This is a genomic window from Novosphingobium piscinae (assembly GCF_014230355.1).
GTDB classification, from domain to species: Bacteria; Pseudomonadota; Alphaproteobacteria; order Sphingomonadales; family Sphingomonadaceae; genus Novosphingobium; species Novosphingobium piscinae.
Window position 1 is genome coordinate 57,672 of record NZ_JACLAX010000009.1, and the last position, 57,671, is coordinate 115,342.

General features: G+C 68.2%; 49 protein-coding genes (2 of these 49 cut by a window edge). 35 read left to right on the forward strand and 14 right to left on the reverse strand.

All coding sequences use genetic code 11. From position 1 onward, the window contains the following. Positions 1–177 carry the 3' portion of an acetoacetate decarboxylase family protein gene (locus H7F53_RS10465; protein WP_185679431.1) on the forward strand. The gene continues 630 nt to the left of window position 1, outside the view, so the window shows 177 of its 807 coding nt (coding positions 631–807); the start codon falls outside the window, past its left edge; its stop codon occupies positions 175–177. A gap of 36 nt (positions 178–213) precedes the next feature. On the opposite strand, the gene H7F53_RS10470 is transcribed toward H7F53_RS10465, so the two are convergent. The 3 genes from H7F53_RS10470 to H7F53_RS10480 form a co-directional block, all read right to left on the reverse strand. Continuing rightward, positions 214–1,914 (reverse strand): amidohydrolase, encoded by a 1,701-nt coding sequence (locus H7F53_RS10470; RefSeq protein WP_185679432.1) that lies wholly within the window; start codon positions 1,912–1,914, stop codon positions 214–216. Between the two features lie 286 nt (positions 1,915–2,200). Then, entirely contained in the window at positions 2,201–4,414 is a 2,214-nt protein-coding gene (katG, locus tag H7F53_RS10475; RefSeq protein WP_185679433.1) for a catalase/peroxidase HPI, read from the reverse strand. 161 nt (positions 4,415–4,575) lie between these two features. Then, entirely contained in the window at positions 4,576–5,040 is a 465-nt protein-coding gene (locus tag H7F53_RS10480) for a MarR family winged helix-turn-helix transcriptional regulator (protein ID WP_185679434.1), read from the reverse strand. 91 nt (positions 5,041–5,131) lie between these two features. Between H7F53_RS10480 and H7F53_RS10485 the strand changes: the two genes are divergently transcribed. From H7F53_RS10485 to H7F53_RS10505, 5 genes are read left to right on the forward strand one after another with little or no spacing between them, the layout of a single operon-like run. Continuing rightward, the gene (locus H7F53_RS10485; RefSeq protein WP_185679435.1) at positions 5,132–5,971 is read left to right on the forward strand and encodes a p-hydroxycinnamoyl CoA hydratase/lyase; all 840 of its coding nucleotides are present in this window, start codon (positions 5,132–5,134) and stop codon (positions 5,969–5,971) included. A 22-nt stretch (positions 5,972–5,993) separates the two neighbouring features. Beyond that, positions 5,994–8,111 carry an acetate--CoA ligase family protein gene (locus tag H7F53_RS10490; protein ID WP_185679436.1) on the forward strand — a complete coding sequence of 706 codons (2,118 nt, stop codon included), beginning with the start codon at positions 5,994–5,996 and terminating at the stop codon, positions 8,109–8,111. A 55-nt stretch (positions 8,112–8,166) separates the two neighbouring features. After that, entirely contained in the window at positions 8,167–9,504 is a 1,338-nt protein-coding gene (locus H7F53_RS10495; protein ID WP_246438817.1) for an MFS transporter, read from the forward strand. 52 nt (positions 9,505–9,556) lie between these two features. Continuing rightward, positions 9,557–10,954 (forward strand): aldehyde dehydrogenase, encoded by a 1,398-nt coding sequence (locus H7F53_RS10500; RefSeq protein ID WP_185679437.1) that lies wholly within the window; start codon positions 9,557–9,559, stop codon positions 10,952–10,954. A 14-nt stretch (positions 10,955–10,968) separates the two neighbouring features. Then, entirely contained in the window at positions 10,969–11,499 is a 531-nt protein-coding gene (locus tag H7F53_RS10505) for a DUF3237 domain-containing protein (protein WP_246438818.1), read from the forward strand. A gap of 131 nt (positions 11,500–11,630) precedes the next feature. On the opposite strand, the gene H7F53_RS10510 is transcribed toward H7F53_RS10505, so the two are convergent. Beyond that, entirely contained in the window at positions 11,631–12,455 is an 825-nt protein-coding gene (locus H7F53_RS10510; protein ID WP_185679522.1) for a flagellin N-terminal helical domain-containing protein, read from the reverse strand. Positions 12,456–12,649: 194 nt separating this feature from the next. Next, complete coding sequence (locus tag H7F53_RS10515) at positions 12,650–13,525, reverse strand: alpha/beta fold hydrolase (RefSeq protein ID WP_185679438.1); 876 nt, start codon at positions 13,523–13,525, stop codon at positions 12,650–12,652. Between the two features lie 136 nt (positions 13,526–13,661). Between H7F53_RS10515 and trxB the strand changes: the two genes are divergently transcribed. Beyond that, positions 13,662–14,636 (forward strand): thioredoxin-disulfide reductase, encoded by a 975-nt coding sequence (gene trxB / locus H7F53_RS10520; RefSeq protein WP_185679439.1) that lies wholly within the window; start codon positions 13,662–13,664, stop codon positions 14,634–14,636. A gap of 21 nt (positions 14,637–14,657) precedes the next feature. Here trxB and H7F53_RS10525 read toward each other — a convergent pair whose 3' ends face one another. The 4 genes from H7F53_RS10525 to H7F53_RS10540 are packed head-to-tail and all read right to left on the reverse strand — an operon-like array spanning position 14,658 to position 17,440. Then, entirely contained in the window at positions 14,658–15,440 is a 783-nt protein-coding gene (locus H7F53_RS10525; RefSeq protein ID WP_185679440.1) for a hydrolase 1, exosortase A system-associated, read from the reverse strand. Then, positions 15,437–16,114 carry an alpha/beta hydrolase family protein gene (locus H7F53_RS10530; protein ID WP_185679441.1) on the reverse strand — a complete coding sequence of 226 codons (678 nt, stop codon included), beginning with the start codon at positions 16,112–16,114 and terminating at the stop codon, positions 15,437–15,439. The genes H7F53_RS10525 and H7F53_RS10530 overlap by 4 nt, the downstream gene beginning before the upstream one ends. Before the next feature lie 8 nt (positions 16,115–16,122). Further along, positions 16,123–16,386 carry an acyl carrier protein gene (locus H7F53_RS10535; RefSeq protein ID WP_185679442.1) on the reverse strand — a complete coding sequence of 88 codons (264 nt, stop codon included), beginning with the start codon at positions 16,384–16,386 and terminating at the stop codon, positions 16,123–16,125. Between the two features lie 31 nt (positions 16,387–16,417). Beyond that, positions 16,418–17,440 (reverse strand): GNAT family N-acetyltransferase, encoded by a 1,023-nt coding sequence (locus H7F53_RS10540; RefSeq protein ID WP_185679443.1) that lies wholly within the window; start codon positions 17,438–17,440, stop codon positions 16,418–16,420. Positions 17,441–17,487: 47 nt separating this feature from the next. Between H7F53_RS10540 and H7F53_RS10545 the strand changes: the two genes are divergently transcribed. The 13 genes from H7F53_RS10545 to H7F53_RS17675 all read left to right on the forward strand — a co-directional run bounded on the left by H7F53_RS10545 (position 17,488) and on the right by H7F53_RS17675 (position 35,706). After that, entirely contained in the window at positions 17,488–18,996 is a 1,509-nt protein-coding gene (locus tag H7F53_RS10545; RefSeq protein WP_185679444.1) for an acyl-CoA ligase (AMP-forming), exosortase A system-associated, read from the forward strand. Further along, positions 18,993–20,219: a pyridoxal-dependent decarboxylase, exosortase A system-associated gene (locus H7F53_RS10550; protein WP_185679445.1), complete on the forward strand. Its 1,227-nt coding sequence runs from the start codon at positions 18,993–18,995 to the stop codon at positions 20,217–20,219. Before H7F53_RS10545 ends, H7F53_RS10550 begins: the two co-directional genes overlap by 4 nt. A 252-nt stretch (positions 20,220–20,471) precedes the next feature. Further along, positions 20,472–21,116, forward strand: a complete 645-nt coding sequence (locus tag H7F53_RS10555) for an XrtA/PEP-CTERM system exopolysaccharide export protein (protein ID WP_185679446.1) — start codon at positions 20,472–20,474, stop codon at positions 21,114–21,116. Positions 21,117–21,132: 16 nt separating this feature from the next. After that, complete coding sequence (locus tag H7F53_RS10560; protein WP_185679447.1) at positions 21,133–22,650, forward strand: XrtA system polysaccharide chain length determinant; 1,518 nt, start codon at positions 21,133–21,135, stop codon at positions 22,648–22,650. A gap of 9 nt (positions 22,651–22,659) precedes the next feature. Next, positions 22,660–23,715, forward strand: a complete 1,056-nt coding sequence (locus H7F53_RS10565) for a P-loop NTPase family protein (protein ID WP_185679448.1) — start codon at positions 22,660–22,662, stop codon at positions 23,713–23,715. 4 nt (positions 23,716–23,719) lie between these two features. Further along, positions 23,720–25,456, forward strand: coding sequence for a preprotein translocase subunit YajC (locus H7F53_RS10570; RefSeq protein ID WP_246438819.1), 1,737 nt, complete (start codon positions 23,720–23,722; stop codon positions 25,454–25,456). 40 nt (positions 25,457–25,496) lie between these two features. After that, on the forward strand, positions 25,497–26,669 hold the full coding sequence (locus H7F53_RS10575; protein ID WP_185679449.1) for an XrtA/PEP-CTERM system-associated ATPase: 1,173 nt from the start codon (positions 25,497–25,499) through the stop codon (positions 26,667–26,669). 26 nt (positions 26,670–26,695) lie between these two features. Next, positions 26,696–27,571 (forward strand): XrtA system polysaccharide deacetylase, encoded by an 876-nt coding sequence (locus H7F53_RS10580; RefSeq protein ID WP_343062020.1) that lies wholly within the window; start codon positions 26,696–26,698, stop codon positions 27,569–27,571. Continuing rightward, positions 27,568–28,635 (forward strand): FemAB family XrtA/PEP-CTERM system-associated protein, encoded by a 1,068-nt coding sequence (locus H7F53_RS10585; RefSeq protein WP_185679450.1) that lies wholly within the window; start codon positions 27,568–27,570, stop codon positions 28,633–28,635. Before H7F53_RS10580 ends, H7F53_RS10585 begins: the two co-directional genes overlap by 4 nt. 4 nt (positions 28,636–28,639) lie before the next feature. Continuing rightward, the gene (locus H7F53_RS10590) at positions 28,640–29,872 is read left to right on the forward strand and encodes a TIGR03087 family PEP-CTERM/XrtA system glycosyltransferase (protein ID WP_185679451.1); all 1,233 of its coding nucleotides are present in this window, start codon (positions 28,640–28,642) and stop codon (positions 29,870–29,872) included. Continuing rightward, positions 29,862–31,424, forward strand: coding sequence for an exosortase A (xrtA, locus tag H7F53_RS10595; protein WP_185679452.1), 1,563 nt, complete (start codon positions 29,862–29,864; stop codon positions 31,422–31,424). Before H7F53_RS10590 ends, xrtA begins: the two co-directional genes overlap by 11 nt. Positions 31,425–31,434: 10 nt before the next feature. Then, a complete protein-coding gene (locus H7F53_RS10600) occupies positions 31,435–33,330 on the forward strand; it encodes an XrtA/PEP-CTERM system amidotransferase (protein WP_185679453.1) in 1,896 nt (631 codons plus the stop codon). 123 nt (positions 33,331–33,453) lie between these two features. Next, the gene (locus H7F53_RS17675; RefSeq protein WP_246438820.1) at positions 33,454–35,706 is read left to right on the forward strand and encodes an EAL domain-containing protein; all 2,253 of its coding nucleotides are present in this window, start codon (positions 33,454–33,456) and stop codon (positions 35,704–35,706) included. A 384-nt stretch (positions 35,707–36,090) separates the two neighbouring features. Here H7F53_RS17675 and zapE read toward each other — a convergent pair whose 3' ends face one another. The 3 genes from zapE to H7F53_RS10620 are packed head-to-tail and all read right to left on the reverse strand — an operon-like array spanning position 36,091 to position 38,472. Next, on the reverse strand, positions 36,091–37,227 hold the full coding sequence (gene zapE / locus H7F53_RS10610; RefSeq protein ID WP_185679454.1) for a cell division protein ZapE: 1,137 nt from the start codon (positions 37,225–37,227) through the stop codon (positions 36,091–36,093). Continuing rightward, positions 37,224–37,688 (reverse strand): hotdog domain-containing protein, encoded by a 465-nt coding sequence (locus H7F53_RS10615; RefSeq protein ID WP_185679455.1) that lies wholly within the window; start codon positions 37,686–37,688, stop codon positions 37,224–37,226. Before H7F53_RS10615 ends, zapE begins: the two co-directional genes overlap by 4 nt. Position 37,689: 1 nt before the next feature. Next, positions 37,690–38,472, reverse strand: coding sequence for a succinate dehydrogenase iron-sulfur subunit (locus H7F53_RS10620; protein ID WP_185679456.1), 783 nt, complete (start codon positions 38,470–38,472; stop codon positions 37,690–37,692). Positions 38,473–38,805: 333 nt separating this feature from the next. On the opposite strand from H7F53_RS10620, the gene H7F53_RS10625 reads away from it, so the two are divergent. Continuing rightward, complete coding sequence (locus H7F53_RS10625) at positions 38,806–39,543, forward strand: SDR family NAD(P)-dependent oxidoreductase (protein ID WP_185679457.1); 738 nt, start codon at positions 38,806–38,808, stop codon at positions 39,541–39,543. A 572-nt stretch (positions 39,544–40,115) separates the two neighbouring features. Here the strand turns inward: H7F53_RS10625 and H7F53_RS10630 are convergent. Next, entirely contained in the window at positions 40,116–42,902 is a 2,787-nt protein-coding gene (locus H7F53_RS10630; protein WP_185679458.1) for an Rne/Rng family ribonuclease, read from the reverse strand. A gap of 506 nt (positions 42,903–43,408) precedes the next feature. On the opposite strand from H7F53_RS10630, the gene H7F53_RS10635 reads away from it, so the two are divergent. The 7 genes from H7F53_RS10635 (at position 43,409) to H7F53_RS10665 (ending at position 51,871) form a co-directional block, all read left to right on the forward strand. Further along, on the forward strand, positions 43,409–44,344 hold the full coding sequence (locus H7F53_RS10635; RefSeq protein ID WP_246438821.1) for an N-acetylmuramoyl-L-alanine amidase family protein: 936 nt from the start codon (positions 43,409–43,411) through the stop codon (positions 44,342–44,344). A 48-nt stretch (positions 44,345–44,392) separates the two neighbouring features. After that, a complete protein-coding gene (locus H7F53_RS10640; protein ID WP_185679460.1) occupies positions 44,393–46,945 on the forward strand; it encodes a penicillin-binding protein 1A in 2,553 nt (850 codons plus the stop codon). Positions 46,946–47,058: 113 nt separating this feature from the next. Further along, entirely contained in the window at positions 47,059–47,598 is a 540-nt protein-coding gene (locus H7F53_RS10645; RefSeq protein WP_185679461.1) for a peroxiredoxin, read from the forward strand. A 90-nt stretch (positions 47,599–47,688) separates the two neighbouring features. Next, entirely contained in the window at positions 47,689–48,816 is a 1,128-nt protein-coding gene (gene prfB / locus H7F53_RS10650) for a peptide chain release factor 2 (protein WP_185679462.1), read from the forward strand. Between the two features lie 20 nt (positions 48,817–48,836). Further along, the gene (locus H7F53_RS10655) at positions 48,837–49,571 is read left to right on the forward strand and encodes a class I SAM-dependent methyltransferase (protein ID WP_185679463.1); all 735 of its coding nucleotides are present in this window, start codon (positions 48,837–48,839) and stop codon (positions 49,569–49,571) included. Positions 49,572–49,605: 34 nt separating this feature from the next. Further along, entirely contained in the window at positions 49,606–51,012 is a 1,407-nt protein-coding gene (locus tag H7F53_RS10660; protein WP_185679464.1) for an NAD(P)H-dependent flavin oxidoreductase, read from the forward strand. 412 nt (positions 51,013–51,424) lie between these two features. Continuing rightward, positions 51,425–51,871 carry a winged helix DNA-binding protein gene (locus H7F53_RS10665; protein WP_185679465.1) on the forward strand — a complete coding sequence of 149 codons (447 nt, stop codon included), beginning with the start codon at positions 51,425–51,427 and terminating at the stop codon, positions 51,869–51,871. Between the two features lie 90 nt (positions 51,872–51,961). Here the strand turns inward: H7F53_RS10665 and H7F53_RS10670 are convergent, their stop codons facing one another. Continuing rightward, the gene (locus H7F53_RS10670; protein ID WP_185679466.1) at positions 51,962–53,269 is read right to left on the reverse strand and encodes an ammonium transporter; all 1,308 of its coding nucleotides are present in this window, start codon (positions 53,267–53,269) and stop codon (positions 51,962–51,964) included. A 170-nt stretch (positions 53,270–53,439) separates the two neighbouring features. Between H7F53_RS10670 and H7F53_RS10675 the strand changes: the two genes are divergently transcribed. The 7 genes from H7F53_RS10675 to H7F53_RS10705 form a co-directional block, all read left to right on the forward strand. Next, positions 53,440–53,946, forward strand: a complete 507-nt coding sequence (locus H7F53_RS10675) for an SH3 domain-containing protein (protein WP_185679467.1) — start codon at positions 53,440–53,442, stop codon at positions 53,944–53,946. A 200-nt stretch (positions 53,947–54,146) separates the two neighbouring features. Next, positions 54,147–54,521, forward strand: a complete 375-nt coding sequence (locus H7F53_RS10680; RefSeq protein ID WP_185679468.1) for an NADH-quinone oxidoreductase subunit A — start codon at positions 54,147–54,149, stop codon at positions 54,519–54,521. A gap of 4 nt (positions 54,522–54,525) precedes the next feature. Then, positions 54,526–55,074, forward strand: coding sequence for a NuoB/complex I 20 kDa subunit family protein (locus H7F53_RS10685; protein WP_185679469.1), 549 nt, complete (start codon positions 54,526–54,528; stop codon positions 55,072–55,074). A gap of 124 nt (positions 55,075–55,198) precedes the next feature. Beyond that, positions 55,199–56,062 carry an NADH-quinone oxidoreductase subunit C gene (locus H7F53_RS10690; protein WP_185679470.1) on the forward strand — a complete coding sequence of 288 codons (864 nt, stop codon included), beginning with the start codon at positions 55,199–55,201 and terminating at the stop codon, positions 56,060–56,062. 2 nt (positions 56,063–56,064) lie between these two features. After that, positions 56,065–57,276, forward strand: a complete 1,212-nt coding sequence (locus H7F53_RS10695; RefSeq protein WP_185679471.1) for an NADH-quinone oxidoreductase subunit D — start codon at positions 56,065–56,067, stop codon at positions 57,274–57,276. Further along, complete coding sequence (locus tag H7F53_RS10700) at positions 57,273–57,623, forward strand: nuclear transport factor 2 family protein (protein ID WP_185679472.1); 351 nt, start codon at positions 57,273–57,275, stop codon at positions 57,621–57,623. The genes H7F53_RS10695 and H7F53_RS10700 overlap by 4 nt, the downstream gene beginning before the upstream one ends. Beyond that, positions 57,620–57,671, forward strand: partial view of a hypothetical protein gene (locus H7F53_RS10705; protein WP_185679473.1) — the start only. The gene runs 146 nt beyond the window's last position; only the first 52 of its 198 coding nucleotides appear in the window; the start codon lies at positions 57,620–57,622; its stop codon lies off the right edge, out of view. The genes H7F53_RS10700 and H7F53_RS10705 overlap by 4 nt, the downstream gene beginning before the upstream one ends.

A 57,671-nucleotide genomic window follows, 5' to 3' on the forward strand; every position in this document is an offset into this window, starting at 1 on the left:
TATGACGTTGATTTTGGGCGTTGCTTCAAGGGGGACTTTGACCTGTCCTACTTCGACAGCCCGGTCGAAGAACTGCTCGACATTGCGCCGCGCGAGCGGATCGCCGGGTACTGGCACGAAGTCGGGGTGTCTTGGCGGGCCGGCCGGACCTTGTCGCGCAACAACCTGGTTGACTGAACCGGGGAAGGGCGGGCTCCGGCCCGCCCGGCCCTGTCATTCGCGGCGGTAGACGCGCTCACCGCCGATATAGGTTTCCAGCACCTGACTGTCGTGGATCCGGCCCACCGGCACGGTCAGAGGGTCGCGGTCGAGCACGATCAGGTCCGCTTCCTTGCCCACCTCGATCGTTCCGCCCCGGTCCAGCCGGCCGAGCAGCGCCGCAGCGTTCCGGGTGAAGATGGTCAGGGCTTCGCGCCGGGTGATGCGTTCGGCCTCGCCCTGGACCGCACCCTCGCCCCCGGGGGCCTGCCGGGTGACCATGGTCTCGATCGCCAGCCATGGGTTGACCGAAGGAACCACCGGCCAGTCCGAGCCGGCGACCACCAGGGCCCGGCTGTCCAACCCTTCGCGGATCGGCCAAAGCCGTTTCATCCGTTCCGCCCCGACAGCACGGGCGATGTCCACGGCCGTGATCGGGGTGGGCCACCAGATGTATGGTGAAAACTCCCAGGCGAATCCGAGCGTGGCAGCACGCGGCAGGTCGGCCTCGGCGATAAAGGTGTTGTGCGCGATCTCATGGCGTGGGCCGCTGAAGCCGTTCGCGGTGCGGGCAGAGGCGATGGCATCCACCGCGGCCCGGGTGGCGGCATCGCCCGCGGCGTGGAACTTCACCTCGAGCCCCTGTTGGTCGAACCGGGTGACGAGAGCGTTGAGATCGGTCTGCGGGATCAACAGCATGCCGCGTTCGTCGCCGTGGACCTCGCGGCCCGGCAGGGCGGCATAGGGGGCAAGCATCGCACCGGTCCGGCTTTCGGTTGGTACCCCGTCGAGGAACAGCTTCACGCAATCCAGCCGGAAGGTTCCGCCCGACAGGGCCTGCCGCTGTGCCAGCAGGGCCTCGCCGCCGTCCGACGTCGGGCCCCAGACGATGCAGCCGCGCGCATGCTGCTTGAGCTGCCCGGATTTGGCATACTGGGACAGGCCCATGACATTCGCCTGGCGGACCGCGGCATCGGTAAAGCCCACGATTCCGTAGGAGAGCATCTCGTCACTGGCCGCTTTCACCGCGGCGATCTGGGCCGCCAGGCTGGGCGGAGGCACCCGGTCCTCGACCAGCCGGGTCGCCAGTTCGCGCAGCACGCCGGTGGGCTCGCCCCGTGCGTCCCGCTCGATGCGGCCGCCCTGCGGATCCGGGGTCTGGCGGTTCACCCCGGCGAGCGCGAGCGCGCGCGAATTGACCCACACGCTGTGCAGCGCCTCGTCGTTCAGCAGAACCGGGTTGTTCGGGGCGGCAGCGTCGAGCACCGCCCGGGTCTGTTCACCGGTCCGGAACGCGGCGCCTACCCAGCTTCCTCCGGTGATCCATGCACCGGGTGCGGCGTGCTGCGCGCAGGCGCGCACGGCTGCCGCAATACGCGCTGCGCCAGCGCCTTGAGGCAACTTGCACGCCAGCTTGTCCTGACCGGCTGCGAAGACGTGGACGTGCATGTCATAAAGGCCGGGCATCAGCGTGCGGCCGGCAAGGTCGACGATCTCGGCGCCTTCGTGGCGCAGGGCCAGCACCTCGGTATCGCTGCCGACCGCCACGATCGACCGCCCCTGGACGGCCACGGCCTGGGCCGTGCCGTGGGGTGTCAGGACATTGCCATGGATGAACAGGCGGTCGGGCTTTGGTGGCTCCTGCCCCTGGGCGCTGCCGGCGAGCAAGAGCGTGGCAGCGCAGCGGACCAAGCGGTGGCGAGTCGAGCGGGACATGCGGTTTTCTCCCATCGGACCGGGATGTCCGGCCTTGCCGTGAGCCGAGTCAATCGCGATGGGCCGGTGGGTGGCAAGGGCGCGGAACTTGGCCGGATATGACAAGCCGCCGCGCGCCGGCAGTCCGTGGCGGGCAGGCGGGGCGGCACCTGGCACAGCCTCACCCTCGCCCGAGGTCTCGGTTCCAGCCATGCCGCGGTTTTCCCGTCACGCATGTCCGCGTTGGGCCAACGACAACGGCGGCCGGGCTTTCGCCCGGCCGCCGCCAGTCACCATCCGGTCCGGATCAGAACCGGTCGGCGTTCATCACCTTGGTCCAGGCCTTGACGAAATCGCCCACGAACTTCGCCTTGGCGTCATCCGAGGCATAGACCTCAGCCACGGCACGCAGCTCGCTGTTCGAGCCGAAGACCAGGTCGACCGGAGTCGCGGTCCACTTGGCGGCGCCCGTGGTGCGGTCCTTGCCCTCGTAGAGCGCGGGATTGCTGGCCGACTTGCTCCACACCGTGTCCATCGCCAGCAGGTTGACGAACACATCGTTGCTCAGCGTGCCCGGCCGGCTGGTCAGGACCCCGGCGGTCGACCCGCCGGCATTGGCGCCCAGCGCGCGCATCCCGCCGACCAGCACGGTCATCTCCGGCACGGTCAGGTCGAGGCTGTCGGCCTTGTCGACCAAGGCCTCGATCGGGCCATAGTGGGCCTCCGCGCTGTAGTAGTTGCGGAAACCGTCCGCCTTGGGCTCGAGCACCGCGAAGTTGGCCACGTCGGTCTGCGCCTGGGTGGCATCGACCCGGCCCGGCGTGAAGGGCACGGCCACGTCCTGCCCGGCGGCCTTGGCCGCCCGCTCGATCGCCACGGTCCCGCCCAGGACGATCAGGTCGGCCAAGCTGACCTGCTTGCCCCCGCTCGCCGCCTTGTTGAACTGGGTGCGGATCGCGTCGAGCGCGGTGACCACCTTGGTCAGCTCCTGCGGATCGTTGACCGCCCAGCCGCGCTGCGGATCAAGCCGCAGCCGCCCGCCGTTGGCGCCGCCGCGCATGTCGGTCGAGCGGAAGGTCGAGGCGGCCGCCCAGGCGGTGCGCACCAGCTCGGGCGTGCTCAACCCGGAGGCGGCGATCGCGCCCTTGAGCTGCGCGACGTCACCGGCGTCGATCATCGCGTAGTCCGCCTTGGGCAGCGGGTCCTGCCAGGCGAAGCTGACCTTCGGCGCGTCCTTGCCGAGGTAGCGGGCCTGCGGGCCCATGTCGCGGTGGGTCAGCTTGAACCAGGCGCGGGCGAAGGCATCGGCGAAGGCCTGCGGGTTCTTCTTCCACGCCATGGTGATCTTGCGGAACCCCGGGTCCTCGCGCAGCGCGATGTCGGTGGTGAACATGATCGGGGCGTGGCGCACGTCGGGGCGGTGCGCGTCGGGCACCAGGTTCGCCGCCTTCGGATCCTTGGGGATCCACTGGGTGGCGCCCGCCGGGCTCTTGGTCTTGACCCATTCGAAGCCGTAGAGGTTGTCGAGGTACTGGGTGGTGAAGGCGATCGGATTGGCCGACCAGGCACCCTCGAGCCCGCTGGTCACGGCATCCTCGGCCTTGCCCTTGCCACAGCTGTTGGCCCAGCCGAGGCCCTGCTGCTCGATCTTGCCCTGGCCCGGATCGGCCCCGACGCAGCCCTCCGGCTTGTGCGCGCCATGCGCCTTGCCGAAGGTGTGCCCGCCGGCGATCAGCGCGGCGGTTTCCTCGTCGGTCATGTTCATCGCGCCAAATGCGCGGCGGATGTCGGCGGCGGCGAGCAGCGGATCGGGATTGCCGTTCGGGCCTTCGGGGTTGACGTAGATCAGCCCCATCTGGGTCGCGGCAAGCGGGCCCTTGAGATTGCCCTTGGCATCGCGGCGCTCATCGGCGAGCAGCTTGGCCTCGGGGCCCCAGAACACCAGGTCGGGCTGCCACGCGTCGATCCGGCCGCCGGCGAAGCCCAGCGTCTTGAAGCCCATGTCTTCCATGGCGACGTTGCCGGCGAGGATCATCAGATCGCCCCACGACAGCTTGCGGCCGTACTTCTGCTTGATCGGCCAGACGAGGCGCCGCGCCTTGTCGAGGTTGACGTTGTCGGGCCAGGAGTTGAGCGGCTCGAAGCGCAGCTCGCCGCCATCGGAGCCGCCGCGACCATCGCCCGAGCGGTAGGTGCCGGCGCTGTGCCAGGCCATGCGGATGAAGAACGGACCGTAGTGCCCGTAGTCCGCCGGCCACCATGACTGCGAGGTGGTCAGCACCTTGCGCAGATCGGCCTTGACCGCGTCGAGATCGAGCGTGGCGAACTCCCGCGCGTAGTTGAAATCGGCGCCATAGGGATTGGCCTGCGCCTCATGCTGGCGCAGGGCCGAGAGATCGAGTTGCTTGGGCCACCACTCCTTCGCGGCGGGGGCCGCCGTGTCCGCCCGGGCCGGGGCGGCGAGGGCAAGGGCCGAAGACGCCATCGCCGCGGCGATGAGCGCAAGCCTGGTGCTGGTCATGGTTGGTCAATCCTCCTGTCGGGGCCCAATCGTTGCCGGGCCGGACCAGGTGGCTACCGCGTGAGGGCCAGGGTTCCCAATTGGAAGCTCGCGTGACTGTAATCGGCAACATCAATGAGCCGGGGCGAAGGCGCTGCCGCTCCCGCTCCCGGGCGCGCCGATCAGCCGAGCAGCGCCTGCAGAGCCGGGACCAGATGCGGCCGATGTTGGGCCGGGATCCGTTCGAGCAGGTCGGCCTCAAACTTCTGGGTCACGGCGCGCACCTCGTCCAGCCGCGTGCGGCCGTGCGGTGTCAGCACGATCGCCTGTGACTTGCGGTTGATCGGTACACGGTGAATCAGACCCGCCGTCTCAAGGCGCGCCAACAGCGGCACCATGTTGGCGCGCTGGATCTCCAGCAGTTTTCCGATTTCGGCCGAGGTGAGATCGGTCCGATCGTTGATGAGCAGAAGCACGGTTGCCTCCGAGATGCGCAGTTCATGGGCATTGAGCCGGGTCCCCAGCTCGGCCATCATGGAGTTGGCAGCGCGCCTCAGGAGGTAGCCTGGAAGGTCGGCCAGCGGATCGACCGCGGACACGGGCAACGCGTCCGCGGAGTGGGTGGAACCTGTCACAAAGTCCGTCATGCTCGCCGTCCTACAGGCTCAGACCGCTATTGACTATAGCAGAGAGAAAGCTATCCATCATAGCAATTGGATTCGTTTCGTGGGGAGTGCCATGTCTGAGCGTGCCGAACAGGATACCGTTGCCGTCAAGGTCGAGAACCGCATCGCCTGGGTGTCCTATAACCGACCGGAAAAGCGCAACTGCATGAGCCCCAAGCTCAATCGCCAGATGCTGCGCGTGCTCGAGGAGCTCGAGTTCCGCGAGGATGTTGGCGTGCTGGTGCTGACCGGCGAGGGCGATGCCTTTTCGGCGGGCATGGACCTGAAGGAATACTTCCGCGAGAACGAGGCGCTGGGGATCGGTGCTATCCGCAAGAGCCAGCGGGAAGCCTACAGCTGGTGGGACCGCTTGCGCTGGTATGAGAAGCCGACAATCGGCATGATCAACGGCTGGGCCTTCGGTGGCGCCTACGGTCCGCTGCATGCACTCGACATCGTGGTCGCCTCGGATGACGCCACCTTCGGTCTCTCGGAGATCAACTGGGGCATCCTGCCGGGCGGCGGCGCGAGCAAGGTGGCGCAGGAGCTTATGCCGTTCCGCAAGGCGATCTACCATGCCATGATGGGCGAGAACCTGACCGGCAAGCAGGCCGCCGAGCAGGGGCTGGTGACCGAGAGCGTGCCGCACGACCAGCTGCGGGATCGCGTCTTGGAGATCGCCGAGGTCCTGCTCAAGAAGGATCCGAATGCCCTGCGCGCCACCAAGTGGGCCATGCGCCGGATGAGCGAGATGACCTTCGACAATGCGATGGACTACCTGATCCGCGCTCAGGAAGCGCTCAATGGCATGGGCGGCATGGCGGCGCGCAAGGAGGCGACCAAGCAGTTCCTCGACGACAAGACCTTCAAGCCCGGGCTTGGCGCGTTCGACGCCACCAAGGTGGCTCGCTAGGTCGGCGCGGGGAGAGGGCAACATGGCGGGCAAGCTTGCAGCGGAACAGATCGCACGGCTGCTGCGACCGGGCTCGGTCGCAGTGGTCGGGGCGAGCGACAAGCCCGGAGCGCTGGGTGCTTCGGTGATCGGGAACCTCGATCGCAACGGCTTTGCCGGGACGGTCTATCCGATCAACCCCAACCGGGAGGCGATCGGTGAGCGCCCTTGTCTGCCTTCGGTCGAGGCCTTGCCCGAGGGGGTCGACGTGGCTGTGCTGGCGATCCCGCAACCAGCCGTGCTTGATGCCGTGCGCGGACTGGCAGCGCGGGGCTGCGGTGCGGCGATCGTGTTTTCCGCTGGGTTCGCCGAGGGGGGCGAGGAGGGCCTGGCGCAACAGGCCGAGATCGCCCGGATCGCCGCGGCGGCAGGGATGGTGATCGAAGGTCCCAATTGTCTCGGCATGGTCAACCATGTCGACGGCATCCCCCTGACCTTCGTCGAGACGCAGTGTGTTGCGCCCGCCGGGCGGCGGGCTGTCGGGATCGTCTCGCAATCAGGCGCCATGGCGGCCGTCCTGGCGACCACGCTGCAGGCGCGCGAGGTTGCCGTCAGCTACTCGATCTCGACCGGGAATGAGGCTGGCTCCTCGGTCGAGGACTATGTGGATTGGCTGGTCGACGAGCCGAACACGGCTGTCGTCGCGATGATCGTCGAGCAGTTCCGCCACCCGCGGCGCTTCCTTGCGGCGGCGGCGCGGGCTCTCGCGGCGGGCAAGCCGATCGTGCTGTTGCACCCCGGCAAGTCGAGCGCCGCTCGGGAGAGCGCTGCCACCCATACCGGGGCGATGGCTGGCGATTACCAGTTGATGCGAGCCAAGGTGGAGCGCGCTGGCGTTGTCTTCGCCGAGACGCTGGAGGAGCTGGGCGACATCGCCGAGATCCTCGTGCGCTGCGCGCCACTGACCCGGCCCGAAGTGGCGGTGCTGGGCGAATCCGGGGCGTTCAAGGCCCTGACGCTGGATCTGGCTGAGGAGCTGGCCCTGCCGCTGGCTGCGCTGGCCGATGCCGACAGTCCGGCGCTGCGCGAGGCGCTGCCGCCGTTCGTGCCGGTCAGCAATCCGCTCGACATCACCGCCCAGGGCCTGAGCCAGCCGGCGATCTATACCCGGTCGCTGATCGCGCTGCGCGACGATGCGCGGGTTGGCGGAATCGTCTGCGGGATCATCCAGGGCGATCCGGTGACCAGCGCGATCAAGGTGCCCGCCATTCTTGCAGCACTTGACGAGCGGCCGATGGGCAAGCCGATGATTTTCGCCGGTCTTGATGAGGGCGCCGACATACCCGCGCGGTTCATCTCCGAGTTGCGGGCGCGCGACGTGCCGTGGTTTCCGACCACGGAACGCGCCTTCCGTGCACTCGCGCGGCTCGGTACGCGGTTTGGGCGCGATCTGGCCGATCACCGTCCGGTCCCGACCGCGCTGCCGGGGCTGGGGGATCATCTTGGGGTCATTCCCGAGTACCGCGCCAAGGCACTGCTCGGTCCGCAGGGTGTTCCATTCCCGGCCGGACGGTTTGCCGCTTCGGCGGACGAGGCCGCCGCGGCAGCCGAGGCGCTTGGCTTCCCGGTGGCGATGAAGGCCCAGGCGGCCGCCCTCAGCCACAAGAGCGACGCCGGCGGGGTGATCCTGAACCTGACCGACGCCGCAGCCGTGCGTGCCGCCTGGACCAAGATGCACGCCAGCGTGGCGGCCTACGACGCCACGATCAGGCTCGACGGCGTGCTGATCGAGGCGATGGGTGCTCGCGGGGTCGAGATGATCGTCGGCGCGCGCAACGATCCCGAATGGGGACCCGTCGTGCTGGCCGGCTTCGGCGGTGTGACCGCCGAAATCCTGCACGATGTAAGGCTGATCACTCCTGACCTCGACGAGGCGCAGATCATCGCCGAACTGGGCAAGCTGAAAAGCGCACCGCTCTTGCATGGCTACCGTGGTGCTCCGGCCCTCGATGTGCCAGCTCTGGCCCGGCTGATCCGCACGGTCAGCGCGGTCCTGCTGGCCGAGCCCGGTCTGCGCGAGCTCGATCTCAACCCGGTCATCCTTCATCCGGCGGGACAGGGCGTGGTCGCGCTCGATGCCTTGATCCTGGCTGGCGGATAGGTCGAAAAGACACGAATCACGGCACAAGCCGGGTTCAACACGGCGGGAGAGTGGAATGGTCGAAGCAAGGGACGGGGCAGGGGCGGTCGCTGGTGATCCGCGGCGGCGGCTCGCCCAGGCGCCGATGACCTGGCAGCAGATCGTCGCGATCGCGATGTGCGTGCTGCTCAATGCGCTCGACGGGTTCGACGTCCTGTCGATCAGCTTCGCATCGCCGGGCATTTCGAAGGAATGGGGGATCGATCGCGCTGCGCTGGGCGTGGTCCTGTCGATGGAGCTGATCGGCATGATGGTGGGCTCGGTTCTGCTGGGCCAGCTGGCCGACCGCGTGGGGCGCCGACCGACGGTGCTCGCCTGTCTCGTGATCATGGCTTCGGGGATGGTGGCGACCACCCAGGTCGGCTCGATCGAGGCCCTCGCGGCGACCCGCCTGTTCACCGGCCTCGGGATCGGCGGCATGCTGGCCGTCATCAATGCCCTGGCCGCGGAATTCGCCAGCGATCGGGCGCGCGGTGCGGCTGTCGCGATCATGGCAGCGGGCTATCCCGTGGGGGGCATTGCCGGTGGTGCGATCGCCAGTGGCCTGCTCGCCCAGGGGGACTGGCGCGACGTCTTCTGGCTCGGTGCGGGGCTTACTGCCCTGTTCCTGCCGCTCGTGCCGCTGTTCGTGCCGGAACCCGTCAGTTCCCTGCTGCAGCGCAGGGGCCCCGAGACTCTGCAGAAGGTCAACCGCAGCCTGGTCGCGCTGGGTCACTCCCCGACCGACCAGCTCCCGCCGGTCGATCCCATTGTGCGCTCGAGTTCGATCTTCGAGCTCTTCCGCGGCGGCATGGCCCTGACCACGGTACTGCTGACCGTGATCTACTTCAGCCAGTTGCTGACCTTCTACTTCGTGCTCAAATGGTCCCCCAAGATCGTGTCGGACATGGGCTTTGCCCCCTCGTCGGCCGGCAGCGTGCTGGTCTGGGGCAATGTCGGCGGGCTCGTCGGCAGCTTGCTCTACAGCGCCCTGTCTGTTCGCATGCCGATCCGCAGCCTGATTGCCGGCTTCATGCTGGCGTCTTGCGCCGCGGTTGCCCTGTTCGGGCACAGCCCGGCCAATCTCGGCATGCTGGCCCTTGCCGCGGCGACTGCCCAGTTCTGCGCCAACGGCGTGATCGTCGGGCTCTATGGTCTGGTCGCAAGCAGCTTCCCGACCGCGAACCGGGCGGGTGGAACCGGCTTCGTCATCGGGCTTGGCCGCGGTGGTGCGGCGCTCAGCCCGATGGTTGGCGGCTATCTGTTCAAGGCGGGCTATTCGCTTCCCATGGTCTCGGCGATCATGGCCGGCGGCTCGCTCGTCGCACTCGCCGCACTGTTGATCCTACCCCGAAGAACGGCTGAAAGCTGCTGATTTCTTTTGATTGTTTTGCCTTTTTTGACCCCTGCCGAGCATGGAGAGAGCCATGGAATTCACCCGCATCAATCCGATCACTGGCGAGCCTGCATCCTCTGCCCCCGCGCTGAAGAGCGCCGACATTCCTGCGATTGCCGCGCGGGCCGGAGCAGCGCAGCCGGCCTGGGCGGCGCAGGGCCCGAATGCCCGGCGCGCGGTGCTGATGAAGGCGGCTGACGCGCTGATGGCACGCAAGGATGCGTTCGTTGCAGCCATGATGGCCGAGACCGGCTCGACCGCGGGCTGGGCCATGTTCAACCTCGGGCTCGCTGCGGGGATGGTGCGCGAGGCAGCGGCAATCACGACGCAGATCGCCGGCGAGGTGATCCCTTCGGACAAGCCCGGTTGCCTGTCGATGGCGCTGAAGGAGCCGGTTGGCGTGATCCTCGGCATTGCTCCGTGGAATGCTCCGATCATCCTCGGGGTGCGGGCGATCGCGGTGCCGCTCGCCTGCGGTAACAGCGTGATCCTCAAGGCGAGCGAGACCTGCCCGCGGACCCACGCCCTGATCATCGAGGCTTTCGCCGAGGCGGGCTTCCCCGAAGGCGTGGTCAACGTGGTGACCAATGCGCCCGAGGACGCCGGCGAGGTGGTCGGTGCGCTGATCGATGCGCCCGAGGTGAAGCGGATCAACTTCACCGGTTCGACCGCGGTCGGGCGGATCATCGCCAAGCGCGCGGCCGAGCATCTCAAGCCCTGCCTGCTCGAGCTGGGCGGCAAGGCGCCTTTGCTTGTGCTCGAGGACGCGGACCTGGACGAGGCGGTCAAGGCGGCGGCCTTCGGGGCCTTCATGAACCAGGGCCAGATCTGCATGAGCACCGAGCGGATCATCGTGGTCGAGGCCGTGGCCGACGCCTTTATCGAGAAGTTCGCCGCCAAGGCCCGGGCCCTGCCGGCAGGTGACCCGCGCGAGGGGACGACCCCGCTGGGCGCGGTGATCGATCAGAAGACCGTCACTCACGTCAACGCGCTGATCGATGATGCCGTGGCGAAGGGCGCGCAGATCGTCGCCGGGGCCAAGGGCGAAAGCGTGATCATGGGGGCGACCGTGGTGGCGGGCGTGACTGCCGAGATGAACCTCTACCGCGACGAGAGCTTCGGTCCGGTGGTCGGGGTGATCCGCGCCCGCGACACCGAGCATGCGATCGAACTGGCCAATGACAGCGAATACGGCCTGTCCGCCGCGGTCTTCACGCGTGACACGGCCAGGGGCTTGGCCGTGGCGCGGCGGATCAAGTCGGGCATCTGCCACGTCAACGGGCCGACCGTGCACGATGAGGCGCAGATGCCCTTCGGCGGGGTCGGCTCCTCGGGCTACGGTCGCTTCGGCGGACGTCAGGGCATCGACAGCTTCACCGAGACGCGCTGGATAACCATCGAGACCCAGCCCGGCCACTTCCCGATCTGATGGGAGACGACACCATGACCATGCGCACCGCCTTGGCCACCGCTGCCGCCTCCGTCCTGGCCGGGCCGGCCGGGGCTGGACCGGCGGCACCGGCGCCGACGCTCGAGTATGCCTTCACGGTGACGGCGGAAGTGGCTCCCGCGATCGAGCAAGGGACAGTCGATGGCGGGCGCAAGCGTTTCATCGCGATCACCGGCGGCAAGGTCGAAGGGCCGATGATGAGCGGCTCCGTCCTTCCTGGCGGAGGGGATTGGCAGGTGATCGAGGCCAATGGGGTGACCCGGGTCGAAGCGCGGTACTTTCTGCGCACGGTCAATGGCACGGTTGTCGAGGTGACCAACCCCGGTGTGCGGGTGGCCAGTCCCGAGGTGATCGAGCGCTTGTCCCGGGGCGAGGTGGTTGATCCCTCGCTCTACTATTTTCGCACGACGCCGAACTTCAAGGTCGCCGATGGACCTTACGACTGGCTGCGCCGGCATGCCTTCGTCGCGCGGGGGGTGCGCCAGCCCGACAAGGTGCTGATCGACTTTTACGTGGTGAAATAGGGCGATCGCGTCCCGAGCACGCCAAACGCCCCGCCGCCGGGCGAGGGGGTTGCGCGTGCCGGACGCCGGCCGCGTGGTCGCTCCCGAAGGGCGGCCCCCTTGCGGGAGCCGCCCCCACCGGGGAGGGTGACTTACTTCAGCAGCGAGAGGACGTTCTGCTGGGCCTGGTTCGCCTGGGCAATCATCGCGGTCGATGCCTGCGACAGGATCTGGGCCTTGGCCAGCTTGGTCGTCTCCACCGAATAATCGGTATCTTCGATCCGCGACTTCGCGTCCGACAGGTTCGCGATGTTGCTGGTGAGGTTGTTCACTGCGGATTCGAGTCGGTTCTGCCCGCCACCGAGCGAGGCGCGGGCCGCGTTCACATCCGACAGGGCGAGATCGACGTTGCCCATGGTAGTCGAGGCCGCCGTCGCGCTGGTGACATCCAGCGCTGTTGCGCTGATGTTGGTGCCATCGATCGCGGTTGAGGTGAGGGTGACCACCTGGGCGGCATCGGCACCGGTCTGGATGTCAATGCTGACATCGGTGCCGACCGTGGTGCTGAACAGCGTGATCCCGTTGAACTTGGTGTTGGTCAGCACGTCGGCGACCTGCTGGGTGAGGTTCGAGACTTCCGACTGCATCGCCGCGCGATCCGAGTTCTGGAAGGTTCCCGAGGCGCCCTGGACCGCGAGTTCGCGGATGCGCTGCAGCATGTTCGCCACTTCGGCCAGCGCGCCTTCAGCCGTCTGCGCCAGCGAGATGCCGTCGTTCGCGTTGCGGATACCCTGGGCCATGCCGCGGGTCTGTGCCGTCATGCTCGTCGCGATGGCCAGGCCAGCCGCGTCGTCCTTGGCACTGTTGATGCGCTTGCCCGTCGACAGGCGTTCCATCGCCGATCCGAGCATCTTGTCAGCCGCAATGGACGCGTTCGAGGCGCGCAGCGCACTGATGTTCGTGTTAATAACCGCCATAGGTTGCTCCCGGTGTTGATCAGGGCCATGACGACCCGCCAATGATCACAATCCAAGAGCGGCACCGGTCCCAGAAATTTAAGGGGTCTGGTTACCGGCTAAGCAAGAAATTTTCTAAATATCTGAAATTAAATGATAATGACTAGCTGGCTGGCGGGCCTTCGCAGTGTCTGGAGGCGTCGCAGGCTCGGGCGTCACGCAGCCAGAAAGGCGGTCACATCGGCAATGAAGCTGTCGAGCCGATCGTGATGGAGCCAGTGCCCGGCCTGTTCGTAAGTGATCAGGCGCGCATTGGCGAAATGGGCCATGCGCCCGTCCTCGGCCGGGCTGCTTGCCCAGGAATCGGCGCCCCAGAGCAGGAGAACCGGACAGGTGATCGCCTGCCACAGACGAAAGATCTCCTCGCCGCCAAGCTCGTCCGGCGGGGCGGTGAACAGGTAGTTGTCATATTTCCAACTCCAGCTGCCGTCCTCGTTGCGGCTGGCGCCGTGCACGGTGAGGTGGCGGGCCTGCTCGTCCGACAGGTAGGAATTGGCTTCCTTCATCCGCTGGTATGCCTCCTCCAGCGTCGCATAGCGGCGCGGCTGGCGACCGGCCGCCCCGCGGCGCTCGGTGATCCATTTGCGCATCCGGTCGGCATGGCTCGTCTCGGCCTGCCGCGCGAGGTCCTCGGCAGTGTAGCCCAGCCCCTCGATGTTGACGTAGCGGGCCACCCTCTCGGGATAGAGCCCAACGTAGCGGCTGGTGATATGGCCGCCCAGCGAATGGGCGATGATCGTGACTTGGTCGTAGCCAAGCGTCTGGACCAGCTGGGCAAAATCGTAGACGCAGCTGATCAGCCGGTAGTCCCCATCGGGCGACCACGCGCTGTCGCCATGGCCGCGCAGGTCGGGGGCGATGACATGCCAGTCATGGCGCAGCCGCTGTGCCACCCAGTCCCAGCTGCGGCAGTGATCGCGCCCGCCATGCTGGAGGATCAGCGGCGGGGCCTCGGGATTGCCCCAATCGACGTAGTGCAGTCGCAGGCGCTGGGAGATGAAGCTGTGCGAGGTCGGCCCGAGATCGTTCATGCCCCCGAGCCTGTTCGCCCACCATGGCTCTGTCAACCCGGCGGCAGTCTCTTCCGGTCGGGCAAAACGCCCGGCGGGGACTCGTCATTCCGGCCGCCGCCACCTATCTCCGCAGCGACAGGAGGAACGACGATCCATGGCCACGCACACCACCCGCATGCTCATCATCGGCTCCGGCCCGGCCGGACTGACCGCGGCGATCTATGGCGCCCGCGCGGGGATGCAGCCGATCGTCGTCCAGGGCCTCCAGCCCGGCGGCCAGCTGACCATCACCACCGATGTCGAGAACTATCCCGGCTTCCGCGACGTGGTGCAGGGGCCCTGGCTGATGCAGGAGATGCAGGCTCAGGCCGAACACGTCGGCACCCGCATGCTGTGGGACACGATCGTCGACATCGACCTGTCCGGCCCGCCTTTCCGCGCGATCGGCGATTCGGGTGACGTGTACGAGGGCGAGACCCTGGTGATCGCCACCGGCGCGCAGGCCCGCTGGCTGGGCGCGCCCGGTGAGCAGGAGCTCGGCGGCAAGGGCGTTTCGGCCTGTGCCACCTGCGACGGCTTCTTCTATCGCGGCAAGAAGGTGGTGGTGATCGGCGGCGGCAATACCGCGGTCGAGGAGGCGCTCTACCTGACCAACCATTCGCCTGAGGTGACGATCATCCACCGCCGCGATTCCTTCCGCGCCGAGAAGATCCTGCAGGACCGGCTGTTCGCTCATCCCGCGGTCAAGGTGGTGTGGAACAAGACCGTCGCCCGCTTTGTCGGCGATCCCGCCCAGGGCGGACTCAAGGCGGTCGAGGTGGTCGACACCAAGACCGGCGAGACCTCGCTGATCGAGACCGACGGCGCCTTCGTGGCGATCGGTCATGCTCCGGCGACCGAGTTGTTCCGGGGCAAGCTTGAGCTCGACGACAGTGGCTACATCGTGGTGACGCCGGGCACGCCGAAAACCTCGATCCCGGGTGTCTTCGCCTGCGGTGACGTGATGGACCACACCTACCGTCAGGCGGTCACCGCAGCCGGGACCGGCTGCATGGCCGCGCTCGATGCCGAGCGGTTCGTCGCCGAGCGCGAGTTTGCGCGGGGGCAGGAGGCAGCGGTTCCAGCCTGATCCGGCGCTGCCGCGGCGAGATCAGTCGTGGCACTCGGTCAGCACGGCCAGCACCTGCGTCAGCAGCCAGTCCCGCGCGGCGGGTTCGACAAAGCTGTGCGACGCCTCCGGGCAGACATGCAGGCGGGGATCGGTCTGGTCCCATCCCGCCATGAACACCTGCGCGGTGCGATCGCGGCCTGCCAACAGGATGCGGACCGGGCCGGCGAACCCAGCCAGCCCCGCAGCCATGCGCGCGGCCAGCGACGAGGGCGGCTGGGGTCTGAGCATATCGCGCAGTGATATCAGCAGCTGCCGCGGCGCGATCCGGCCCTTGAGCAGGCGCAGTACGGCTGCCGGATCACGCAGCCGGCGGGCATAGTGGGCACGCAGCGCGGCTGGCTGCGCGGCCGCCTCGGCACCCGGCTCGATCGTCCACGGATTGCTCAGCACCAACGCGTCGCAGCCGGCCCCGGCGCACAGCATCAGGGCTGCCGCGGCGTCGCAGTTGCCCAGCGCGACGATCCGCCGCACTCCGGGCGCCGCGGCCCGGAAGGCCACCGCGGCTGCGCGCAGGTCGGGCTCGCTGCCAAGGAAACCGGTGTTGCGGCCTTCGCTGTCACCCACGCCGCGGCGGTCGAAGCGGAACACCGGAAAGCCCTGCGCGGCGATGACGGCAGCGAGCGCGGCTTGGCCATTCCACGCCCCTGCGCGCAGCTCGTTGCCGCCCGACACGATCAGCAGCCCGGTGGCGCCGGGCGCGAGGTCGAGTGTTCCGAGGCAGGTGCTGCCGGCGCAGGGGAAGGCCAGATGGAGCCGGGTCATGCGGCGAGGCCCGCGGCAATCCGCGCGGCCAGTGCCGCGCTCTGCGCCGCGTTCTCGTCGGGCTCGGCGCGTAGCCACAGACCGGCGCCGCCGATATCGGCCTGGGATATCACGGCGAGCCCGTCAGCCGGGATGGCCTCGCCCAGTTCGACGACCAGGGCCGGGCCGAGCCGGTAGCCGGCCAGTTCCAGTCCGCTGGCGCGGCCCTGCTCGAGCAGGGTCTCGGCCTGTTCGGTGCGGCCAGCCTCACGCGCGGCCAGGAGGCGCGCACGCACCATCTGGCGCAGCAGCGCCGCGCCGCCGAGCGGGGCATAGGCCCAGCCGGGCAGGGCCGGCGCCACCAGCGCGGCGCCGCGGATCGCCAGCACGTGGGTGACGGCAAAGTGGTGCGCGGCGCGTTCGGCTGCTGTGCGCCAGCCGGTGAGCGACTGCCGGTCGAGCGGAGCGAGGCTCTCGTTGGTGCCGGGCAGGTCGGGCAGGACGCTGTCGATCCCGGCCGCATCGAGCGCGCGCATCGCCTCGACGGTAAACCGGCGCAGGCGGTTGCCCTCGTCGAACAGGGCGGGGAGCACCAGCACCCGCGCCGCGCGGCCGCGATCGAAGGTCAGCGCGAGTTCGTGCCCGTCGTCGTGCCCCTGCGTCGAGGCGTCGCGCGCGGGCCAGCGGGCGATCATTCCGTGGGTCAGGCGCTCGCCAGCTTGGCTTCGGTGAAGGCGAGCAGCGAGCCGTAGGTCTCGAGCAGTTCGCCGTCCACGTCCTCATCGTCAATGATGAAGCCGAGCCGGTCCTCCATTTCGGTGAGCAGTCCAGCAACCGACATCGAATCGAGTTCGGGCAGGTGGCCGAACAGGCCGGTGCTGCGGTCGAACCCCGCGACCCGGGCAGGGTCGAGACCCAGCACGTCGGCAAGGATCTGGCGCAGGGTCTGGTCGGCGGATGGCGTCATGACGGGTCCGGTCGTTGTCCTGGTGGGGCCTCTAGCGGGCAGCGGGCTGGCGGGCAAGGCGCCCGCCGATCTGGCCGGTCAGCCGGCGCGAGAGGTGCAGCCACGTGTTGGGCGAGGACAGGCGCAGCGCCTCGAGATGATATCGCGGTCTGACATCTTCCATCCAGTCCTGCTTGTAGGAATCGTTGCCGGTACCGAAATCGATCAGCTCGACCTGGTCGACATCGATGACATGGGCGAACAGCGCGGCGCTGAGCACGGTTCCCGGCGAGGCGCCGCGGGCGCTCTCGCGATGGGCCAGCTTGTGGATGTAGGCGGTGCCCGCCTCGACCGTCCAGAGCTGGGCGGCAACGGCGGTGCCGTCGACGCTTGCCACGCCCAGCCTGAGCCGGCCCGCCGCGCTTTCCGCCTCGGCAAAGGCGCGCAGGAATGCGGGCGAGCCTTCCTCCGGTTTCCAGCTGTCGGCATAGATCGCCTCGTAGTCCGCCCAGACCGCCTCGGCAAAGGCCGTGTGGATGGTGCAGGCCACCCGTCCGGACTTGCGCTTGAGCGAGGTTCGCAGCGCCCCGGGCAGGGTGGCGTGATAGTCGGCATAGCTGCGCCCGTCGACGCGCAGGATATGGTTGCTATCGTGCGACACGCAGCGGGTCATCCAGCCAGCCTTGCGGAAGGCCCGGGTCAGCGCGCTGCCGGTGCCGTCCTCCTCGGGCAAACCGGTCAGCGAGACGCGCCAGCTGTGTTCGGACAGATCGCGGGCGATCGCCTCGAACATCGGCACCGGATTGATCCCCGGGGTCACCAGCGGACGCCAGCGGAAGGTGTACCAGTTGGCGAGGGGAGCCAGCACCCCTTCCTCGCGTTCGACCAGCGGCAATAGGGCAACCCCCTCGCGCGACTGTCCAAGCACGTAGAGCGGCTTGAACCCGCAGTGCCGGCACAACCGCTCCCACCACTCGGTGCGGTCGAACGGCGCAGCCGCGCTGGCCAGCAGGTCCGCCACCGCGGTGTCGGCGGAGGCTTTACGCAGGTCGCTGAGATACTCTACTGCGAACACTCTGGTCCTTCTGGAGCTTGACGGGCACCTTGTCGCGCGAAACCCGAATGGCGGTTCGACCGCTCGATCATCTGGTCCTGACCGGAGCGGACGACAGCCCAGCCCTGTTGCTTCGCGACCGGGTGTTTACGTTCCAAGACTTAAGGAGCCGTATCGCCGCGCTAGGGGGCTGGCTGGCCGACCAGGCGGGCGGACCCGGCGCGCGGGTGGCGAGCTGGGCGGCCAAGGGCGAGCTGACCTGCCTGCTGCCCCTGGCCGCTGCGCGCGCCGGGCTGATCCACGTGCCGATCAACCCGCTGCTTAAACGCGCGCAGGTTGCGCATATCCTGTCGGACAGCGGAGCCCGGCTGCTGATCGGCTCGGCCGCGCGGCTGGCCACGCTCGAGCCCGATGATATCGCGGGCCTATATCGCTGCATCGAGGAGGGGGCCGCGCTGGCCGAGGCCGCGGCGCTGGAGCGGGCTTTGCCTCCGTCCGCAGCCGATCCGGACGATCTTGCCGCGATCCTCTATACCAGCGGATCGACCGGGCGGCCCAAGGGGGTGATGCTCAGCCATGCAAACCTGTGGCTGGGGGCCGAAAGCGTGGCGACCTATTTGGACCTGCGCAGCGATGACAGGACCCTGGCGGTGCTGCCGCTGTCGTTCGACTATGGTCAGAACCAGCTGCTCTCCACCTGGTACGCAGGGGGCGCGGTGGCTCCGCTAGACTATCTCACCCCGCGTGACGTGATCAAGGCGGTGGCGCGCCATGCCATCACTACGCTGGCAGCCGTCCCGCCGCTGTGGGTCCAGCTGGCCGAGCTGGACTGGCCGGGCGAGGTCGCAGGCCACCTGCGTCGGCTGACCAACAGTGGCGGTGCGCTGACCGTACCGCTGGTTCGCCAGCTGCGCGGCCTGTTCCCGCAGGCGCGGCTTTTCGCCATGTACGGCCTGACCGAAGCCTTCCGCTCGACCTACCTCGATCCGGCGCTGATCGACAGCCATCCGACCTCGATGGGCAAGGCGATACCACATGCTGATATCATCGTCGTCAACGACGCCGGCGCCGTGGCAGCCGATGGCGAGGAGGGCGAACTGGTCCATTGTGGCCCGCTGGTCGCACAGGGGTACTGGCACGACCCCGAACGGACCGCCGAGCGGTTCCGTCCTGCCCCGGCTGCGTCGCGCTATGGCGGCCTGGCGGTGTGGTCGGGCGACCGGGTGCGCCGCGAGGCCGACGGCCTGCTCTACTTTGTCGGGCGGCGCGACGCGATGATCAAGTCGGCCGGCAACCGGATCAGCCCGCAGGAGATCGAGGACGCCGCGCTTGCCACGGGCCTGGTCGCCGAGGCGGTCGCCCTGGGGGTGCCCGATCCGCGCCTCGGGCAGGCGGTGCACCTGGTCGCGCGGGCGTTGGGCGATCCCGCCGCCGCTGCCGCCGAGCTGCCGCGGCGGCTGGCTCAGGACCTGCCCAATTTCATGCACCCCCGGGCGATCCACTGGCGCGAGGCCATGCCGGTCGGCCCCAATGGCAAGCTCGATCGGACCGGGCTGCTCGAGGAGCTTATCGGATGAAGCCGCTTGGTCCTGTTCCCAATACTTTCAGTGACAAGAATGGCATTCTTGCCATTGATGACGAGGATGCTGAAGCACTGGTGGCCCGCGCCGGGCGCACTCCCCTGTTCGTCTATTCGCGCGCCTTGATCCGCACCCGGGTGGCCCGTCTGCGCGCCGCCTTGCCGGCAGAGATTGCGCTTCATTATGCCGTTAAAGCAAACCCATATAAGCCTGTTCTTGAGACATTACTGGAAGATGTCGACGGGTTTGATATTGCCTCTGGGGGCGAGCTTGATCTGGTTGTGGCGGCCGGGATCGATCCGCGTCAGGTCAGTTTTGCAGGTCCGGGCAAGCGCGATGACGAACTTTTCAAAGCCATTGGTTTGGGCGTCACTCTTAATGTGGAATCTGAAAATGAGGCGCGGCGGGCGCTGCGCCTGGCGGAGGCCGCCGGCCGGCCGCCACGGATCGCGATCCGGGTCAACCCGGAGTTCGATCTGAAGGGCTCCGGGATGAAAATGGGCGGCGGGGCCAAGCCGTTCGGGCTCGATGCCGAGCGGGTTCCGGCGCTGGTCCGTGAGGTCGTCGCGGGCGGCGCGGAATGGCGCGGGTTCCACATCTTCGCCGGGAGCCAGGCGCTGTCGGCCGAACACATCATTGAGACCCAGGCGCAGACGCTGCAACTCGCGGCGCGGCTGGCCGAGCAGGGCGGGGCGGGCTGTCCGCACCTCAACCTCGGTGGGGGCTTCGGCATTCCCTATTTTCCGGGCGACGAACCACTCGATCTGGAACGCGTCGGCGCGGCCCTGGCCGAGCGGCTGGCGGTGCGTCCGGCGGTTCTGGCGGAAACGCGCATGTGTCTGGAACTGGGGCGTTATCTGGTGGGCGAGGCGGGCGTCTACCTGACCCGGATCGTTGACCGCAAGGTCAGCCATGGCGAGGTGTTCCTGATCACCGACGGCGGCATGCACCACCAACTCGCCGCTTCGGGCAACTTCGGCACGGTCGTGCGTCGCAACTACCCCGTGGCGATCGCCAGCCGGTTCGGCGCCCCGGTCGAGGAGGAGGCCTCGGTGGTGGGTTGCCTGTGCACCCCACTTGACCGGCTGGCCGACAAGGCCGGGTTGCCGCGCGCCGAGGTGGGCGATCTGGTCGCCGTGTTCTGCGCCGGCGCCTATGGCGCAACCGCCAGTCCGATGCAGTTCCTCGGCCAGGGCCCCGCCGCCGAGCTAATGGTCTAGCAGCCTTCCGCCATGGTCCGGCAGCGCCCGGTTCGGGGCTACAGCCGGGTTCGGACATCACCGCCCGACTGGGTTTACCCAAGCCGCGCGGCCTGTGCCGTATCGGGACCGGGCCACGCAAATCCGGCCTTCGCGGGGCATCACTAACCGGTTGTTCACCCTTTTCGCCGATAGCGGGCGCAATGGGCTCAGGCCCGGACCGCGTCGGGACGCCCGGCGCTGCCCGGTCCAGCCGCTTGCGAGGACCTGTCGATGCCGTTCACCCGCGTGTTTTCCCTGCTGGCGCTGTGCGCGCTGGCGACACTGTCGGTGGCCGGATGTGCTGGCGGTGGGGGCCGGACGGAACTGCCGCCGGCTTCGTTCGTGGCGATGCAGGAGGGCCCAGGTGAAGACTACGTCATCGGGCCGCTCGATGAACTGACCATCTTCGTCTGGCGCAACCCCGAGCTTGGCGCGAGCGTCCAGGTCCGTCCTGACGGACGCATCACGACCCCGCTGATCACCGACATGCCGGCCGTGGGCAAGACCCCCTCGATGCTGGCCGAGGACATCAAGCTGCAGCTCTCGCAATACATCCAGGAACCGCTGGTGTCGGTGATCGTCAACAAGTTTGCCGGCACTTTCAGCCAGCAGGTGCGGATCGTCGGCGCCACCGGCAAGCCGGCCTCGATCCCCTATCGTGCCAACATGACGGTGCTCGACGCGATGATCGCAGTCGGCGGCCTGTCCGAGTTCGCGGCGGGCAACCGCTCGAAGCTGATCCGCTTCGACAAGGAAACCGGCAAGCAGCGCGAATATGCGCTGAAGCTGGGGGATCTGCTCAAGAAGGGCGACAGCCGCGCCAACGTGATGCTGATGCCGGGGGACGTGATCATCATCCCCGAGAGCACGTTCTGAGGCGCGGGGGCAGGGCATGAACGGCCTCTTCGACGAAGCGCGCGCCGCGCTGTTCAGCGTCTGGCACCGCAAGTGGATCGCCCTTGGCATCGCCTGGGGCGTCTGCCTGCTGGGCTGGCTCGCCGTGGCGGCAGTGCCCAACAGCTATCAGTCGAAGGCGCGGATCTTCGTACAGCTCGACGATCCACTGGCCGAGCAGATCGGCATCGGCGCGGGCGACCGCCGCCGCGACATCGAACGCGTGCGCCAGACCCTGACCAGTGCGATCAACCTCGAAAAGGTGGTGCGCTCGACCCGTCTCGGCGATGGCATCGCCACGCCCAAGCAGATGGAAGCCATGGTGCTCGACCTGGGCAAGGCGGTGAAGGTCTCGAGCGAGCAGGACAACCTGTTCGAGATCACCGCCACCTCGACCGACCGGCACCTGTCCGATGCGGAAAGCGCCAAGCTGGCGCAGGACATCGCCCAGAAGATGATCGACATCTTCCGCGAGGAGAACCTGGCGGGCGGGCGCGGCGAGATGGCCGAGACGCTCGAATTCATGAACCAGCAGCTCGCCGACCGGCAGAAGCAGCTGGAAACTGCCGAACAACGCCGCCTGCAGTTCGAGGCACAGCACCCCGAACTGTCCCAGGGCGGTGCCTCGCTGCTGCAGCGAATGGAAGCCTCGCGCATGGAGCTGCGCGGGCTCGACGCCGACATCGCCGCGGCGCAGAGCGCGCTGGCCGCGATCAATGGTCAGCTCGCGGGGACCCCGCAGTCGCTGATCGGCCCGGGCAGCGGCGGCGCCAAAAGCGCGCTGAGCGAAGCGCTCGGCCAGCTTGCCGCGCTCAAGGCGCGCGGCCTGACTGACAGCCACCCCGACGTGATCGCGGCGCGCAACCAGGTGGCGCAGCTGCGCACCCTGGCCGGGGCCGAGGGTCCGGGCGGCGGCGTGCCCAATCCGGCCTACAGCTCGCTGCAGTCGATCCGTGCGGAAAAGGCGGCGGCGTTGCAGGGGCTGCTGACCCGCCGCGCCGCGGCCCAGGCCGACCTCGCCCGGACCAGCGGGCAGCAGGTCGCCAATCCCGAGGCTGCGGCCGAGGCGCAGCGCATCAGCCGTGACTACGACGTGCTCAAGCAGCAATACGACAAGCTGCTGCTGGACCGCGAGCAGCTGCGGCTCCGCGGCCAGGTCGAGACCGAGCGCAGCGCGGTCAAGTTCCAGGTGATCGATCCCCCGACCACGCCCCGCAAGCCGGTCGCCCCCAACCGTCCGCTGCTCCTGCTGGCAGTGCTGGTGGTGGGCATCGGCGCGGGCATCGCCGGGGCCTTCGCGGTAGGACAGCTCCGTTCGGGCTTCCACACCACCGGGCGTCTCGAGAAGGCGCTCGGGCTGCCGGTACTCGGCGCGATCTCGCACACGATGACCGATGCCGGCCGGGCGCTCGCCCAGCGGCGGCTCAAGTATTTCATGGCCGGCAGCGCGGCACTCGGCGTGGTCTTCGTGCTGCTGCTGACTTCGGAATTCATCCAGCGTGGCATGGTGGCCTGAGGACTGACGATGACGGAACAGCGCAAGATCATCGTCCCCGAAGACGGCACGGCACCGCCGGACGCGGAACCGGCGGCGCGCCGGGTGGTGCGTTCGTCGGTCGAACGCGCGGTCGAAGGCTTCGACCTGGCGCGGCTGGGCGGCATCGTCCTGCCGGCCGAGGGCCGCCAGCGGGTGGTCATGCGCGAGCTGTCGATCGAGACCCTCCCCGACCTGGCCGAGCCGGTGCCGGCAACCGCCGCAGCCGAGCCCCAGACGCCTGCCGCCGCGGCGGTGCCGGCCGCAACCCCGGTTCCGCCGCAGCTGCCCGAAGTGCCGGTGCAGTTCCCTGCGGTGCATCATCCGATTGAGCGCAAACGCCTGCGCGAGCAGGGCCTGATCGTGCCGGAAGGCACGGTGAGCGGGCTGATGGAGGAGTTCCGCATCATCAAGCGCCAGCTATTGCTCGGCGCGATGGACCTGCGGCGGGCCGGCGCCGGCGGCGCGGCCCAGCGCGTGCTGATCTGCTCGCCATTGCCAGGCGAGGGCAAGACCTATTGCGCCACCAACCTCGCACTGGCGATCGCCGCCGAGAAGGAGAGCGAGGTCGTGCTGGTCGATGCCGATTTCGCCAAGCCCTCGATCCTTTCGACGCTGGGTCTGCCCGGCGGTCCGGGGCTGATGGACGCGCTGACCGATCCCGCGATCGACGTCGCCGACTGCGTGATCGGCACGGACGTGCCCGGCCTGTGGGTGCTGCCCGCCGGCAATGCCACCAACTCGGACAGCGAATACCTCGCCTCGTCGCGCACCCACGCGGTGCTCGATCGGCTGACCCAGGGCGCGCCGCAGCGCATCGTGATCTTCGACAGTCCGCCGGCCCTGGCCGCTTCGCCCGCGGCTGAGCTGGCGCAGTATGTCGGGCAGGCCGTGGTGGTCGCACGGGCCGACCGGACCGGACAGAGCGCGCTGGAGGATGCCATTGCCCTGCTCTCAGGCTGTCCCAACATTCAACTGCTGCTCAATGCCGCGCGGTTTTCGCCCAGCGGGCGGCGTTTCGGGTCCTACTACGGATACAGGGGGTAGGCAGATGGACCGGTTCCCAATCGCACGGCGCCTGGGGGGCGCGATCGCCGGACTGGCCATGGCCGGACAGGCGCTGCCGGCGCAGGCCCAGTCGCTGCCCTATGGCAATACCGCCAGCGGCGATGACACGGTCGCCGCGCCGGGCGGCGGGTCGGGTCAGGCCCCGCGTGGCCGGGGGACCGGGCCGCGTCGGCAGGTGACGGTTTCGCCCTACATCGAGGCAGCTCAGGTGGTCGGCGCCCAACTCTCGCCCGATCAGGAGGTGTTGACCTGGACCGCGCTCGCCGCCGGGGTCGATGCCGGGCTCGCCGGACGCAATACCCAGGGCTCGCTCTCGATCCGCTACGAACGCCGGATCGGCTGGGGCAGGGCCGGCAGCGGCGACGTGCTCAGCGGCCTCGCCCGCGCCTCGGTCGCCGTGGTGCCCCAGGCTCTGGCGATCGAGGTCGGTGGCCTCGCTGCACGCTCGACCGTCGATGGGCGCAGTCCGGCCGTGCCGGGCGGCTTCACCGGCGCCGACAGCGCCCAGCTCTATTCGGTCTATGCCGGGCCCAGCCTGCGGACCCAGGCCGGGGCGGTCGCCCTGACCGGCTCCTACCGGGTCGGCTATACGGAGGTCGGCACCAGCGACACGCTGCGCACCGCGACAAGCACCGCCAACCTCGATACCTTCGACCACAGCATCACCCACAACGCCGCGGTCCGCGCCGGAGTGCGGCCGGGCGATGTCCTGCCGATCGGGGTCGGCGTCGGCGCCGGCTACCTGCGCGAGGACGTCTCGAACCTCGACCAGCGGGTGGAGGACTTCCATGCCCGCAGTGACGTGATCGTGCCGGTCTCCAGCGCGGTCGCGCTGGTCGGCGGGGTCGGCTTCGAGGATGTCCAGATCTCCGGGCGCGATGCCCTGCGCGACGCCAGCGGAGCCCCGGTACGCGGCCCCGACGGGCGGCTCGTCACCGACCGCGCCGCGCCGCGGCAGATCGCCTATCAGACCAAGGGCTTCATCTGGGACGCCGGAATCACCTGGCGCCCGAGCAGCCGCACCGCCTTCGAGGCCCACGTCGGCCGGCGTTATGGCTCGATGACCTACTATGGCTCGTTCGGCTGGCGAGCCAGCTCGCGCAGCTCGCTCAGCGTGGCGGTCTATGACAGCATGACCGGGCTGGGCGGCCAGATCAACCGCGCCCTGGTCGAACTGCCGACCGAGTTCACCGCGCTGCGCGACCCGACCACCGGCAATCTCAACGGCTGCGTCAGCCCGACCGGCAATCCCACCCTCGCTCCCAGCGGATCGAACTGCCTGACCAGCGCCTTCGGCAGCCTGCGCTCGGCGGTGTTCCGCTCGCGCGGGGTCCAGGCGACCTATGCCACCCAGCTGGGACGGCTTGGAGCTGGGTTGGCGGGCGGCTATGACCGGCGCCGTTACGTTGCCGCGCCGGGAACGCTGCTGGCCAGCATCAACGGCATCGTCGACGAGAACACCTGGCTGTCGGCCTGGCTGTCCGGTCGGCTGGACGAACGCTCGAGCTTCTCGACCTTCGTCTATGCCAACTGGTTCAGCAATGGCGCGCTGTCGGGCGGGCAGGGGACCGCGCTGGGCGCCAACGCGCTGTTCAGCCGCGAGTTCGGCAACCGCATCTCGGGCAATGCCTCGTTCGGCATCCAGGGACTGCGTCGCGACCTGACCGAGGACGAGTGGCAGGCCAGTGCCCTGCTGGGCCTGCGCTACAGTTTCTTTTGATCTCGCATTCGATCTCGCATTCAAGGCTGGGGACAAGCCCATGTACGAAAACTTCTATGGCCTCACCGCAAGGCCGTTCCAGCTCACCCCAGACCCGGCCTTCTATTTCGAGAGCCTGACGCACCGCAAGGCGCTGTCCTACCTCGGCTATGGCCTCAACCAGGGGGAGGGCTTCATTGTCATCACCGGCGAGGTCGGGGCCGGCAAGTCGACCCTGGTGGCGCATCTGATGGCGACGATCGACCCGGCTCGCCTGACCGCGGCGCAGGTGGTGACCAGCGCGCTCAGCGGCGAGGAGATCATCCACGTCGTGGCTCAGGCCTTCGGGCTGGTGATCGGCGGGCATGACAAGGCTTCAGCCCTGGCCGCGATCGAGGGGCTGCTCCATGCCGAAGCCCGCAACGGCCGCCGTTGCCTGCTGGTGGTCGACGAGGCGCAGAACCTGTCGATCGACGCGCTCGAGGAGCTGCGCATGCTCTCCAACTTCCAGCTCGGCGCGCAGCCGCTGCTGCAGACCTTGCTGCTTGGCCAGCCCGAGTTCCGCGAGCTGCTGCAGACCAGCCCCGAGCTCGAGCAGCTGCGCCAGCGCGTGATCGCGGCGCATCACCTCGATGCGATGGAGGCCGACGAGCTGCGGCCCTACATCGAACACCGTCTCCGGCTGGTCGGCTGGAATGGCCGCCCGGCGCTGGAAACGGCGCTCTACCCCGTGCTGCACCAAGCCAGCGGCGGCGTTCCGCGGCGGGTCAACCAGATCGCCAACCGGCTGTTCTTGATGGGCGCGGTCGAGCAGATTGAGCATTTCGATGTCGGTCTGCTCGAGCAGGTCCTGGCGGAAATCGCCAACGACACGGCCCTGCCGCTCAACCGCGGCGCCATGCCCCGCTCTGCGGCGCCAGTACCGCAGGAGGTTGCGGCCGCGCTGGACGCCAACCCAGCCAGCCCGACCTCCGGCCTGGATGCGGCCGCGTTCCACACGGCGCTGGCCGAGCGCGATGCGCTGATTGCCGAGCTGCAGCAGGCGGTGATCGAGGTGGCAAACCAGGTCGAGCAGCCCGCCATGGGTGATCCGGTGCTGCGCACCGAGCTCGCCGATCTGGCCGCCCGGCTCACCCGCATGGAGCAGCGGCTCGAGGAGCAGGAGGCCACGGTCAAGCACACCCTGTCCATGCTGATCGAGTGGCTCGAGACAGACAAGAAGGCCGTGGCCTGACCGGCGCACCGCCAGGAGACGCTCAGGTGTCCATCGTCAATGCCTTGTCCGTCGACGTCGAGGAGTGGTTCCAGGTCGGCGCGTTCGAGCGGACCATCGACCGCGCCGACTGGGACGCGCTGGCCTCGCGCGTGGCTGACAATTGCGGGCAGGTGATCGATCTGTTCGCGGCGGCCGGGGTCAGGGCCACCTTCTTCACGCTCGGCTGGGTCGCGGCACGCCATCCCGCGCTGATCCGGCGGATCCACGCGGCCGGGCACGAGCTGGCCAGCCACGGCTGGGCCCATGCCCGGGTCTTCACGCTCGATCCGGCTGCCTTCGCGCGCGACCTGGCCGACAGCCGCAAGGCGATCGAGGATGCCGCCGGGGTGGCGATCACCGGCTACCGTGCACCGAGCTTCTCGATCGACCAGCGCACCCCCTGGGCCTACCCCGTGCTGGCCGAGCAGGGCTTCGTCTATTCCTCAAGCGTCGCGCCGATTGCGCATGACCATTACGGCTGGCGCGAGGCGCCGCGCTTCGCCTTTCGGCCGCTGCCCGATCATCCGCTGGTCGAGGTGCCGGTGACCACGGTCGAGGCACTGGGCCGCCGCATGGCGGCCGGGGGCGGGGGGTTTTTCCGCGTCCTGCCCTATGGTTTCTCGCGCTGGGCGATCAGCCAGGTCAACACGGTCGAACAGCGCCCGGCGATCTTCTACTTCCACCCCTGGGAGGTGGACCCGGAGCAACCGCGCGTGGCTGCCGCGCCGCTGCGCTCGCGTCTGCGCCACTATACCGGGCTTGGCGCCATGGCCGGCAAGCTGCGGCGGCTCACCGCCGATTTCGCATGGGAGCGGATGGACCGCGTGGTCGCCGCCGAGGTGGCCCGGCTTGAGCCGGCGAGGCTGGCTCTGGCCGCATGAACGCCCCGTTCTTCCCTGTCACGCCAGCCGTGCGCTGGGCCGATCCGGCCGACCGGCGGGTCGATGCCTTCCTGCACGACCAGCCGCAGGCCACCCCGTTCCACGCCTCGCGCTGGCTGGCGGCGGTGGAGGCGGCCACTGGCCACCGCGCCCGCCTGCTGGTCGCCGAGCAGGGCGGCCGGCTGGTCGGGGTGCTGCCCCTGAGCGAGATCCATTCGCCGATCTTCGGCCGGGTGCTGGCCTCGACCGGCTTTGCCGTCAGCGGCGGGGTGCTGGTCGAGGAGGGCGTTCCGGCCGAACCGCTATGGCAGGCCGCGACCGAGCTGGCGACCCGGTTGAGCTGTCCCTCGATCGAACTGCGCGGCGGCGCGGTGCCGCCGGATGGGCTGGCCGGGTGGACCCGACGGAGCGAATCCCACTGTGGCTTCGTCACGGCGCTGGCCGCAAGCGACGAGGCGCAGCTGCTGGCGATCCCGCGCAAGCAGCGCGCCGAAGTGCGCAAGGGACTGGAGGGCGCGCTGACGGTGACCATCGGCAGCGGCCCGCGCGACCGCGCGGCGCACTATGCGGTCTACGCCGAAAGCGTCCGCAATCTCGGTACCCCGGTGTTTCCCCGTGCGCTGTTCGCGGCGGTGCTCGATCGCTTCGGGACGGATGCCGACATTCTCACCGTCTGGTCCGGTCCGCAGCCGGTGGCCAGCGTGCTGTCGCTTTACCATCGCGGACTGGTCATGCCCTACTGGGGCGGCGGGACCCGGGATGCCCGGCCGCTGCGTGCCAACGACCGCATGTATTTCGAACTGATGCGCCACGCCCGCGCGCGCGGCTGCCACGGCTTCGACTTCGGCCGCTCCAAGACCGGGAGCGGGGCCTACCACTTCAAGCGCAACTGGGGCTTCACCCCCGAGCCCTTAGTCTACGCCAGCTGGACCGCCTCGGGCCAGTTGGCACGCGATGCCGATCCGACCAGCGACCGGCACCGCGCGCTGATCGCGGCGTGGCAGCGCCTGCCGCTACGCGTGGCGAACCGCGTCGGCCCGTGGATCGCCCGGGGCCTGGGCTGAGCCCGTGGCCGAGATCCTGTTCATCGCTCACCGGATCCCGTTTCCGCCCGACCGCGGCGACAAGATCCGCTCGCACCACATCCTGCGCCGGCTGGCCGCCCTCGCGCCGGTCCATGTCGCGTGTTTCGCCGACAATCCGGCCGACCTCGCCCATGAGCCGGCGCTCGCCGCGATGGCCGCCAGCCATTGCCTCGTGGCGCGGTCGCGGCCGCTGCCGCTGGCCGGGTTGGCGGCGCTGGGGCAGGGCCGACCGGTCAGCCTGACCGCCTTTGCCGACGCCCGCCTGCGCGCCTATGTCGCGCATATCGTGGCGACCCGGCCGATCGCAGCGATCTACGTCTTTTCCGGGCAGATGGGCCAATATGTCCCCCCCGCATTCGCCGGGCGCGTGGTGATCGATCTGGTCGACGTGGATTCGCTGAAGTTCGGGGCCTATGCCGCCGCGGCGACCGGGCCGCGGCGCTGGCTCTACGCCCGCGAGGAGCGGCTGCTGCGCGCCGAGGAGGCACGGCTGGTGGCCCGCGCGGATCGCACGCTGCTGGTCAGTCCCGAGGAGCAGGCGCTGCTTGGCCCGCGCCTTCCGGCCGGGCTCGCCGGCAAGGTCGGCGCAATCGGCAACGGGATCGATACGACGCTTTACGATCCGGACCGGGTCACCCCGGCCGCTGCGCTGGCGGAGCAGCCTGGCCCGGCCCTCATCTTCACCGGACAGATGGACTATCCGCCCAATGTCGCCGCGGTCGTGCGTGGGGCCCGCCGGATCATGCCGGCGATCCGCGCGGTGCACCCCGAGGCGACCTTCGAGATCGTCGGGCGCCAGCCCGCCGCCGCGGTGCGCGCGCTCGACGGGATCAATGGGTGCCGGGTGCGCGGCGCGGTGGACGATATCCGGCCCTGGCTCCGCGGCGCAGATCTGGCGCTGGTTCCGCTCGAAATCGCCCGCGGCATCCAGAACAAGGTGCTCGAAGCCATGGCCATGGCCCTGCCGGTGGTCGCCAGTACCGGGGCTGCCACCGGCATCCCGGTGCGACCGGGCGAGGAACTGGCCGTGGCCGACAGCGATGCCGCGATGATCGCAGCGACGCTGGCCTTGCTGGCCGATCGGGCCGCCGCCCGCGCGATGGGCCTGGCCGCGCGGCGCTGCGTGGTGGCAACGCACGGCTGGGACGCGGTGCTCGCGCCGCTGGCGGCAACCCTCGGCCTGGCCGGTGGGGAGGGGCTGCCCGATGCCGCCTGAGGCCCTGCCGCCCGAACTGGTCCTCCAGCCGGTCCGCACCGGCTTGCCGCAGGCCTGGCGCCGGGCGCTGGTGCTGCTGGCTGCCACGCTCGCCGCGCTGCTCGTCGCCTATGCCTCCGACTGGGCGGCCATGGCCGGGCAGTGGTGGAATGCCTCGACCTACAACCACATCCTGCTGGTTCCCCCGATCCTCGCCTGGCTGGTGCTGCAACGCTGGCCCGAGCTGCAGCGGCTGGCCCCGAGCGGCTGGTGGCCGGGCCTGATCCTCTTCGCGCTGGCCCAGCTGGTCTGGGTGGTGGGAGCCTTCGCTGGCTTCTCCCTGCTGCGCCAGGCCGGCGCCGTGGCAATGGTCGGGGCGGCCGTGCTGGCCCTGCTCGGCCCCCGGGTCGGCGCAGGACTGACCTTCCCGCTGGCCTACATGGTTTTTCTGGTGCCCTTCGGTGACGAGCTGGTGCCGCTGCTGCAGATGGTCACCGCGGCGTTGACGATCGCGCTGGTCCATCTGTCGGGGATTCCCGCCGCGATCGACGGCGTGTTCATCCAGACGCCGGCCGGCCTGTTCGAAGTGGCCGAGGCCTGCTCCGGCGTGAAGTTCCTGATCGCGATGATCGCGCTCGGCGTGCTGGTCGGGCACGTCTGCTTCCGCCAGTGGCGGCGGCGGGCAGCCTTCCTGGCAGCCTGCATCGTTGTTCCGGTCCTTGCCAACGGGGTGCGTGCCTGGGGCACGGTCTATGTCGCGCAGTTCGTCGGCGCGGAACGCGCCGGGGGCATCGACCACCTGATCTACGGCTGGGTGTTCTTCGGTGTGGTCATCGCGCTGGTCCTTGCCCTCGGCTGGCGCTTCTTCGACCGCGCCCCGGGCGACCCGCTGCTCGATGCCGACCGCCTGCTGGCGTCGCCTGCGTTGGTCCGGCTCGCGGCGCTGCGGCTCGGCGATGGCGCCTTGATCGCTGGTCTGGTCGCCCTGGTCGTCGCGGGGCAGGGCTGGGCTTTCGCTGCAGACCGGCTCGAGGCCAGCCTGCCGCGGCAGATCCACCTTCCGGAGGTACCCGGGTGGCACCGCGCCGACTATCGTCCCGCACTGTGGTGGCAGCCGCGGGCCACGGGCGCCGATCATCGCCTGCTCGGCCGCTTTGCCGATGGCCAGGGTAACGCGGTTGACGTCTTCGTCGCGCTCTACGCCGGCCAGTCGGAGGGCCGTGAGGCGGGTGGTTTCGGCGAGGGCGCGCTGGTTCCCGACAGTGGCTGGGCCTGGCAGGGCCATGGGCCAGCACTGCCGGACGCCCGCAGCGAGCGGCTGCTCGGACGGGGCGAGGTGGGCCGGCTGGCCATCACGTACTACCGCACTGGCCCCCTGCTGACCGGCAGCAACGGGCGGCTGAAGCTGGCGAACATCGCCGATCGCCTCCGACTGCGCGCGCGCCCGACGATGACCCTGATCCTGTCGGCCGAGGACCGCTCCGGCGCACCGGCAACCCGGCAGGTCACCGCCTTCACCCGGGCGATCGGTCCGGTCGGGCCGTGGATGGACCGCATCGCGGCCGGACGGTAGGACAGGCACCATGTGCGGCATTGCTGGTCTGTTCCATCTTCACACCCCCAAGCCGGTCGATCCGGCGCGGATCGAGGCGATGTGCACGGCGATGGTCCATCGCGGTCCCGACGGCGGCGGGGTTTGGGTCGGGCCGGGCGTGGGGCTGGGTCATCGCCGCCTGTCGATCATTGACGTGGCCGGCTCGCCCCAGCCGATGGCCTCGCCCGATGGCCGGGCCGTGCTGGTGTTCAACGGCGAGATTTACAACTACCGCGAACTGCGCGCCGAACTGCGCGCGCTCGGCGCCACGTTCCGCACCGACGGGGACAGCGAGGTGATCCTGGCAGCATGGCAGCAGTGGGGCGAGGGATGCCTGGCCCGGCTGCACGGAATGTTTGCCTTCGCGCTCTACGACCTCGCTGAGCGGACGCTGTTCCTTGCCCGCGACCGGCTCGGGGTCAAACCGCTCTACTATGCGCCGCTGAGTGACGGCAGCCTGGCCTTCGCAAGCGAGCTCAAGGGCTTGCTGGCCCATCCTCTGCTCCGGCGTGAGATCGATCCGCAGGCGGTCGAGGACTATCTGGCCTGGGGCTATGTGCCCGATCACCGTTGCATCCTGTCCGGTGTGCACAAGCTGCCCGCCGGGCATGCGCTGCTGCTGCGCGGCAATGGCCAGCTCCCGGCACCGAGCCAGTGGTGGGACGTGTCCTTCGCTGATCGCCATGCCGGCAGGCCGGCCGATCTCGAGGCCGAACTGGTCCACCTGCTGCGCCAGGCGGTGACCTCGCGCATGGTGGCCGACGTGCCGCTGGGAGCCTTCCTCTCGGGCGGGGTCGACAGCTCGAGCGTGGTCGCGCTCATGGCTGAGGCCAGCTCCGGCCCGGTCAAGACCTGTTCGATCGGGTTCGACGTGGGCGAACTCGACGAAACCGGCTATGCCGCCCGGGTCGCCCGGCAGTTCGCGACCGATCATCGCACCCGCACCGTATCTCCCGACGATTTCGGCGCGGTCGACACGCTGGCGGCGATGTTCGACGAACCCTTTGCCGACGCCTCGGCCTTGCCCACCTGGCGGGTCTGCCAGCTGGCGCGGGAGAGCGTGACTGTGGCCCTGTCGGGCGACGGGGCCGACGAGGCCTTCGCCGGCTATCGGCGCCAGCGCTTCCATTACCACGAGGACCGCCTGCGCCGGCTGGTGCCGCAGGGCGCGCGCGCGGCGCTGTTCGGATCGCTCGGCGCGGTCTACCCCAAAGCCGACTGGGCGCCGCGGCCGCTGCGTGCCAAGACGACCTTGCTGGCACTCGCGGAAGCGGGCGAGCAGGCCTATGCCCGCGCACTGGCGATCAACGATCCAGCTACGCGCGATAGCCTTTACACCGCTGCCTTTCGCCGAGAACTGGGTGACTATCGCGCCGAGCAGCCGCTGGTCGCGCTGATGCAGGCGGCGCCAGCCCGGTCGGGCCTGGACCGCGCCCAATATGCCGATCTGCGCTTCTGGCTGCCGGGCGACATCCTGACCAAGGTCGACCGGACCAGCATGGCAGTCAGCCTCGAGGCGCGCGAGCCGCTGCTCGACCATCGCCTGATCGAGTTTGCCGCCCGCCTGCCTGAAGGCCTGCGGATCAAGCGCGGGCAGGGCAAGTGGCTGGTGAAGACGGCGATGCGCCGTTACCTGCCGGACGAGATCCTGTTCCGTCCGAAACAGGGCTTTGTCACCCCGACCGCACAGTGGTTCCGTGGACCGCTGGCCGCAACTGCCCGCTCGATCGCCACCAGCGCCCCATTGGCCCGCAGCGGCTGGTTCGATACGACCCGTCTAGGGGCAATCGCGGAGGCGCACATCGCCGGACGGAGCGATCACGGGCGCCTGCTGTGGCAGTTGGTGATGCTGGATCGCTCGCTCGGTCGACTGGGAATGTCCTGATTACAGTGACAAGCATGGTAAGCTTCACCCTCCAGCGCCTAGGCCTTCGCCCTCGCCAGATGGTAAGCCCTTTTTAAACCATTTGCCCTATCCCGGATCGCAAGGTCCTTTGCGGGCGAAAACATGCGGGCGTATCTCAAGCAACCTCTGGTGATCTCGACGCTGGTCGCGCTGCTGTGCGGCCTGTTGTCGCTCGCCCGCCCGCTGGACCAGGGGTATTGGAATACACGTTATCGTTTTGGTCAGAAGCCCGCGCCGCAGTCGGTCGTGCTGATCAACATGGATGCCGAGATCAGCGGCTCCGACCGCCAGACCGCCCGCGTGCTCCAAGCCGTGGCGGCTGCGCAGCCCGCGCAGGTTTACCTCGACCGCAAGACGAATGCCGCCTCGCCCGAACTGCAGAACGCCATCGACCGACTGGGTAACCGCCTCCGGCTGGTCGTTCGCTATGCCAAGCAGGACACGTTCGAAGAGGCCTACATTACCCTCCCGCCCCCAGCGATCGTGCCGAGATCGCGGATCGTGGCCTCGGGCTGGATCACCAACTTCTGGCGTTATGGCGTGTCGACCGCGGCCACAGCACGGGTCGGCGGCGTCACCTATCCGATGCTGGGATCGGCCCTGGCCGGGCGGCTAGGCGAGGCGGACGAAGAGATCCGCCCCGATTTTGCGGTCGACCCGCGCACCGTCCAGCAGATCGCCGCCGAGCGGTTGCTGGCCAGCCGGAGTGCCGGAGCGGCGCTGCGCGGCAAATCGGTCATCCTCAAGGAGCCGCGATCGGGCCCCGGCGTTCTCGTCGGCTACTTCTCGCATGGCCGCATCGATCCTGTCTATCTCGACATCGCCGCGGGCGAGGCCCTCAAGAACGGCGATACGCACAGCATCGACTGGCTCCCGCTGATTGCGGCGTTCGCCGCGATCATGTTCGCCGTCAAACGGATCGCCGCCCGCCGGCTCCGCCGGGCGGCCTACGTCGTCGCGGGTCTGGGCCTGCTGGTGGGACCGGCCCTGCTCGATCACATTGGCATCACCAGCAATCCCTCGGCCAGCCTCGTCGGTCTGACCTGTTTTGTCGCCATCAAGCTTTGGTCCAAGTGGCAGACGCAGGTGCTGCAAACGAGCCGCTCGGGCCTGCCGAACTTCGTCGCGCTCACCGAACAGCCCTTGCCCGGCCAGCACGACGTCATCATCGCCATCGTCGGTCGGTATGAAGAGATCATGGCCACGCTGCCGGGCGACCTGCATGGCGAATTCGCCCGGCAGATCGCCCGCCGTCTGGCGGTTGGGTGCGGTGCCCGGCACATCTACCACGGCGAGGGCGGTCTGTTCGCGTGGATCGAGCCGACCCGCTCGCTCGAGCAGCACATCGACAACCTCGAGGGCCTGCGCAGCCTGTTCGCGGCGCCGCTGCTGGTCGGCAAGCATGTGTTCGATACCAATGTGCACTTCGGGCTTGAGCGGAACCACGAACTGGACGCGGTGACCCGCGTAAACACCGCGGTGGCCAGCGCGACCGAGGCGCTCAAACATGGCCGTACCGTCGAGATGTTCGAGGCGAAGCGGCTCGCCAACGCCGCCTGGGAGCTTTCGCTGCTGGCGCGGATCGACGAGGGCATGCGCAACGGCGACATCTGGCTCGCCTACCAGCCACAGTGGGACTACCATGAGGCCCGGCTCAGCGGAGCCGAGGCGCTGATCCGCTGGAACGATCCGGTTCGGGGTCCGATCCGGCCCGACGAGTTCATCCTCCAGGCCGAGCAGGCCGGCCGGATCGACGCCCTGACATACTGGGTGCTGGATCAGGCGATCAGTGCGGCCGAGCGGTTCAACGCCTTCGGGCCGCGGTTCCAGATCAGCATCAACTTGTCGGCCCAGTTGGTTGATAAGCCTTCGCTGATTAGCTCGGTGGCCGATATCGTCCGCCGCCGCGGGATCGATTGCCGGCTACTCACGATCGAGGTGACCGAGACTGCCGGCATGTGCAACCGTCCGGCCGCGATTCAGAACCTGATGAAGCTGCGGGCGATGGGCTTCCGCTTGTCGATCGACGATTTCGGGACCGGCGAGGCCTCACTATCCTATCTTGCCGAGCTGCCCAGCGACGAGCTGAAGCTGGACCGGCGCTTTGTCTCCAAGATCGTCCATCACGAGCGTGAGCGCCATATCGTGGCCAGTACGATCAATCTCGCTCACGCGCTCAAGCAGACCGTGGTCGCCGAAGGAATCGAGGATCTCTCGACCTTCGAGCTGTTGCGCCAGCTGGGCTGCGATGTTGGACAGGGATACCATATCTCGCGCCCGGAGACTCTGGATCAGCTGATTGCGCGCTACGCGGCGCTCACCAAACAGGGCTCCACCAAGCTTAAGTCTTGTTAACCATACTCCTTAGTGTTAACCATGCTCATCCGTTTCGATGGAGGCATGGAACATGTGGGACTTCTGGAAGTGGTTTCTCGGAGAATAATCCGCTGATTTCCGCGAGTTGGGGGCAATTCCCAACTGGAAGTCTCGGGTTGTTCGTCGAACACGATGCGAGTCGCGGTTTCCTTCGGGGGCTGCGTATGAAGCGAATACATTAACCGCTCCGGCCAATGCCGGGGCGGTTTGCTTTTGTCCGGACGGGGCCTGTTCCTGTCTGTAACCCGGACGGTACGGACCATGGCCGGTCCAGACTATGGCCGGTCTGGCGCCGGTCCGGTCTGATCGTGTGTCGTTCCGACGCTGCCGTTGATGCGATGGCTCGGCGCGGTCGGACCCGCCTCAGCTCTCGCCATGACCGAGCGCCATGTATTCGGCGCTCTGCATTTCCATCAGGCGGCTGACCGTGCGGTCGAACTCGAACCGGCCGTTGTCGTCCGCTGCGCCGGCGCGGGCATAGAGCGCTTCCGGCATGACCGCCGCCGTGGCGATCAGCTTGACCTTGTTCTCGTAGAGTGCGTCGATCAACGTGACGAAGCGGGCAGTCTCGTTGCGCAGCTCAGCCCCGAGCTGCGGGATGCCGACGATCACCACGGTATGGTAGTGCCGCGCCACGGCCAGATAGTCACTGGCGCCCCGCGCCTCGCCGCACAGCCGCTTGAAGCTGAACACCGCCACGCCCTTGAGGCTTTTGGGCACGAACAGCGTGCGTCCGCCGCCGACCGAGAGTTCGGCTGAGGGCACGTTCGCGCTGTCCTCGGGGGGATAGTCGGTCAGGCGGAAGAAGGCCTCGCGCGCCTGGGCGGTCGCTGCGGCGTTGGCCGGGGCGTGCCAGGTGGCCATGCCACCGAGCCGGTCGAGCCGGTAGTCGACCGGGCCGTTGAGCGGCAGCACGTCGAGCTCGCGGCCGATCAGGTCAATGAACGGGAGAAAGTGCTCACGGTTCAGGCCATCCTTGTAGAGGTCGTCCGGCACCCGGTTCGAGGTTGTCACCACGGTCACGCCCTCGGTCCCGATCAGCGCGGTGAACAGGCGGCTCATGATCATGGCATCGGCGCTGTTGTTCACCACCATCTCGTCGAAGGCGAGCACCTTAAGGTCGCGGGCGAGAGCGGCGGCGACCGGCGGGATCGGGTCGCCGCTTTCCTTCTTGCGCTCTTCGCGCAGCAGCGCGTGGACCTCGAGCATGAAGGCGTGGAAGTGGATGCGCCGCTTCTCGGCAAGGTCGAGTGTGTCATGGAACAGGTCCATCAGCATCGACTTGCCGCGCCCGACGCCGCCCCACATGTAGATCCCGCGGGGACGCGGCGGCGGCTTGCGACCGAGCAGGCGGCCGACCAGTCCGCTGGCAGCGGGCGGCGCGGTTTCGAGCGCGTCCTGCAGCTGGGCAAGCCGCTCGGCCGCCGCCGCTTGCTCGGGATCGGGTCGCAGTTCGCCGGCCGTGACCAGCGCATGGTAGCGCGCGAGCAGTCCGCTCATGCCGCTAGGCCCAGTTTGCGGACGGTACTCTGGAACGAGGCGACGAGAGTGCCATCCTGCTCGATCACGCCGCGCAGGAACGCCAGCCGGCCGGTTTCGCGCAGCAGCTCGACCACGGCATCGAGCGGACGGTCGAGCTTTCCCGGTGCGATGAACTGGAGGGTGAGGTCGAGCGTCACGGCGGCACTGGGATCACGGCCGGTGAGCACCCGCAGCGCGGCGAACAGGCTCATGTCGCTGAAACCGAGCAGGGCGCCCCCGTGCACATGGCCCATCGCATTGGCGAGGTGCCGCTGCGGCTCGATCCGGACCCGCGCCACCGTCTCGCTCTCGCGGCGGGCGAGCGTCGGACCGAGCACGCTGGCGTTGAACCCGCCGGCATCGGGAGCGGCAAAACTCAGCCAGCCCGGGTGATCCGGGCTGGGCTCGACACGGAATGACCGGGGTACACCGTCGGCCACGTCAGATGTGGCGTTCGGCCTGCATCTTCTTGATCTCGGCGATCGCGCGCGCGGGCGAAAGTCCCTTCGGGCAGACGTTGGCGCAGTTCATGATCGTGTGGCAGCGATAGAGCCGGAACGGATCCTCGAGCTCGTCGAGCCGCTCGCCGGTCATCTCGTCACGGCTGTCGGCCAGCCAGCGATAGGCCTGGAGCAGGATCGCCGGTCCCAGGAACTTGTCCGAGTTCCACCAGTAGCTGGGGCACGAGGTGCTGCAGCAGGCGCAGAGGATGCACTCGTAGAGCCCGTCCAGCTTCTCGCGCTGCTCGGGCGATTGCAGCCGCTCCTTGCCCGAGGGCGTGGTGCTGACGGTCTGCAGCCACGGTCGGATCGAGGCGTACTGCGCGTAGAAATGGGTGAAATCGGGGACAAGATCCTTGATCACTTCCATGTGCGGAAGCGGGGTGATGCGGATATCGCCCTTGAGATCCTCGATCGCAGTGGTGCAGGCCAGACCGTTGCGGCCGTTCATGTTCATCGCGCAGGACCCGCAGATCCCTTCGCGGCACGAGCGGCGGAAGGTCAGGGTAGGGTCGATCTCGTTCTTGATCTTGATGATCGCGTCGAGGACCATCGGACCGCAGGTGTCGAGATCGATCTCGAACTTGTCGTAGCGCGGGTTTTCCCCGCTGTCGGGATCGTAGCGGTAGACCGTGAACGTCTTGATCCGGGTGGCCCCTTCCGCCTTGTGGACGCGGCCCTTGCCGGTGATCTTGCTGTTCTTGGGAAGGGTAAAAGTGGCCATTATCCGATCCGTATCCCGATCCATGACTGCTGCGGCGCAACAACGCCGATGCACGTCTCTCTAGCGATTCGAGCCGCAAGGGCAAGCCTGCCCGATGGGCAATATCTCAGGCATCGCCCTTAGGGCGGGGTTGCTGATGGTCTCTCTGGTTGACACGGTTGACAGGGTCCAGAAGCGGCAACCGCCAGATCCGATCGGCGCGATGCAGCGGGGCGGTCGCGGAGGAGCAGTGCGGGGCCATCCCGCCTACCATGCCCGGCCTGTGCCGTTTAGGACAGCCAGTGAAAGCGCACCATGCCCGAGACCCCGCCGCCATCCCCGTCCCAATCGCCGATGCCGTCGCCCCGGCCCCGCCGAGTCGCCGTGTTCGGGGCCGGCGGCGGGATCGGTGCGGCGCTGGTCGCGCAGCTGATATCACGCGATGATGTCGGTGAGGTTTTCGCGCTCAGTCGCACGGCGCCGCCGGTTCCGGCAGATACCAGGGGCAAGCGTGTGCCGCTGGCCTTCGACCTGACCGACGAGGCGAGCATCGCCGCCGCCGCCGCCCGGATCGCCGCGCCGCTTGATCTCTGCATCATCGCGACCGGGATCCTGACCCTGCCCGACGGGACCGGGCCGGAGAAGGGGGCGCGGCAGATCGATCCGGCGGCGATGGCGCGCGTCTTCGCGCTCAACACGATCGGCCCGGCGCTGATCGCCAAGCACCTGTTGCCCTTGCTGCCACGGGATCGCCCGAGCGTTTTTGCGGCGCTGTCGGCCCGGGTCGGCTCGATCGGCGACAACCGGATGGGCGGCTGGCATTCCTACCGGGCCAGCAAGGCCGCGCTCAACATGCTGGTGCGCAACTTCGCGATCGAACTCGGCCGAACCCACCGTTTGGCGATCTGCGTGGGGCTGCATCCGGGCACGGTCGACACCGGGCTGTCGGCGCCGTTCCAGCGCGGCGTGCCGGCCGAGCAGCTGTTCACCCCGGAGCTCTCCGCGGCCCATCTGTTGCGGGTGATCGACGGGCTGACCCCGGCCGACAGCGGCGGCTGTTTCGCCTGGGACGGAGCGCGGATCGAGCCCTAGCGGTGCTTGCCGGTTGCGAATGGTGGTTTGCGCCCCAAACCCGTCATCCCAGCGCAGGCTGGGATCTCTCGCCCCGCCGCGGAAGATGCCAGCCTGCGCTGGCATGACGGGATGGAGAGGAGGGCTGACATCGGCTCGGAGGCTTGCGCCCGATACCCGTCATCCCAGCGAAGGCTGGGATCTTTGGCTTCGCCGCGGAAGATGCCAGCCTGCGCTGGCATGACGCTGGGTTTGGCTTTGGGCAGGCCATGAGCGACAGCCCCGTCTACCCAGCAACCCACGTCTGCTGCCCCCCCGTTACGGACGGTTTGGGGGGGGGCGACCGGTGGCACGTCTCGGCCCATCCTTCTTTTGTCGTCGCTTCAGACGTGATCCGGAGACCAGCCGACCTCTCCGGCCGTGGTGGGTGAGCGACGGCAAAGTCCCGGGTCAACCCCGGGGCACCGGGGACGTGGTTAGGCCGGTCGCGCTGGACCGTTGAACGTCCGCTGTCCGCCAGAGTGGCCCAGCCCCATGAGAAACGGCGCGGAACCGGGGTTCCGCGCCGTTCTCGTTGCCGGTCTGGCCTGGCGTTACTCGCCGAAGGTGCGCTGCCACCAGCCGCGGCGGGGCGGCTGGCCGGCAGTGTCCTCGGCCGGCGCCGGATCGGCGGCGTCGGGCTGGGCGACCGTCTCGGCCGCCACGGCCGGAGCTGCCTGGGGCGCGGCCGGCTCGGCCTCAACCTTCTTGCGGCTGCGGCTGGGGCGCTTCTTCGGTGCAGCCTCGGCCTCGGCTTCGGCTGGGTCCGCGCTAACCACCTCGGCCGGAGCCTCGGCAGCGACCGTGTCGGCCTGCTTGCGGCTGCGGCTGGCGCGCTTCTTGGGCGCGGGCACCTCAGCCTCGACCTCGGCTTCGGCCTCCGGCGCAGCGCTGGCCGGTTCAGCCGCGACTTCGGCCTTCTTGCGGCTGCGGCTGGCGCGCTTCTTCGGCGCGGGCTCGGCCTCGGGCTCAAACTCGGCCTCTCCGGCCGGAGCTGCCTCGACGTCGTCGGCTTCGGCCGGCTCGCCCTCGGCGCCATCGGCACCCTCGAGCTGCTCGCCGCCCTCGCGGTTGCGTCCGCCCCGCCGGCGACGGCCGCGCCGGCGACGCTTGCGCGGGCCTTCCTCGCTGCTGTCACCCGCCTCGCCGGCATAGTCGCCGGCGTCACCATCGGCCTCGGTCTCGGTCTCGGCATCCTCGGCTGAGCCGGTCTCGCCGGCGCCGGCGTCGTCCTCGGTGCCTTCGCCCTCGAACTCGCCGCCTTCGCCGCGGCCACGGTTGCGACCGCCGCGCCGGCGCTTGCGCCGCTTGCGGCGACCGCCGCCTTCGCCGTCGCCCTCGTCGTCACGCGCCGCCCGCTCGCCGCGGCCTTCGCCGCGCCCGCCGCCGCGACGCGAGTCCTCGCGGACCTCGTCCTCGGCTTCGTCCTCGGCGAAGTCCTCCTCGTCGATGAGGTCGTCCTCGGGCTCGATGATCGGCTCGAACTTGGGCAGCGAGGTGGGACGCGGACCCGAAGAGGCGACGCGCATCTTCGCGCCCTCGTTCTCACCCTCGGGGATCACCTCGACGCGCACGCCATAGCGATGCTCGATCTCCTGCAGGTCGGCGCGCTTGGCGTTGAGCACATAGACCGCTGCCTCCTGCGAGGCGAACAGCGAGATGATCGTGCCCTTGCCCTTGGCGGCCTCGTCCTCGATCAGCCGCAGGGCCGACAGGCCGGCGCTGGAGGCGGTGCGGACCAGGCCCGAACCGTCGCAGTGCGGGCACGACCGGGTGGTGGCTTCCAGCACGCCGGTGCGCAGGCGCTGGCGGCTCATCTCCATCAGGCCGAAGCCCGAGATGCGACCGACCTGGATGCGGGCCCGATCGTCCTTGAGCGCGTCCTTCATGGCCTTCTCGACCTTGCGGACGTTCGAGCCGTATTCCATGTCGATGAAGTCGATGACGACCAGCCCGGCCATGTCGCGCAGACGCAGCTGGCGGGCGATCTCGCGCGCGGCTTCGAGGTTGGTGCTGACCGCGGTCGCCTCGATCCCGTGCTCCTTGGTCGAGCGGCCCGAGTTGATGTCGATCGAGACCAGCGCCTCGGTAGGGTTGATCACCAGGTAGCCGCCGCTCTTCAGCTGGACCACCGGATCGTACATCGCGGTGAGCTGGTCTTCGGCGCCATAGCGCTGGAACAGCGGCACCGGATCGGCATAGGCCTTCACCCGGCGCACGTGGCTGGGCATCAGCAGCTTCATGAAATCGCGCGCGGCGCGGTAACCGGCTTCACCCTCGACCACGACCTCTTCGATGTCGCGGTTGTAGATGTCGCGGATCGCGCGCTTGATCAGGTCGCTGTCCGAGTGAATGATCGCCGGAGCGCTCGACTTCAGGGTGGTTTCGCGGATCCCGTCCCACAGCCGGGCGAGATAGTCGAAATCGCGCTTGATCTCGGTCTTGGTGCGCTGCAGCCCGGCGGTGCGGACGATACACCCCATCGACTTGGGGAGGTCCATCTCGGCGATGATCGACTTCAGCCGCTTGCGGTCGGCGGCCGAGCTGATCTTGCGGCTGATCCCGCCGCCATGGCTGGAGTTGGGCATCAGCACGCAATAGCGACCGGCCAGCGAGAGGTAGGTGGTGAGAGCGGCGCCCTTGTTGCCGCGCTCCTCCTTGACGACCTGGACCAGCAGCACCTGGCGCCGGTGGATCACGTCCTGGATCTTGTAGCGGCGGCGCAGCGCCATGCGCTTGTCGCGCAGCTCGTCGGCTTGCTTGGCGTGGGCCCGGCCCTTGTCGCCACCCTGACGGCGACGACCGCGGCGACGCGGCTGCTCCTCGCTGGCCTCGCGCGCATCCTCGCCTTCATGGTCGAAGGCGCCCTCGACATGGCCGTCCTCGATCGTGGCGACCTCGTCCTTCTCGGACGTGTCGATCTCGGTCACGCCGCCATAGTCGTCGTGGTCGGTGCCGGCGAGGTCGTCGGCCAGGCTCTCGCCCATCTCGTCGTCGCCGACGAAGTCCTCCTCGCCCTCGGCGACGGCGCGCAGGGCGGCCTCTTCCTCGGCGTGGGCGGCCTCTTCGGCGAGGAGCCGCTCGCGGTCTTCCTTGGGGATCTGGTAGTAGTCGGGATGGATCTCGCTGAAGGCGAGAAACCCGTGGCGATTGCCGCCAAAGTCGACGAAGGCCGCCTGCAGCGACGGTTCGACCCGGGTTACCTTCGCGAGATAGATGTTGCCCTTGATCTGCTTGTGTTCAGCCGATTCAAAGTCAAACTCTTCAATCCGATTGCCCTTGAGCACCGCCACCCGTGTTTCTTCCGGGTGGCGCGCATCGATTAGCATGCGCGTGGTCATCAACGTATCTCCGTGCGCGCCCAGGCCTGGCCCTCTTGTCGAGGTCCGGGCGGGCGCGTTCCTGTGCGAAAACGCCGCGACAACGCAGGGTTGCGGCGGCGGAAGTGCGATGGTGGGGTTGCGTGTCTGCAGGCAGGGGAAGGCGCGGCGAAATCGAACGCGCGATCAAGCGAGGACCTGTCACCATCGGTGCCGTCGCCCCGAAGGGCAAGGGACGGCAGGACAGCGAACAACTTCTCATACCAGCATCAACTCGGTTCAGGAGGCCGGACAGTGTGCCCGGCCGGAGGTGTGGCCTGCCCGAACCTTCTGCATTCCCTTGGTGGAATACGGCGCCACTGGCCCGTTCAAGGGCTGAGACGAAGCAAGGTTTACGCGGGCAGGACGGCCCTCTGTCCCGGTGCCTAGCATCGCTCCCGCCGGACGGCAAGTTGTTGCACATCCGATGAATCGAAGCCGGTTCGAGACGATTGCGACATAGCTGACGAATGCTTAACGAAGCATGCATGTACCGCCCCGACGGGTCCCGTCTGATCGCCCTTGGCCTGCTTGTGCTCGCGCCGGTCGCCGTTTTTGCCGCGATGGTGGCGGTGGACCGGACGTTCGGGGCTCCGGGTCGCGGCATGGGCTATGTCGTGCGGCTCAAGCTGCCCCCGGCCAGCGGCGAGATCGGCCTGCCGCAGGTGCGCGGGCCGCTCGACGCCAGCCGTCCGCTGGTGGTGATCGATGCCGGCCACGGTGGCCACGATCCCGGAGCGGGCAGCGGTCCGGTCAGGGAGAAGGCGCTGACCCTGGCGCTGGCGCTGGCGCTGCGCGACGAACTTCTGCGGCGCGGCGGGGTGCGCGTGGCGCTGACCCGCGAGGATGACCGCTTCCTGGTCCTGTCCGAACGCGCCGGAATCGCGCGCCGGCTCAACGCCGACCTGTTCCTCTCGCTCCATGCCGACAGCGCCCCGGCCGATACGGCCAGCGGGGCCACGCTCTACACCCTGTCGGAGCGAGGTTCGAATGACAGCGCGGCGCGGCTGGCCGAGGCCGAAAACCGCGCCGACACGGTCAACGGGGTGCCGCTGGAGCGGCAGAGCGGGGCGGTCAACGCGATCCTCGTCGACCTCTCGCAACGCGATACCGCGGCGCGGTCGACCGCCTTCGCCGAACTGGTCCTGCGCGAGGGCGCCGGGCGGGTGCCGTTTCGGGCCCGGCCGATCCAGTCGGCCGCCTTCGTCGTGCTCAAATCGGCCGACTTGCCCTCGGTACTGGTTGAATCCGGCTATATCAGCAACCCTGCCGATGCCGCGCGGATGAGCTCGGCCGAAGGGCGGCAGGCGCTTGCCGAATCTCTAGCACGCGCGATCCGCGTCTATTTCGCCCGCCAGGCCGCACCCGATCCGGCCGTGGCCGAGACCCCCGCGGCAACCGCTAGCGAGCCGGCAGCGCCGTGAGCCAAAGCGGCTGGCTTCGACCCGGATCCGCGTGCTAGAGGCGCCGCGATGGCCGACGATCCTGCTCCCGACCAGCCTCAGCGCGTTCGTATCCGCCGTGATGCCGGCGGGCTCCTGGCAGGGCTGGCCAGCCGCATCGCGCCGTGGCGCGGGCGCCTGGTCCAGCTGTGGCGCGACTATGCGCTGGTGCGCTTCGCCGGGGTGGTGCTGGGCGCGGTGCTGGCGGTCTACCTGCTGGTCTGGGCCACCGTGGCCCGCAACCTGCCCTCGGCCGACGGCCTCCTGACCTACCAGCCGCCGCTGCCGACCATGGTGCGCGGAGTGAACGGCGAGATCGTCTACAGTTATGCCCGCGAGCGCCGCGTCCAGCTGCGTTTCGTCGATTTTCCCCGGCCGGTGATTGACGCGTTCCTCTCGGCCGAGGACAAGACCTTCTGGACCCACGGCGGGGTGGATTTCACCGGCCTGGCCGGGGCGGTGGTGGACTATGCGATCAAGTTCGGTTCGGGCGAGCGCGCGCGCGGCGGGTCGACCATCACCCAGCAGGTCGCCAAGAACATCCTGATCGGCAACGAATATTCGGTCACCCGAAAGCTCAAGGAGATGATCCTGGCGCGGCGCATCGAGGGTGTGCTGAACAAGCAGCAGATCCTCGAGCTCTACCTCAACGAGATCCCCCTCGGCCGGCAGAGCTATGGCGTGCAGGCCGCTTCGCAGGCCTATTTCGGCAAGGACGTCGACCAGCTCGCGCTGCACGAGGCCGCCTTTCTGGCGATCCTGCCCAAGGCGCCCGAGATCTACAGCCGTGCCCGCCACGCCGGGCGCGCGCTCGAGCGGCGCAACTGGGTGCTCGACCAGATGGTCAAGAACGGGGTGGCCTCGCCGGGCCAGGCCAGTTTCGCCAAGGCCCAGCCGCTGGGGCTGATCCCGCGCCGTACCGAGAGCTGGGATCCGAGCGTCGGTTATTTTGTCGAGGAGGTCCGTCGCCGGCTGATCGACCGCTATGGCGAAAGCGCCGAGAATGGGCCCAACAGCGTTTACGCCGGCGGTCTGTGGGTGCGCACCTCGCTTGACCTCGAGCTGCAGAAGGCGGCCCAGGACGCGCTGCGCAGCGGCTTGTTGCGCTACCATTCGGGCAAGGGCTGGCATGGACCGCTCGCCCGGCTGAAGCTCGGCGAGGACGACTGGCAAGGCCAGCTTATCGCCAGCAACCTGTCGCTGCGTTACCAGAACTGGCGGGTCGGCGTAGTGATCCGCCGCAGCGGACCGGCAGCCACGATAGGCTTCCCCGACGGGACCACCGCGCCTTTGACCAGTCTCCCCGATCCGCTTCGCCGTGGCGATGTGATCGCCGCGGCGCCGGTGGGCGGTGGCGTCTGGGGGGTGCGGATCGTGCCCGAGGTGTCGGGCGGGATGGTGGTCGAGAATCCGCGCTCCGGCCGGGTGCTGGCTATGGCCGGCGGGTTCGACGCCGGGCTCGGCTCGTTCAACCGCGCCACCCAGGCGCTGCGCCAGCCGGGCTCCACCATCAAGCCCTTCGTCTACGCCACGGCGCTGGACTATGGCATGACCCCGGCGACCATGGTCCCGGACCAGTCGTTCTGCGTCTACCAGGGCGCCGGGCTGGGGCAGAAGTGCTTCCGCAACTTCGACATGCGCGGTGCCGGCGGAGTGCACACGATGCGCTGGGGGCTTGAGCAGTCGCGCAACCTCATGACCGTGCACATCGCCAACGATACCGGCATGCCCCGGGTGGTCAGCACGATCCAGCGCGTCGGGATCGGCAAGTACGATCCCTACCTGAGCTTCGCGCTCGGGGCAGGGGACACCACCGTCGCGCAGATGGTCAACGCCTATGCCGCGCTGGCCAACAACGGCGTGCAATATGCCCAGTCGATGATCGACTATGTGCAGGACCGCAGCGGCAAGGTGATCTGGCGCGCCGACAGCCGCCCCTGCGAAGGCTGCAACATGGCCGAGTGGGACGGCAAGCCCATGCCGCGCCTGACCGCGCGCGGCAAGCAGGTCCTGGACCCGCGCACCGCCTACCAGGTGGTCCATATGCTCGAGGGCGTGGTCCAGCGCGGCACGGCGACCGTACTGCGCGATCTGGGCCTGCCGCTGTTCGGCAAGACCGGGACCACTTCCGGCCCGACCAACGTCTGGTTCGTCGGCGGATCGCAGGACATCGTCGGCGGGGTCTACCTCGGCTATGACCAGCCGCGCTCGCTTGGCGGCTACGCCCAGGGCGGTACCTTCGCGGCGCCGATCTTCCGCCAGTTCGTCAGCCAGACCAAGTCGCGCTGGAGCCATACGCCGTTTTCCGCCCCTACGGATGTGCGCATGGTCAAGATCGACCGGGTCACCGGCAAGCGGGTGTTTGGCGGCGAGCCCACCTCCGATCCCAAGTCGGCGATCATCTGGGAGGCCTTCAAGGCCGATACCGAACCGCCGCGGGCCACCCGTCAGGACCAGCTCGCCGCCGAACGCGAGATGATCATCGCGGCGATCCGCAAGCTGCGCGAGGTGCAGGGCAACGAGGCGCTGCCCGGCGAGGAGGAAGGCGCCGACTTTGTCGAGCAGCAGGGCGGGGTGTACTGACGGGCGGCTGGACTTGCCCGTCGGCGCCTTTGTTGGTGATCTGGTTCGCCCGATCAGCCCTCGCCCCTAGGTGCCGCTTTACCTTCCAGGGGAAGCAAGGCATTCTGTCTGCCATGAACCGTCACGCCCTTGCTCCGCTCGCTGCGCTGGTCGCGCTTGTCTCCACCCCGGCCATGGCCGCGCTGTCAGTCGGCGCGCCGGCGCCGCAGATCGTCACCCAGGGGGCGATTGCGGGCAAGACCTTCACCTTCGATCTGCAGAAAGCGCTGAAGAAGGGGCCGGTGGTGCTCTACTTCTTCCCCAAGGCCTTTACCCAGGGCTGCACGCTGGAAACCAAGGCCTTTGCCGATGCCAGCGACAAGTTTGCGGCGGCCAAGGCGACGATCGTGGGCATGTCAGCCGATGATCTGCCGACGCTGCAGAAGTTCTCTACCGAGGCCTGCCGCAGCAAGTTCGGCGTGGCCACGGCCGGTTCGGCGGTGGTCTCGGCCTACAACGTCTCGCTTCTGCCGGCCGGCATCGGCGGGATGACCAACCGGACCAGCTATGTGATCAGCCGCGACGGGAAGATCGCCATGGTCCATTCCGAGATGGACTGGCGCCAGCATGTGGCCAAGACGCTGGCCGCGGTTGAGGCGCTCAAGGGCAAGTAAGCCGCCCGGCCCGGTGCGCCGCCTGCACCGGCTTTACAAACACGCGCGGCCCGCTAAGCGGGCCGCTCGTTTTTTGGGAGTGCTTGTGACATGCGTGCCGAAGGGCAGGCCCATATCGACCGGATCGAGGCCGCGTTGGCGCTGGTCCGTCGCTCGCTCGACTGGGAGCGCGCGCTGCGCCGGCTGGACGAGCTGAACGCGCGGGTGGAAGACCCCAAGCTCTGGGACAACCCCAAGGAGGCCGAGGCGGTCATGCGCGAGCGCCGCCGGCTCGAGGCGTCGGTCAGCGCGGTACACCAGATCACGGCGGAAATGGCCGATGCGGTCGAGTTCGTCGAACTGGGCGAGGCCGAGGGCGACGACGACACCGTGGCCGAAGGGCTGTCGAGCCTGGCAGCCCTGGCCGAACGCGCCGATGCCGACAAGGTCCAGGCGCTCCTGTCAGGCGAGGCCGACGCCAACGACGCCTATCTCGAGGTTCATGCCGGGGCCGGTGGGACCGAGAGCCAGGACTGGGCCGAGATGCTCCAGCGCATGTACACCCGCTGGGCCGACCGCCACGGCTACAAGGTCGAACTGGTCGACTATCACGCCGGCGAAGCTGCAGGTATCAAGAGCTGCACGCTGCTGATCAAGGGCGAGAACGCCTATGGCTATGCCAAGACCGAGAGCGGCGTACACCGGCTGGTGCGGATCAGCCCCTATGACAGCTCCGCCCGGCGCCACACCTCGTTCAGCTCGGTCTGGGTCTATCCGGTGATCGACGACAACATCAGCATCGAGGTCAATCCGGCCGATCTCAAGATCGACACCTACCGCGCGTCGGGCGCGGGCGGGCAGCACGTGAACACCACCGATTCGGCGGTCCGCATCACCCACGTGCCGAGCGGGATCATCGTCGCCAGCCAGCAGGACCGCAGCCAGCACAAGAACCGCGAAATCGCGATGAACATGCTGAAAGCCCGGCTCTACGAGGCCGAGCTGGCGCGGCGCGAGGCGGCGGCCTCGGGCGAGTATCAGGCCAAGACCGAAATCGGCTGGGGCCACCAGATCCGCTCGTACGTGCTCCAGCCCTATCAGCTGGTGAAGGACCTGCGCACCGGACAGACCTCGACCGCGCCCGACGATGTGCTCGACGGCGCGCTCGATCCGTTCATGGCCGCGGCCCTGGCGCAACGTGTCACCGGCGACAAGGTGGCCGTGGAAGACGTCGATTGATCAGACGCTGCGGTCCGGCGATGCGCGCTTGGCCGGTCCTTGCGTTGGCGCTGGCGGCCTGCCGGCCAGGCGCAGCCGCAGACGAGGCCGGCCGTGCGCCCGCCGCGCGCGGCTTTCCGCGACCCGATCGGCCGGTTTCGACCATCGGCGCCACCCAGTTCTCTTCGGAAGACCTGCGCGACCGCATGGGCGAGGCGCGCACAGTGATGGATCTGGCGCGGATCGCCGAAGGCATGACCGTGGCTGATCTGGGCGCGGGCGAGGGCTATTACACGATCCGGCTGGCCGAGCGCGTGGGCCGCAGCGGGCGGGTACTGGCCGAAGATATCGACAAGGGCGCGGTAGAGCGGCTTGGGCTGCGGGTGGAACGCCAGCGGCTCGACCAGGTCTCGATCCGCTTGGGCACGCCCGAGGACCCGCGCTTGCCAGCCGGCTCGTTCGACCGGGTGTTCATGGTCCACATGTACCACGAGGTTGCCGAGCCCTACGCCTTTCTGTGGAACCTGCGGCCGGCGCTGCGCAAGGGCGGTAGCGTGATCGTGGTCGATGCCGACCGGCCAACCGGTCGCCACGGCACGCCGCCTGGGCTACTGTTCTGCGAATTCGCCGCCGTGGGCTTTCGTTTGGTAGAATTTGCCCGTAGACCAACAATGGTGGGCTATTATGCCCGCTTCGAAACGGACGGTCCGCGTCCGGCGCCAGCGTCCATCAAGCCGTGCAAGCTTGGCGCTGATGGAGCCGCGGTTGGACCATGACCATTTTTCGGGCGACGGGGAAGTAAAGGGCACAATGGCGTTCAAGGGTTTACAGCCGATTCTCTATGGCGGTCGCGAGGTTTGGCCACTGGTGGAGGGCGGTAAGGGGGTTGCCGCAACGAATCACGCCAGCTCGGGTGCATGGGCTGCCGCCGGTGGGATCGGCACGGTCAGTGCGGTCAATGCCGACAGCTATGATGCCGAGGGCAAGATCATTCCCCAGGTGTACCGGGCGCTGACCCGCAAGGAACGGCACGAAGAGCTGATCCGCTATGCCATCGACGGCGCAGTCGAACAGGTCCGCCGCGCCTATGACATTGCCGGCGGCAAGGGTGCGATCAACATCAACGTGCTGTGGGAAATGGGCGGTGCGCAGCAGGTGCTGGAAGGCGTGCTGGACAAGACTCGCGGGCTGGTGACCGGTGTCACCTGCGGCGCGGGGATGCCCTACAAGCTCAGCGAGATCGCCGCGCGGTTCAACGTCAACTACCTGCCGATCGTCAGCTCGGGCCGTGCCTTTCGCGCGCTGTGGAAGCGGGCCTATCACAAGGTCTCCGATCTGATGGCGGCAGTGGTCTACGAAGATCCCTGGTTGGCTGGCGGACACAATGGGCTCTCCAATGCCGAGGATCCCCGCAAGCCGGAAGATCCCTATCCGCGGGTCAAGGCGCTGCGCGAGACGATGAGGGCCGAAGGGGTTGCCGATTCGGTGCCGATCGTGATGGCTGGCGGGGTCTGGTACCTGCGCGAGTGGGACAACTGGATCGACAATCCCGAGTTGGGCCAGATCGCGTTCCAGTTCGGCACGCGTCCGCTGCTGACCGAAGAGAGCCCGATCCCGCAGGCGTGGAAGGACCATCTGCGCCGGCTCGAGCCCGGCGACGTCCTGTTGCACCGGTTTTCGCCCACGGGCTTCTACAGCTCGGCCGTGCGCAACCCGTTCCTGCGCAACCTGGAAGCCCGCTCGGAGCGCCAGGTCCCTTACTCGAAGGTGTCCGCCGGCGAGCACACGGTGCAGCTGGACGTGGCCGTCAAGGGCAAGAACTTCTGGGTGACCCCGGCCGATCGCGACCGCGCTCGCGCCTGGTACGGCGCCGGCTTCACCGAAGGGCTGCGCACTCCGGACGATACGCTTGTCTTTGTCACCCCTGCCGAGCGCGAGGAGATCCGCAAGGATCAGGCGGACTGCATGGGCTGTCTCTCGCACTGCGGGTTTTCGTCGTGGAAGGACCACGACGACTACACCACTGGGCGGCTCGCTGATCCCCGCAGCTTCTGCATCCAGAAGACCCTGCAGGACATCGCCCATGGCGGTGACATCGACAAGAACCTGATGTTTGCCGGTCACGCTGCCTATCGGTTCAAGCAGGATCCGTTCTATTCCAACAACTTTACGCCGACCGTGCGCCAACTGGTCGATCGGATCCTGACCGGCGACTGAACCGGTGCCCACCTGGTCGAGTTGACATCATGGTGGCTGCGCTTCCCGAAAGGCCGGGTTACCTCCGCCACTATGGTGCTGTACTATCTCCAGTTAATATCGATTGCATCGACTTGAAAAACCATTCAGTTTGGTCGACGTTGCATACGAGCTTCGGTTCGCACGTCGGCCCGGGTCGGTCTTCGTGGGGAAGATGACTGGAGTCTCGCAGGTGCCCCGACCGCCGTGTCGGAGTTGGCGCCGGGGCCCCTTTCAATTCTGTTTTTCTCGCTAGAAAATATTTTATCTCCAACGGTTTAGATCGATTGACAAGTCCCCCTTCGGCGATGGTACATCTGCCTGGCGGAGTGGTTAACGCCACCTCGTCGCGGCCGGGAAACCGCGTGGTCTGGTTGACCTGAAGGGGGTTGCAATGATGCACGTAGAACACGACGCCAGTCTGATAAAAGACCTCTGTGGGGTGATCGAGCGGTACTCGACCCGTCGTCCCATGACCGAACTCGAGAACGAACGGGCCATCGATCTCGCCGCTGAGCGGGTCTGGGAGGCGCGCCGCGCCCGCGCTCAGGTGATCGCACCGCATCTGCTGGGCGAACCTGGCTGGGACATGATGATCGATCTGTTCATCGCCGAGCGACAGGGCCGGGTCAGTCTGGTCAAGTCAGTGTGCCTTGCTTCGGGCGTGCCGTACACTACGGCGTGGCGATGGCTTCGCGTGCTTGAGCGTGAAGGACTGGTTCGGCTGACCAGCGACAGCAAGGATCTGCGCCGAGTGGTCGTCCGCATTAGCGAGAGCGGATATGCCAAGATGTTCGACTATTTCCAGATGATGGTCCGGGACAACCGCTGCGCGGCCTAGTTCGGGTCCTGACTGACCATGGCGCCGGCCTCTGCGCTGGCGGGAACAGAGGGCGGGCTGGAATGCGGTCCGCCCTCTCTGGTGTGCTGGTCAGTCAACCATTTCCCAGGCCCGTTCGCCATGCGAGGTGAGGTCCAGCCCTTCGCGCTCGGCATCCTCGGACACGCGCATCGGCAGGATCAGGTTGAGACCCAGCGCGAGGATGACCGTCGCGATCGCCGAATAGGCCGCCACAGCGAGGACGCCGATCGCTTGCGCCACGATCTGGCTCGCCATGGTCATCCCCTCGGCATAGCCGGTGCCGCCAAACGCTGGCGAAAGGAACAGGCCGAGCAGGATCGACCCAGTCATCCCGCCCACGCCGTGAACCGCGAAGACGTCCAGCGAATCGTCGATCTGCAACCGGAACTTGATGAGGTGGATCATCGGATAGCAGATCGCCGCTGCCGCCGTGCCGAAGACGAAGGCTGCGCCGGGCGAGATGAACCCGGCGGCCGGAGTGACCGTCGCCAGCCCCGCGATCGCGCCGGTGGCGAAGCCGATCGACGTGGCCTTGCCGACATGCAGTCGCTCGATCGCAATCCACACCAGGGCGGCAACCGAAGCGGCTGCGTGGGTATTGATGATGGCCGCCGCCGCATCGTCGTTGGCCGCCAGGGCCGAACCGCCGTTGAAGCCGAACCAGCCCATCCATAACAGCGCCGCCCCGGCCATGGTCAGTGCCGGGCTATGCGGGAGCATCAGCGTCTTGGGAAAGCCGGACCGCCTGCCCAGCAGTGCCGCGATGACCAGCGCCGAGACCCCGGCCGTGGTATGAACCACGATCCCGCCGGCGAAGTCGAGCGCGCCCAGCTTGGTTGCGAGCCAGCCGCCGCCCCACAGCCAGTGGGCGCTGGGAGCATAGACCACCAGACCCCACAGCGCGCAGAACGCGACCACCCAGCCGAAGCGCGCACGATCGACCCAGGCGCCGACCATCAGCGCCGGGGTGATCGCCGCGAAGGTCATCTGGAACAGGGCGAAGGCGCTTTCCGGCACGGCATAGCCCGCGCGCACGTTGCCGAGGTTGTTGAGCATCATTGCGGCGTCCCCGCCGAGCCAGCCATTGCCAACCGGTCCGAAGGCCAGGGTATAGCCGGCGATGATCCACAGCGTGGAGCAGGCCGCGATGATCCCGCCGCACTGGACCATGACGGAAAGGAAGTTCTTGGCCCGTACCAGTCCGCCGTAAAACAAGGTCAGGCCGGGGGCGGCCATCAGCAGGACCAGGGCGGACGAGACGAGGATCCAGGCCGTATCGCCGGTATCGGCAACATCTACCGCACCCTCCTGGGCCTGGGCGGTGAGCGGGGCGAGCAGCAGCGCGGCCGCGGCGAGCCGCGCGGTCCATTTGGTCATCGGTTATCCCTCCAGGCGCCGGGTTTCCCGGTCGCGATCCGCGCGCGGCTTAGGAGCAAGCGGCGCCGGGTGCAAGGCACCGGGCCAGCACCATGACCGGGCGTCGCCTGGCCATGCTTCGGCACGAACATGCCTTGAAGCGGCTCGGTGCGCCGGGCTAAGGGGGCGGGATGACCGGTCGCTTACCCTCTCGCAAGCTCTTGATCGCGCTGGGCGCGATGCTGCTCGGCCTGGCTGCCGCGCCGGTGGCGGCCGAGGATCCCGGTGTGCCCTATTGGGCTTCGCTGCGGGCCAAGCAGGCCAACCTGCGCGTCGGTCCGGGTGAGGACTATCGGATCAGCTGGCGCTATCACCGCGAACACCTGCCGATGAAGGTGCTGCGGGTGATGGAGGGTTGGCGTCTGGTGCAGGATCCCGATGGCACGCGGGGCTGGATGCTGGCCCGTTTCCTCAAGCGCGACCGGGGGGCGATCGTCCGGGTACCCGCCGGGGCCGGGCCGGGCTGGCTTGCCGAGATGCGCGCCGCAGGCGATCCAGGGGCACGGCTGCTATGGCGGCTCCAGCCCGGCGTGACCGGCCGTCTCGGCGATTGCGCCAACGGCTGGTGCGAGTTCGAAACCGGCAGCCATCTGGGCTATGTTGAGGCCGCGGCGCTGTGGGGCGCGGGAGAGCCCTGAGATCCAGCCGCGCCGTCCACCTGCGCACAAGAACGTATTTAAATCGCTGGACAATGGCCGCGCGGTGTCAAGGGCCGGGCAGCCACCGATTCCGTGGGAAATTGCGCAGGAGAGGGTGCATATTGCGGCGCACACCACTTGCGCGCGACGCGGGGCCGGACTAGGGCGCCGGGATAGTTCAGCTAGGCGAGTCAGCCCCCTTGGTCGACCTGATCCAATACCTGCCGATCCTGATCTTTCTGGTCATTGCCCTGGCGCTCTCGGCTGCCTTCGTGTTTCTCCCTATGGGGGTGTCGCGGCTCACCGGGACGCACAATCCCAACGCCGAGAAGAACTCGGAGTACGAGTGCGGCTTCCCGGCGTTCGAGGATCCGCGCAGCCAGTTCGATGTGCGGTTCTACCTCGTCGCGATCCTGTTCATCATCTTCGACCTCGAGGCGGCCTTCCTGTTCCCTTGGGCGGTGAGCCTGAAGGACACCGGCTGGGCCGGCTGGCTGACCATGATGCTGTTCCTGTTCGAACTCGTGGTCGGGTTCGTCTACGCCTGGAAGAAGGGCGCTCTGGATTGGGAATGACCCTATGACTGCCGCGCTTTCCCCCGTTCCCGGCGCCGCTGGTGCCGTGGTTGCCCCTGATGCCGCCTTCTTCGACAGCCTCAACAGCGAGGTTTCGGACAAGGGGTTTCTCGTCACCTCGACCGAGGAGCTTTTCCAGTGGGCCCGCACCGGCTCGCTGTGGTGGATGACCTTCGGCCTTGCGTGCTGCGCGGTCGAGATGATCCATGTGAACATGCCGCGCTATGACATGGAGCGGTTCGGCGTCGCCCCGCGCGCCAGCCCGCGCCAGTCGGACGTGATGATCGTCGCCGGCACGCTGTGCAACAAGATGGCCCCCGCGCTGCGCAAGGTCTACGACCAGATGTCGGACCCCAAGTACGTGATCTCGATGGGCTCCTGCGCCAATGGCGGCGGCTATTATCATTACAGCTACAGCGTGGTGCGCGGCTGCGACCGGATCGTGCCCGTGGACATCTATGTCCCCGGGTGCCCGCCGACCGCCGAAGCGCTGCTGTACGGCGTGATGCAGCTGCAGCGGAAGATCCGCCGCGTGGGGACGATCGAGCGGTGATCAGGGCGCGTGGCCTTCGACAGGCTCAGGCTGAGCGGATGTCTTGCCTGAACCAGATCCAGAATCCGCTCGGGCTGAGCTTGTCGAAGCCCGCGCGCAAGCTTTGCCGGATGGGAGTCCAGGTGTGACCGTGCTTCATTCCGCCCCCCGGTTCGTGGCCGAGGACGGCCTGGTCGACCGCATCACCGCCGCCCTTGGCGCCCAGCTTGTCGCCGCGCGCGAGGAATACGGCGAGACCGTGCTCGACGTGCAGCGCGACGGCATTGTCGCCGCGCTGACCACGCTGCGCGACGCGTTCGCCTACCAGCAGCTGATGGAGATCGCTGGAGCCGACTATCCGGCCCGCGCCGAGCGGTTCGAGGTTGTCTACATGCTGCTGTCGGTGACGCGGAACCACCGCGTGATCGTCAAGGTGCGCGCTGCCGAGGACACCCCGGTGCCGAGTGTGACCGGGATCTGGCCGAATGCCGGCTGGCTCGAGCGCGAGGTGTTCGACATGTACGGCGTGATCTTCGCCGGCAACACCGACCTGCGCCGGATCCTGACCGACTACGGCTTCGAGGGGCATCCCTTCCGCAAGGACTTCCCGCTGACGGGCTATGTCGAGCTGCGCTACTCCGAGGAAGACAAGCGCGTGGTCTACGAGCCGGTCAAGCTGGCCCAGGACCTGCGCACCTTCGACTTCATGAGCCCGTGGGAAGGCACAGATTACGTGCTGCCCGGCGACGAGAAGGCGGCGACCCCGCCCGCCCCGGTCGCGCCGGCTCCGGTCCCGGCGGCCAAGGCCGAAGTCCCCAAAACCACCGACAAGCCGGCCGATACCGCCGCAGGCGACAAGGCCAGTGCCGAAGCTGCCAAGCCTGCGCGCGTGCGTAAGTCCAAGGCGGTCGAGGCTTCCGCGCCGACCGAGGCGCGCCCCGCACGCAAGCCGCGCGCCAAGAAGGCCGCTGGCGAAGGCGGCCAGGGTCCGGCGCCGGAGGGTAGCTGATCATGTCCATGCAACTCGAACAGTCGCCCACCACCGGCGACGAGGTCATCACCAACTACACGATCAACTTCGGGCCCCAGCACCCGGCAGCGCACGGCGTGCTGCGCATGGTGATGGAGCTGGACGGGGAGATCATCGAGCGGATCGATCCGCACGTCGGCCTGCTCCACCGCGGCACCGAGAAGCTGATCGAGCACAAGACCTATCTCCAGGCGCTGCCCTACTTCGACCGGCTCGACTACTGCTCGCCGCTGGCGATGGAGTACAGCTACGTGCTGGCGGTGGAGAAGCTGCTCAACGTCGAGGTCCCGCTGCGCGGGCAGTATCTGCGGGTGCTGTTCGCCGAGCTGACCCGCATCTGCAACCACATGCTCAACATCGGCTCGCACGTCATGGACGTCGGGGCGATGACGCCCAACCTGCTGCTGTTCGAGATCCGCGAGGACTGCCTCAACTTCTTCGAGCGGGCCAGCGGCGCGCGCATGCATGCGGCCTGGTACCGCCCGGGCGGCGTGGCCCGTGACGTGCCGGAGAAGCTGCTGGTGGATCTGGGCAACTGGATCGACGAACGGCTGTTCCCGCTGTTCGAGGACGCCATGAGCCTGGTTGTGGACAACCGCATCTTCAAGCAGCGTAACGTCGACATCGCCGTGGTCAGCCGCGAGGACGCGCTGGCCTGGGGCTTCTCAGGCCCGATGATCCGCGCCGCCGGTATTCCGTGGGACCTGCGCAAGAGCCAGCCCTACGACGTCTACGACCGGATGGACTTCGAGATCCCGGTCGGCACCAATTCGGACTGCTACGACCGCATGATGGTTCGCGTCGAGGAGGTCCGCCAGTCGGCCCGGATCATGCGCCAGTGTCTGGCGGAGATGCCGGGCGGCCCGGTGATCAGCACCGACCGCAAGGTGGCGCCGCCGCGCCGCGGCGAGATGAAGAGCTCGATGGAAGCCCTGATCCATCACTTCAAGCTCTACACCGAGGGCTTCCACGTGCCGGCGGGCGAGGTCTATGTCGCCACCGAGAGCCCCAAGGGCGAATTTGGCGTCTATCTGGTCAGCGACGGCAGCAACAAACCCTATCGCTGCAAGATCCGCCCGACCGCCTTCAGCCACCTGCAGGCGATGGACTTCATGTCGAAAGGCCACATGCTGCCCGACGCGACCGCCATCCTCGGCGCGATCGACGTGGTCTTCGGGGAGTGCGACCGGTGAGCAACCTTGCAACCGCCAAGGCCATGATCGCCGCCTACAACGCCCAGGACGTGGACACCTACGTGTCCTACATGACCGAGGATGCCTGCGAGGCGAACTATCGCGGTGATGTCGTGCGCGAGGGCAAGGAGGGCACCCGTTCGGGCCTCGCCGCCGCCTTCGCGCGCTGGCCGCAGAATCGTGCCGAGATCGTCGAGGCTCAGGCCATCGGCACCTACGTCGTGATGCGCGAGCACGTCACCCGCGGCCCCGCCACCGACGGATCGGCGCTGGTCGAGCCGTTCGACGTGGTGGCCGTCTATTCTTTCGAGGGCGACAAGTGCTCTCGCGTGGAGTTTATCCGGTGAAGTCCACATTCGATCTGATGCGCGTCTGGGCAGCGCTGACCGGCCTGG

Coding starts and splice junctions, on each gene's coding strand:
- H7F53_RS10470 (WP_185679432.1), bottom strand. CDS start 1,914: ATGTCCCGCTCGACTCGCCACCGCTTGGTCCGCTGCGCTGCCACGCTC.
- katG (WP_185679433.1), bottom strand. CDS start 4,414: ATGACCAGCACCAGGCTTGCGCTCATCGCCGCGGCGATGGCGTCTTCG.
- H7F53_RS10480 (WP_185679434.1), bottom strand. CDS start 5,040: ATGACGGACTTTGTGACAGGTTCCACCCACTCCGCGGACGCGTTGCCC.
- H7F53_RS10485 (WP_185679435.1), top strand. CDS start 5,132: ATGTCTGAGCGTGCCGAACAGGATACCGTTGCCGTCAAGGTCGAGAAC.
- H7F53_RS10490 (WP_185679436.1), top strand. CDS start 5,994: ATGGCGGGCAAGCTTGCAGCGGAACAGATCGCACGGCTGCTGCGACCG.
- H7F53_RS10495 (WP_246438817.1), top strand. CDS start 8,167: ATGGTCGAAGCAAGGGACGGGGCAGGGGCGGTCGCTGGTGATCCGCGG.
- H7F53_RS10500 (WP_185679437.1), top strand. CDS start 9,557: ATGGAATTCACCCGCATCAATCCGATCACTGGCGAGCCTGCATCCTCT.
- H7F53_RS10505 (WP_246438818.1), top strand. CDS start 10,969: ATGACCATGCGCACCGCCTTGGCCACCGCTGCCGCCTCCGTCCTGGCC.
- H7F53_RS10510 (WP_185679522.1), bottom strand. CDS start 12,455: ATGGCGGTTATTAACACGAACATCAGTGCGCTGCGCGCCTCGAACGCG.
- H7F53_RS10515 (WP_185679438.1), bottom strand. CDS start 13,525: ATGAACGATCTCGGGCCGACCTCGCACAGCTTCATCTCCCAGCGCCTG.
- trxB (WP_185679439.1), top strand. CDS start 13,662: ATGGCCACGCACACCACCCGCATGCTCATCATCGGCTCCGGCCCGGCC.
- H7F53_RS10525 (WP_185679440.1), bottom strand. CDS start 15,440: ATGACCCGGCTCCATCTGGCCTTCCCCTGCGCCGGCAGCACCTGCCTC.
- H7F53_RS10530 (WP_185679441.1), bottom strand. CDS start 16,114: ATGATCGCCCGCTGGCCCGCGCGCGACGCCTCGACGCAGGGGCACGAC.
- H7F53_RS10535 (WP_185679442.1), bottom strand. CDS start 16,386: ATGACGCCATCCGCCGACCAGACCCTGCGCCAGATCCTTGCCGACGTG.
- H7F53_RS10545 (WP_185679444.1), top strand. CDS start 17,488: ATGGCGGTTCGACCGCTCGATCATCTGGTCCTGACCGGAGCGGACGAC.
- H7F53_RS10550 (WP_185679445.1), top strand. CDS start 18,993: ATGAAGCCGCTTGGTCCTGTTCCCAATACTTTCAGTGACAAGAATGGC.
- H7F53_RS10555 (WP_185679446.1), top strand. CDS start 20,472: ATGCCGTTCACCCGCGTGTTTTCCCTGCTGGCGCTGTGCGCGCTGGCG.
- H7F53_RS10560 (WP_185679447.1), top strand. CDS start 21,133: ATGAACGGCCTCTTCGACGAAGCGCGCGCCGCGCTGTTCAGCGTCTGG.
- H7F53_RS10565 (WP_185679448.1), top strand. CDS start 22,660: ATGACGGAACAGCGCAAGATCATCGTCCCCGAAGACGGCACGGCACCG.
- H7F53_RS10570 (WP_246438819.1), top strand. CDS start 23,720: ATGGACCGGTTCCCAATCGCACGGCGCCTGGGGGGCGCGATCGCCGGA.
- H7F53_RS10575 (WP_185679449.1), top strand. CDS start 25,497: ATGTACGAAAACTTCTATGGCCTCACCGCAAGGCCGTTCCAGCTCACC.
- H7F53_RS10585 (WP_185679450.1), top strand. CDS start 27,568: ATGAACGCCCCGTTCTTCCCTGTCACGCCAGCCGTGCGCTGGGCCGAT.
- xrtA (WP_185679452.1), top strand. CDS start 29,862: ATGCCGCCTGAGGCCCTGCCGCCCGAACTGGTCCTCCAGCCGGTCCGC.
- H7F53_RS10600 (WP_185679453.1), top strand. CDS start 31,435: ATGTGCGGCATTGCTGGTCTGTTCCATCTTCACACCCCCAAGCCGGTC.
- H7F53_RS17675 (WP_246438820.1), top strand. CDS start 33,454: ATGCGGGCGTATCTCAAGCAACCTCTGGTGATCTCGACGCTGGTCGCG.
- zapE (WP_185679454.1), bottom strand. CDS start 37,227: ATGAGCGGACTGCTCGCGCGCTACCATGCGCTGGTCACGGCCGGCGAA.
- H7F53_RS10620 (WP_185679456.1), bottom strand. CDS start 38,472: ATGGCCACTTTTACCCTTCCCAAGAACAGCAAGATCACCGGCAAGGGC.
- H7F53_RS10625 (WP_185679457.1), top strand. CDS start 38,806: ATGCCGTCGCCCCGGCCCCGCCGAGTCGCCGTGTTCGGGGCCGGCGGC.
- H7F53_RS10630 (WP_185679458.1), bottom strand. CDS start 42,902: ATGACCACGCGCATGCTAATCGATGCGCGCCACCCGGAAGAAACACGG.
- H7F53_RS10635 (WP_246438821.1), top strand. CDS start 43,409: ATGTACCGCCCCGACGGGTCCCGTCTGATCGCCCTTGGCCTGCTTGTG.
- H7F53_RS10640 (WP_185679460.1), top strand. CDS start 44,393: ATGGCCGACGATCCTGCTCCCGACCAGCCTCAGCGCGTTCGTATCCGC.
- H7F53_RS10645 (WP_185679461.1), top strand. CDS start 47,059: ATGAACCGTCACGCCCTTGCTCCGCTCGCTGCGCTGGTCGCGCTTGTC.
- prfB (WP_185679462.1), top strand. CDS start 47,689: ATGCGTGCCGAAGGGCAGGCCCATATCGACCGGATCGAGGCCGCGTTG.
- H7F53_RS10655 (WP_185679463.1), top strand. CDS start 48,837: ATGCGCGCTTGGCCGGTCCTTGCGTTGGCGCTGGCGGCCTGCCGGCCA.
- H7F53_RS10660 (WP_185679464.1), top strand. CDS start 49,606: ATGGCGTTCAAGGGTTTACAGCCGATTCTCTATGGCGGTCGCGAGGTT.
- H7F53_RS10665 (WP_185679465.1), top strand. CDS start 51,425: ATGATGCACGTAGAACACGACGCCAGTCTGATAAAAGACCTCTGTGGG.
- H7F53_RS10670 (WP_185679466.1), bottom strand. CDS start 53,269: ATGACCAAATGGACCGCGCGGCTCGCCGCGGCCGCGCTGCTGCTCGCC.
- H7F53_RS10675 (WP_185679467.1), top strand. CDS start 53,440: ATGACCGGTCGCTTACCCTCTCGCAAGCTCTTGATCGCGCTGGGCGCG.
- H7F53_RS10685 (WP_185679469.1), top strand. CDS start 54,526: ATGACTGCCGCGCTTTCCCCCGTTCCCGGCGCCGCTGGTGCCGTGGTT.
- H7F53_RS10695 (WP_185679471.1), top strand. CDS start 56,065: ATGTCCATGCAACTCGAACAGTCGCCCACCACCGGCGACGAGGTCATC.